The organism is Actinoplanes xinjiangensis, from assembly GCF_003148685.1.
Lineage (GTDB): Bacteria > Actinomycetota > Actinomycetes > Mycobacteriales > Micromonosporaceae > Actinoplanes > Actinoplanes xinjiangensis.
The window spans coordinates 1-57,671 of sequence record NZ_QGGR01000032.1 but is presented as its reverse complement, the minus strand read 5'-3'; the positions used below and the strand labels follow the sequence as shown (position 1 = coordinate 57,671).

46 protein-coding genes and 1 pseudogene (1 of these 47 running past the window's edge) are annotated in these 57,671 nt (G+C 69.0%); 27 read left to right on the top strand and 20 right to left on the bottom strand.

The window, feature by feature from the left end:
- The 4 genes from BC793_RS41395 to BC793_RS41380 form a co-directional block, all read right to left on the bottom strand.
- Positions 1–498: the 5' portion of a S41 family peptidase gene (locus tag BC793_RS41395; protein ID WP_146246701.1), read on the bottom strand. The gene continues 375 nt to the left of window position 1, outside the view; the window shows 498 of its 873 coding nt (coding positions 1–498); it begins with the start codon at positions 496–498; its stop codon lies off the left edge, out of view.
- Between the two features lie 226 nt (positions 499–724).
- Positions 725–1,462 carry a nucleotidyltransferase domain-containing protein gene (locus tag BC793_RS41390; protein ID WP_109602093.1) on the bottom strand — a complete coding sequence of 246 codons (738 nt, stop codon included), beginning with the start codon at positions 1,460–1,462 and terminating at the stop codon, positions 725–727.
- Between the two features lie 214 nt (positions 1,463–1,676).
- Entirely contained in the window at positions 1,677–3,065 is a 1,389-nt protein-coding gene (locus tag BC793_RS41385; RefSeq protein ID WP_170167347.1) for a cellulase family glycosylhydrolase, read from the bottom strand.
- 148 nt (positions 3,066–3,213) lie between these two features.
- Positions 3,214–3,939: a copper resistance protein CopC gene (locus tag BC793_RS41380; protein WP_109602132.1), complete on the bottom strand. Its 726-nt coding sequence runs from the start codon at positions 3,937–3,939 to the stop codon at positions 3,214–3,216.
- A gap of 120 nt (positions 3,940–4,059) precedes the next feature.
- On the opposite strand from BC793_RS41380, the gene BC793_RS41375 reads away from it, so the two are divergent.
- The 3 genes from BC793_RS41375 to BC793_RS41365 all read left to right on the top strand — a co-directional run bounded on the left by BC793_RS41375 (position 4,060) and on the right by BC793_RS41365 (position 8,303).
- Complete coding sequence (locus BC793_RS41375; RefSeq protein WP_109602092.1) at positions 4,060–4,422, top strand: hypothetical protein; 363 nt, start codon at positions 4,060–4,062, stop codon at positions 4,420–4,422.
- A 22-nt stretch (positions 4,423–4,444) separates the two neighbouring features.
- A complete protein-coding gene (locus tag BC793_RS41370; RefSeq protein WP_109602091.1) occupies positions 4,445–5,731 on the top strand; it encodes a hypothetical protein in 1,287 nt (428 codons plus the stop codon).
- Between the two features lie 217 nt (positions 5,732–5,948).
- Positions 5,949–8,303 (top strand): acylase, encoded by a 2,355-nt coding sequence (locus tag BC793_RS41365; RefSeq protein ID WP_373871306.1) that lies wholly within the window; start codon positions 5,949–5,951, stop codon positions 8,301–8,303.
- A gap of 6 nt (positions 8,304–8,309) precedes the next feature.
- Here the strand turns inward: BC793_RS41365 and BC793_RS41360 are convergent, their stop codons facing one another.
- Positions 8,310–9,125 carry an NAD(P)H-binding protein gene (locus tag BC793_RS41360; protein ID WP_211340661.1) on the bottom strand — a complete coding sequence of 272 codons (816 nt, stop codon included), beginning with the start codon at positions 9,123–9,125 and terminating at the stop codon, positions 8,310–8,312.
- A 96-nt stretch (positions 9,126–9,221) separates the two neighbouring features.
- Here BC793_RS41360 and BC793_RS41355 point away from each other — a divergent pair, with 96 nt between their 5' ends.
- Positions 9,222–9,641 (top strand): winged helix-turn-helix transcriptional regulator, encoded by a 420-nt coding sequence (locus tag BC793_RS41355; protein WP_109602089.1) that lies wholly within the window; start codon positions 9,222–9,224, stop codon positions 9,639–9,641.
- Positions 9,642–9,704: 63 nt separating this feature from the next.
- On the opposite strand, the gene BC793_RS41350 is transcribed toward BC793_RS41355, so the two are convergent.
- The 4 genes and pseudogenes from BC793_RS41350 to BC793_RS41335 form a co-directional block, all read right to left on the bottom strand.
- Positions 9,705–10,379 (bottom strand): SDR family oxidoreductase, encoded by a 675-nt coding sequence (locus BC793_RS41350; protein WP_109602088.1) that lies wholly within the window; start codon positions 10,377–10,379, stop codon positions 9,705–9,707.
- Between the two features lie 140 nt (positions 10,380–10,519).
- Positions 10,520–11,014 (bottom strand): annotated as a pseudogene (locus BC793_RS41345) (dienelactone hydrolase family protein); the annotation flags it as partial.
- Positions 11,015–11,256: 242 nt separating this feature from the next.
- Positions 11,257–11,703, bottom strand: a complete 447-nt coding sequence (locus tag BC793_RS41340) for a GH36 C-terminal domain-containing protein (protein WP_109602086.1) — start codon at positions 11,701–11,703, stop codon at positions 11,257–11,259.
- Positions 11,704–11,763: 60 nt separating this feature from the next.
- A complete protein-coding gene (locus tag BC793_RS41335) occupies positions 11,764–13,218 on the bottom strand; it encodes a cellulase family glycosylhydrolase (protein ID WP_109602085.1) in 1,455 nt (484 codons plus the stop codon).
- A gap of 176 nt (positions 13,219–13,394) precedes the next feature.
- Between BC793_RS41335 and BC793_RS41330 the strand changes: the two genes are divergently transcribed.
- Positions 13,395–13,679 carry a hypothetical protein gene (locus BC793_RS41330; protein WP_109602084.1) on the top strand — a complete coding sequence of 95 codons (285 nt, stop codon included), beginning with the start codon at positions 13,395–13,397 and terminating at the stop codon, positions 13,677–13,679.
- Between the two features lie 7 nt (positions 13,680–13,686).
- On the opposite strand, the gene BC793_RS49255 is transcribed toward BC793_RS41330, so the two are convergent.
- The gene (locus BC793_RS49255; protein WP_146246700.1) at positions 13,687–14,022 is read right to left on the bottom strand and encodes a hypothetical protein; all 336 of its coding nucleotides are present in this window, start codon (positions 14,020–14,022) and stop codon (positions 13,687–13,689) included.
- An 87-nt stretch (positions 14,023–14,109) separates the two neighbouring features.
- On the opposite strand from BC793_RS49255, the gene BC793_RS41320 reads away from it, so the two are divergent.
- Together BC793_RS41320 and BC793_RS41315 are read left to right on the top strand one after the other, a co-directional pair.
- Entirely contained in the window at positions 14,110–15,651 is a 1,542-nt protein-coding gene (locus tag BC793_RS41320; RefSeq protein WP_239170600.1) for a sensor histidine kinase, read from the top strand.
- 297 nt (positions 15,652–15,948) lie between these two features.
- Entirely contained in the window at positions 15,949–17,109 is a 1,161-nt protein-coding gene (locus tag BC793_RS41315) for a glutathione-independent formaldehyde dehydrogenase (protein ID WP_109602130.1), read from the top strand.
- A gap of 79 nt (positions 17,110–17,188) precedes the next feature.
- On the opposite strand, the gene BC793_RS41310 is transcribed toward BC793_RS41315, so the two are convergent.
- On the bottom strand, positions 17,189–18,223 hold the full coding sequence (locus BC793_RS41310; RefSeq protein WP_109602081.1) for an AraC family transcriptional regulator: 1,035 nt from the start codon (positions 18,221–18,223) through the stop codon (positions 17,189–17,191).
- Positions 18,224–18,488: 265 nt separating this feature from the next.
- Between BC793_RS41310 and BC793_RS41305 the strand changes: the two genes are divergently transcribed.
- Positions 18,489–20,672 (top strand): putative bifunctional diguanylate cyclase/phosphodiesterase, encoded by a 2,184-nt coding sequence (locus BC793_RS41305; RefSeq protein WP_307784599.1) that lies wholly within the window; start codon positions 18,489–18,491, stop codon positions 20,670–20,672.
- 34 nt (positions 20,673–20,706) lie between these two features.
- Here BC793_RS41305 and BC793_RS41300 read toward each other — a convergent pair whose 3' ends face one another.
- A complete protein-coding gene (locus BC793_RS41300) occupies positions 20,707–23,190 on the bottom strand; it encodes a sensor histidine kinase (protein WP_146246699.1) in 2,484 nt (827 codons plus the stop codon).
- 228 nt (positions 23,191–23,418) lie between these two features.
- Between BC793_RS41300 and ligD the strand changes: the two genes are divergently transcribed.
- The 3 genes from ligD to BC793_RS41285 all read left to right on the top strand — a co-directional run bounded on the left by ligD (position 23,419) and on the right by BC793_RS41285 (position 28,443).
- Entirely contained in the window at positions 23,419–24,615 is a 1,197-nt protein-coding gene (gene ligD / locus BC793_RS41295; protein ID WP_203896572.1) for a non-homologous end-joining DNA ligase, read from the top strand.
- Positions 24,616–24,779: 164 nt separating this feature from the next.
- On the top strand, positions 24,780–26,396 hold the full coding sequence (locus BC793_RS41290) for an ATP-binding protein (protein ID WP_109602078.1): 1,617 nt from the start codon (positions 24,780–24,782) through the stop codon (positions 26,394–26,396).
- Positions 26,397–26,781: 385 nt separating this feature from the next.
- Positions 26,782–28,443, top strand: a complete 1,662-nt coding sequence (locus tag BC793_RS41285; RefSeq protein ID WP_158319529.1) for an FG-GAP-like repeat-containing protein — start codon at positions 26,782–26,784, stop codon at positions 28,441–28,443.
- A 203-nt stretch (positions 28,444–28,646) separates the two neighbouring features.
- Here BC793_RS41285 and BC793_RS41280 read toward each other — a convergent pair whose 3' ends face one another.
- Complete coding sequence (locus BC793_RS41280) at positions 28,647–30,488, bottom strand: Hsp70 family protein (protein ID WP_109602076.1); 1,842 nt, start codon at positions 30,486–30,488, stop codon at positions 28,647–28,649.
- 145 nt (positions 30,489–30,633) lie between these two features.
- On the opposite strand from BC793_RS41280, the gene BC793_RS41275 reads away from it, so the two are divergent.
- A complete protein-coding gene (locus tag BC793_RS41275) occupies positions 30,634–33,093 on the top strand; it encodes a BTAD domain-containing putative transcriptional regulator (protein WP_109602075.1) in 2,460 nt (819 codons plus the stop codon).
- Positions 33,094–33,472: 379 nt separating this feature from the next.
- Complete coding sequence (locus tag BC793_RS41270; RefSeq protein ID WP_158319528.1) at positions 33,473–35,809, top strand: ATP-binding protein; 2,337 nt, start codon at positions 33,473–33,475, stop codon at positions 35,807–35,809.
- Positions 35,810–36,315: 506 nt separating this feature from the next.
- Here BC793_RS41270 and BC793_RS41265 read toward each other — a convergent pair.
- The 4 genes from BC793_RS41265 to BC793_RS41250 all read right to left on the bottom strand — a co-directional run bounded on the left by BC793_RS41265 (position 36,316) and on the right by BC793_RS41250 (position 39,230).
- Complete coding sequence (locus tag BC793_RS41265) at positions 36,316–37,374, bottom strand: YihY/virulence factor BrkB family protein (RefSeq protein ID WP_109602073.1); 1,059 nt, start codon at positions 37,372–37,374, stop codon at positions 36,316–36,318.
- A 106-nt stretch (positions 37,375–37,480) separates the two neighbouring features.
- Positions 37,481–38,095, bottom strand: coding sequence for a DUF3618 domain-containing protein (locus BC793_RS41260; protein ID WP_109602072.1), 615 nt, complete (start codon positions 38,093–38,095; stop codon positions 37,481–37,483).
- A complete protein-coding gene (locus BC793_RS41255; protein ID WP_109602071.1) occupies positions 38,071–38,496 on the bottom strand; it encodes a phage holin family protein in 426 nt (141 codons plus the stop codon). Before BC793_RS41255 ends, BC793_RS41260 begins: the two co-directional genes overlap by 25 nt.
- Positions 38,493–39,230, bottom strand: coding sequence for a hypothetical protein (locus tag BC793_RS41250; protein WP_109602070.1), 738 nt, complete (start codon positions 39,228–39,230; stop codon positions 38,493–38,495). Before BC793_RS41250 ends, BC793_RS41255 begins: the two co-directional genes overlap by 4 nt.
- Positions 39,231–39,528: 298 nt before the next feature.
- On the opposite strand from BC793_RS41250, the gene BC793_RS41245 reads away from it, so the two are divergent.
- From BC793_RS41245 to cspE, 6 genes are all read left to right on the top strand, one after another.
- Positions 39,529–40,293 carry a TetR/AcrR family transcriptional regulator C-terminal domain-containing protein gene (locus tag BC793_RS41245; RefSeq protein WP_109602069.1) on the top strand — a complete coding sequence of 255 codons (765 nt, stop codon included), beginning with the start codon at positions 39,529–39,531 and terminating at the stop codon, positions 40,291–40,293.
- A gap of 401 nt (positions 40,294–40,694) precedes the next feature.
- Positions 40,695–41,498 carry a PRC and DUF2382 domain-containing protein gene (locus BC793_RS41240; protein WP_109602068.1) on the top strand — a complete coding sequence of 268 codons (804 nt, stop codon included), beginning with the start codon at positions 40,695–40,697 and terminating at the stop codon, positions 41,496–41,498.
- Positions 41,499–41,873: 375 nt separating this feature from the next.
- The gene (locus tag BC793_RS49250; RefSeq protein WP_146246698.1) at positions 41,874–42,611 is read left to right on the top strand and encodes a hypothetical protein; all 738 of its coding nucleotides are present in this window, start codon (positions 41,874–41,876) and stop codon (positions 42,609–42,611) included.
- Between the two features lie 1,182 nt (positions 42,612–43,793).
- Positions 43,794–44,657, top strand: coding sequence for a PPK2 family polyphosphate kinase (locus BC793_RS41220; RefSeq protein ID WP_109602065.1), 864 nt, complete (start codon positions 43,794–43,796; stop codon positions 44,655–44,657).
- A 551-nt stretch (positions 44,658–45,208) separates the two neighbouring features.
- The gene (locus BC793_RS41215) at positions 45,209–45,904 is read left to right on the top strand and encodes a glycosyltransferase family 2 protein (protein ID WP_158319526.1); all 696 of its coding nucleotides are present in this window, start codon (positions 45,209–45,211) and stop codon (positions 45,902–45,904) included.
- A 141-nt stretch (positions 45,905–46,045) separates the two neighbouring features.
- The gene (cspE, locus tag BC793_RS41210; protein WP_109602063.1) at positions 46,046–46,249 is read left to right on the top strand and encodes a transcription antiterminator/RNA stability regulator CspE; all 204 of its coding nucleotides are present in this window, start codon (positions 46,046–46,048) and stop codon (positions 46,247–46,249) included.
- Between the two features lie 167 nt (positions 46,250–46,416).
- On the opposite strand, the gene BC793_RS41205 is transcribed toward cspE, so the two are convergent.
- Entirely contained in the window at positions 46,417–47,103 is a 687-nt protein-coding gene (locus BC793_RS41205) for an ANTAR domain-containing protein (protein ID WP_158319525.1), read from the bottom strand.
- A gap of 358 nt (positions 47,104–47,461) precedes the next feature.
- Between BC793_RS41205 and BC793_RS49245 the strand changes: the two genes are divergently transcribed.
- The 3 genes from BC793_RS49245 (at position 47,462) to BC793_RS41195 (ending at position 50,695) form a co-directional block, all read left to right on the top strand.
- On the top strand, positions 47,462–47,854 hold the full coding sequence (locus tag BC793_RS49245) for a hypothetical protein (protein WP_146246697.1): 393 nt from the start codon (positions 47,462–47,464) through the stop codon (positions 47,852–47,854).
- Positions 47,855–47,960: 106 nt separating this feature from the next.
- Positions 47,961–50,054 (top strand): PAS domain-containing sensor histidine kinase, encoded by a 2,094-nt coding sequence (locus BC793_RS41200; protein ID WP_239170601.1) that lies wholly within the window; start codon positions 47,961–47,963, stop codon positions 50,052–50,054.
- 305 nt (positions 50,055–50,359) lie between these two features.
- Positions 50,360–50,695 carry a hypothetical protein gene (locus tag BC793_RS41195; RefSeq protein ID WP_146246696.1) on the top strand — a complete coding sequence of 112 codons (336 nt, stop codon included), beginning with the start codon at positions 50,360–50,362 and terminating at the stop codon, positions 50,693–50,695.
- A 229-nt stretch (positions 50,696–50,924) separates the two neighbouring features.
- Here the strand turns inward: BC793_RS41195 and BC793_RS41190 are convergent, their stop codons facing one another.
- On the bottom strand, positions 50,925–51,557 hold the full coding sequence (locus BC793_RS41190; RefSeq protein WP_239170602.1) for an acyl-CoA-like ligand-binding transcription factor: 633 nt from the start codon (positions 51,555–51,557) through the stop codon (positions 50,925–50,927).
- Between the two features lie 80 nt (positions 51,558–51,637).
- On the opposite strand from BC793_RS41190, the gene BC793_RS41185 reads away from it, so the two are divergent.
- Positions 51,638–52,555, top strand: a complete 918-nt coding sequence (locus BC793_RS41185; RefSeq protein ID WP_109602059.1) for an oxidoreductase — start codon at positions 51,638–51,640, stop codon at positions 52,553–52,555.
- Positions 52,556–52,578: 23 nt separating this feature from the next.
- Here the strand turns inward: BC793_RS41185 and BC793_RS41180 are convergent, their stop codons facing one another.
- A complete protein-coding gene (locus BC793_RS41180; protein WP_109602058.1) occupies positions 52,579–53,205 on the bottom strand; it encodes a TetR/AcrR family transcriptional regulator in 627 nt (208 codons plus the stop codon).
- 99 nt (positions 53,206–53,304) lie between these two features.
- Between BC793_RS41180 and BC793_RS41175 the strand changes: the two genes are divergently transcribed.
- From BC793_RS41175 to BC793_RS41160, 4 genes are all read left to right on the top strand, one after another.
- Positions 53,305–55,521 carry an MMPL family transporter gene (locus BC793_RS41175; RefSeq protein ID WP_158319524.1) on the top strand — a complete coding sequence of 739 codons (2,217 nt, stop codon included), beginning with the start codon at positions 53,305–53,307 and terminating at the stop codon, positions 55,519–55,521.
- A complete protein-coding gene (locus tag BC793_RS41170) occupies positions 55,518–56,417 on the top strand; it encodes a COX15/CtaA family protein (RefSeq protein ID WP_109602056.1) in 900 nt (299 codons plus the stop codon). Before BC793_RS41175 ends, BC793_RS41170 begins: the two co-directional genes overlap by 4 nt.
- Positions 56,414–56,896, top strand: coding sequence for an anthrone oxygenase family protein (locus BC793_RS41165; RefSeq protein WP_109602055.1), 483 nt, complete (start codon positions 56,414–56,416; stop codon positions 56,894–56,896). Before BC793_RS41170 ends, BC793_RS41165 begins: the two co-directional genes overlap by 4 nt.
- 183 nt (positions 56,897–57,079) lie before the next feature.
- The coding region (locus tag BC793_RS41160; protein WP_282959010.1) for a CorA family divalent cation transporter at positions 57,080–57,671 on the top strand (592 nt) is incomplete at its 3' end.

The window sequence follows — 57,671 nt, the reverse complement described above, 5'->3', positions numbered from 1 at the left end:
GCCGAGCAGATGTTCGGCGATCAGCGCAAGAGTCGCCGGGTCGCCGCCCCCGTTGCCACGAAGGTCCAGCACCAGTCGCTGGGCGCCGCGGGCAAGGGCGAAGGCTGCCTCCATGTACGGGCTCGCGAACTCCACCGGATCGAGGGTGTCGAGAGTCAACGCGAAGGTTCCGTCCGCCAGGCGCCGCACCTCGCGGACCCCGGCCGCCCGGGCCCGTACCTGCTCCGGGTCGACCGGGGGCCAGCCGTGCGACCGGGTGTCCGGATCCGCTGTCGCGTCTGCGTCGAAATGCAGTTCGAGGTGCCGGGTGTGCACCTGCGCGAGGCTTTCGACGGCATGGCAATCGGCTGCGGTCAGCAGTTCCGGCCGGCCGGCGAAGGCGGCTTCGAGATCGGCGATCAGCCGGTCGAGACGCTGGCCGGGCGGCATGAGCCGGCGCAGCCAACGGACCAGGTGATGGACGAATTCGGTGACCCCGGTGTGCTCGCCAGTGCTCATGATCAAACGGTAGGGGGAACCTGGGCGACCGTCACCGTTCACCACTCTGCCCTCGGCAGAGCCACGCTGACACGGCGTCGCCTGATGTGTACGGCGCGAGTCGCGTGCCGAGTCGGGCGTTCAGGAGATTGCCATGCGCGCGGAGATGGGCCGACAGCTGGTCGCGGGGCTTTGCAGGATGCCCGAAGGTCGAGGCCAACGTCCTCGACTGCCGCAATCGAGGCCTTTATTCAAGGTGCGAGATGCGGCCCTGGGCGATCCGGGTGGTTCGGCGAGCGTCACGCCAGGCGATCCACGCTGTTCGTAGGCGAGGTGACGAGATGTCCTCTCCACGGCGGCGGGCCCGGAGCTGGTCGATCAACCATGCCGGCGCGGCGGCCTGCTCGATCGCTCGGGTCTTGGTGAGCAGGTCCCCGGTACGCAGTGCGTGACGTCCCCGAGCCATCGAGGTCAGTCCCAGGTCGGCGATGACCGGGTCGAGCCAGATCCACGGACGCCGCACCGCCCACGACCAGTAGCCGTCCAGCTCGGCGCGGGCAGCCTCACGGATATCGTGGCCGTTCATGGCTGGGAACAGCTCTTGCGGGGCGCGGCCGAACACGGCGTATCCGTAGCGCACGAGCTCGGCCCGGGTCACGGCGGAGACGATGCGGTGAACCAGCACTCCGTGAGTCCACGTCGGGTGCGGCACCTGGACGGGCTCGCGCTGGTCGACGTCGACGTAGGCGCAGCCCAGCTTCAGACCGGCGCCGATGGACTGGTCCACCTGCCGGTGCAGCGACGACAACACGGCCAGGCGATCATCATCGACTGGACCGTTGGTCACCGCGACGAGATCGAGGTCGCTGACACCGGCAACGTAGTCGCCAGTCGCCGCCGATCCGGCGACCAGCAGGTCGCTGATCCACCCGAGCGCCTTCAACTGGGTGCCGAATTGTGTGAGGACAGGCAGCTCGGCACTCATCGTGCGGAGTATAAGGCGGTCGGCGGTCCACAGTTGTCCGCGTCAGAGGTGGGAAGGCGTGTTTCATCGGTGTCGGCCTGGTCCTGGCCTGGAACGCCGGCCGTCAGAGACGGCTTCGCCGGGTGGTGACTGTTCGCGGTGCTGGGCCGGCTCGGTGTTCCGTCGTGGTCGGCGGTGACGGCGCGCACCCCGGGGCAGGGGTGCGCGCCGTCGGTCAGAAGTCGTCCGGAGTGCGGATGCGGTCGCGGATCCAGGCGCCGGCCGGCTTGAGGCGGGCCGTGCCGGAGTACGCGCCGGCCGCGCAGGTGCCCTCGGTGAAGACGGCGCCGGAGCGCATGTCGTCGGAGTAGTTCCAGTTCACCCAGCTGACCTTGTTCTGGGCCATCAGGTCGAGATACTGCTGGGCCCGGCTGAAGTTGTTGCCGCCGTCGCCGGTGGCCTCCTGGGTGCCGAACTCGGTGACGAACATCGGCAGCCTGCTGATCGCGTCGCGGAACGTGGTGAGGTAGTAGTCGTCGTGCGAGGCGGCGTAGAAGTGGAACGTGTACATGATGTTCGTGGCGTTCACCGGGTTCGCCAGGATGCGCGACACGCCCTGGCCGTCGCCGGAGGCGCCCAGTGACGACCAGTCCTCGGTGCCGACCAGCACGACGCCGTCCGGGTCCTGGGCGCGGATGACCGGGATGATCTGGTCGGCGTAGGACTTGATGGCCGACCAGTGCACGTCGCTCGGCTCGTTCGCGATCTCGTACAGAATGTTGGTCTTGTCCTTGTTCTTCGCGGCGACCTGCTGGAAGAACGTCTTGGCCCGGGCCAGGTTGAAGTTGGGGTCGCCGGGGCTGAGCATGTGCCAGTCGACGATGGCGTACATGCCGCGGTCGTACGCCTTCTGGATGTAGTCGTTGACCTTGGCGGTGAAGCCGGCCGGGTCGGTCTCGTAGCCGCCCTCCTGGATGTACATCGAGATCCGCAGGACGTCGGCGCCCCACTCGCGGGCGAGCACGTTCAGGGAGTTGTCGTTGACGCAGTTCGCGTACCACTGGAGACCGTGGGTGCTCATGCCGCGCAGTTGGATCGGCTTGCCGGCCTGGTTGCACAGCTGCCGTCCGCAGACCCGGAGCTGACCGTTGCGGGCCACCGGGGTGGCGCCGGGCGCCGGCGTGGTGACCGACGAGGACGGGGTGGGGGAGGACGGCGACGGGCCGGTCGTTCCGGTGCAGGACGCGCCGTTGAGCTTGCATCCGGTGGGTGCGCCGGACCCGGTACCCAGGAAGCCGAAGGTGACCGTGGCACCGGGTGCGATGGTGCCGTTCCAGGATCGGTTGGTGAAGGTGGAATGTTGCCCGCTGGTGGTGAGCAGTGCGTCCCAGTAGGAGGCGACTGCGGTGCCGGCCGGCAGGTCGAACTCGACCTTCCAGGAGGTGATCGGGGACGTGCCGCCGTTGGTGATCGTGTACTGGCCCTGCCAGCCCGACCCCCAGTCGGAGGTCTTGGCGAAGGTGGCGGTGGTGGCGGCCGCGGAGGCCGGGTTCACCACGAACAGCGCCAGGCCGGCGGCGACGATGGCCGCGGCCAGGGACAGGAAAAGGGAACGGGTACGCAAGGGGGAACCTCCGCAGGGATCGACGGAGGCCTAATTATTAAGTAGCTTTACAGTCTTGTCCAGCCGGGTGCCACGACGCGACGATGACGGGTGCCGTACCACCATGATGGTCAGCAGCCGCATCCGCAGGCGGTGGCGCCGCCGCTTCTCAGCGGCGCTTGCGGGAGGCGTGCAGCAGGATGAGGACGGTGGCGGCGACCAGCGCGCCGGGGATCAGCCAGGTCGTCAGGCTGCCGCTGCCGTCGGAGGGTGCCGTGACCGGAGGGGCGGCGACGGTGTCGCCCGCAGCAGGGCTGCTCTGCTGAGTGCGGCCGGTGTCGCCGCCGCCGTGTCCGTTGCCGATCTGATCGAGCAGAGCCTGCGGTGGGGTGTTGGTCGGTGGCGACCAGCCCGGGGGAGCGGCTGTCGTCGGCCCGTTGTACTCGAACTTCACGCTCCCGCGTACCGCGTCGCCGTCGGAGGCGACGGACATGTATTCGACGAGATACGGCCCCGCGGCGGGCCAGTGGGCGATGGGCACGATCGCCGGGTAGCCGACGTGGTAGGCACGTGGCGTCCACTTACCGTCGACGAGGAAATACTCCTGGACCGGCTTGTCCAGGCGGATCGGCTCACCGGTCGACCAGCCGTTGTCGATGCGGCCGGTCGGGCCGGTCACGGTGAAATGCGCGAACGACGCCGGCTGTTCGGTGAAGTAGAGCTCGACCCGTTCGAGGGGGTCGTTGACGATCGTGTTGCTCAGCGGGCGCGACAGGGCGAGCTGACCGTGGGCATGAGCCGGCGCGGCAGGAAATGCCAGCCCGGCGAGGACGAGGAGCAGAAGCACCACGGCGCGGGCCGACCACCGGCGGACAGTGACCGGCATGGATTGCATGAAGGTCATCATGGCGGTTACGTTGCGGCGGGACAACCTGTTGGTGTTCAGCCGTCTCTGACACGCGGAGCCCTCGTGACCTCGTCGCCGCATCGCCAGGCATTCGTTCGGCTCGCACTCGTGGGCGCGGTTGTCGTCGCGGGCATGGTGCCGACGGTCAGTGGGTGCAGCCGGGACGCACCGCCGCCGCCGGCCGGCACCGGCTCGCCCTCGAACGGGCCGGACCGGCACATCGCCGTGGTGGTCGCCGAAGGCGAGGTGACGCCCCCGACCAGCCGGATCGAGGTGGCCAACGGCGCGCTGGTACGGATCACCATCACCTCGGACGTCGACGACAGCCTGCACGTCCACGGCTACGACCGCATGCTCGCCCTCGCCGCCGGCGTGCCCGCGTCGTTGGATCTGCGCACCGACCGCAGTGGGCTGTTCGATGTCGAGACCCACTCGGCGCACCTGGTGCTGTTCCAGCTCGAAGTCCGCTGAGCGGGCGGCAGTGCTCCCTTCCATGATCATCCTGGCGCACGGTGTCGGTGGGCGACAGGACCTGCCGCTCTCGCTGACCGAACTCGTCGTCGGAGCCGGCCTCACCCTGTCGATCTCCTTCCTGGCCCTGAGCGCCCGGTGGAGGCAGTCGCGTCTGGACTCCGACGGCACGGCCGGACGGCCGGCGCCTGCGCTGCAACGTGTGGTCGACGCGCCGGCGTTCCGGTGGACGTTGCGGCTGGTGGGCCTGCTCGCGGCGGTCTACTTCGGCGTAGGGCTGCTGTTCGGGCCGGACACCGCCGACAATCCCAGCGCCGGCGCGGTGTACGTGCTGCTGTGGGTGGGGCTCGTGGTGGCTTCGCTGCTGTTCGGCCCGGTGTGGCGGGCGGTCAATCCGCTGCGTACCGTGCATCGTCTCGCCGTCGCAGCGGTGCGCCGCGACCCGCAGGTGGGGCTGCGGCCCATCCCGCCGGGAATGGGGTACTGGCCCGCCGCCGTGGGGCTGTTCGCGTTCGTATGGCTGGAGCTGGTCGCACCGCAGCGGGCCACGTTGCCGGTCCTGACAGCCTGGCTGGCGACGTACGTGCTGGCGATGGCGGCCGGGTCGGTGGTGTTCGGGGCCGGCTGGTTCGAGCGTGGCGACCCGTTCGAGGTGTACAGCACGCTGATCGGCCGGCTGGCGGTGATCGGGCGCCGTGCCGACGGTGTGCTGGTGTGGCGTAATCCCCTGGACGGGATGGGGTCGCTGCCGACGTCGCCGGGCCTGGTGGCCGTCGTGGTGGTGCTCCTCGGTTCCACCATGTTCGACAGCCTGTCGAATGCGCCGTTCTGGCTGCGGTTCGTGCAGGAGAACGGTCTGCCCGCCGTCGTGACGGCAACCGTGGGTCTGATCGTGGTCATCGCCGCGGTGGCGGCGGCCTATCTGGCAGCGACACGGCGCGCCGGCCCCGGACCGCTGGCGCATTCCATCGTGCCGATCGCGGTCGGCTATCTCGTCGCCCACTACTACTCGCTGCTGATCCTGGAAGGCCAGCGGACGGTGGTGCTCGCCTCCGATCCGCTGGGCACCGGCGCCGACTGGCTCGGCACCGCCGACTGGCCGGTGCGTACCGGCCTGATCACTCCGGCGGGGGTGGCGATGCTGCAGATCAGCGTCATCATCATCGGCCACCTGTTCGGCACCGTACTCGCCCACGACCGCGCGCTGCGCGTGTTCGGACCGGAGAGGGTGGTGGCCGGGCAGATCCCCTTGCTGATGCTCATGCTGACCTACACGACTGCCGGATTGCTGCTGCTCTACGCCAGTTGACCGGCAAGCCTGCGACGCGATGGAATTGATGAGCTTGGTTGCTTCAACAGTCCTGCCGACGATGAGAGTATGTGGGCGGCAGAGCAAGTCGCCGGCGAAACAGCCGGAAGCTCGGCGGTGACGGGCGGGACGGGCCGCGGCATCAGCCGGTGCCTTCCCACCGTCGCGAGGGAACCGCCGGGCATCGCATCGAGGGGGAGATGCCGCCGTGACGTCCTTGTCCGTGCGCCTGAAAGCAGCAGCCGTCGCCTTCACCGTGGTCGTGGCGAGCGCGGCCGTACCGTCACCGGCTTCCGGCATGCAGCGTGACGGCGGCTATGCGGCCCTGATCCGCCGGGCCTCCTACGGCGTCCCGCACATCACCGCCGACGACTTCGGCAACCTCGGTTTCGGCGTCGGCTACGCGCAGGCCGAGGACAACATCTGCGTCATCGCCGAGAGTGTGGTGACGGCCAACGGTGAACGGTCGCGGTGGTTCGGTGCGGCCGGGCCGGACGACGCCAACGTGCGCAGCGACCTCTTCTACCGCAAGGCGATCGGCGACCGCGTCGCCGAGCGGCTGCTCGAGGGCCCCCGCGACGGTGTGCGGGCACCGTCCGACGACGTCCGTGACCAGATCCGCGGGTTCGTCGCCGGTTACAACCACTTCCTGCGCCGCACCGGCGTGCAACGCCTGACCGACCCGGCATGCCGCGGCAAGGCCTGGGTGCGCCCGATCTCCGAGATCGATTTCTGGCGTACGTCGTGGGACAGCATGGTCCGGGCCGGCTCCCGGGCGCTGCTCGACGGCATCGTCGCCGCAACACCACCGACGGCCGCCGGGCCCGCCGAAGCCCCGGAGACTCCCGACGCCGCCGCGATCGTCGCCGCTCTCGACGGGGCGGGCGCCGGCATCGGCAGCAACGCCTACGGCCTCGGCGCGCAGGCCACCACGAACGGCAACGGGATGGTGCTGGCCAACCCGCACTTCCCCTGGCAGGGCGCCGAACGCTTCTACCGGATGCACCTCAAGGTGCCCGGCCGCTACGACGTCGAGGGCGCGGCGCTGATCGGCGACCCGATCGTCGAGATCGGGCACAACCGCACCGTCGCCTGGAGCCACACCGTCTCCACCGCGCGCCGGTTCGTGTGGCACCGCCTGAGTCTGGTGCCGGGGGATCCCACCTCCTACTACGTCGACGGCCGGCCCGAGAGGATGCGTACCCGCACGGTCACGGTGCAGACCGGCAGCGGTGCGGTCAGCCGCACTTTCCACGACACCCGCTACGGCCCGGTGGCCGTGGTGCCGGGCACCTTCGACTGGACGCCGGCCACCGCGTACGCCATCACCGACGTCAACGCGGGCAACAACCGCGCCTTCGACGGGTGGTTGCGGATGGGCCAGGCCAAGGACGTCCGGGCGCTCAAGGCGGTCCTCGACCGGTACCAGTTCCTTCCCTGGGTCAACGTGATCGCGGCCGACGCGCGCGGCGAGGCACTCTACGGCGATCATTCGGTCGTTCCCCGGGTGACCGACACGCTCGCGGCCGCCTGCATCCCGGCGCCGTTCCAGCCGCTCTACGCCTCCAGCGGCCAGGCGGTCCTGGACGGCTCCCGGTCGGACTGCGGGCTCGGCGCCGACCCCGACGCGGCGGTCCCGGGCATTCTCGGCCCGGCCAACCTGCCGGTGCGCTTCCGCGACGACTACGTCACCAACTCCAACGACAGTCACTGGCTGGCCAGCCCGGCCGCGCCGCTGGAGGGTTTCCCGCGGATCCTCGGCACCGAACGCACCCAGCGCAGCCTGCGCACCCGGCTAGGGCTCGACCAGATCCAGCAGCGCCTCGCCGGCACGGACGGCCTGCCCGGCAAGGGTTTCACCGTCGCCCGGCTCTGGCACGTCATGTTCGGCAACCGGGTGCACGGCGCCGACCTGGTCCGCGACGACCTGGTCGCGCTCTGCCGCCGGCAGCCGACCGCGACCGCCTCCAACGGCGCGACCGTCGAACTGACCGCGGCCTGCGAGGCGCTGTCCCGCTTCGACCTGCGTGTCGACCTGGACAGCCGGGGCGCGCACCTGTTCACCGAGTTCGCCCTCGCGGGCGGCATCCGGTTCGCCGACACCTTCGATGCCACCGACCCGGTGCGCACCCCGCGCCGTCTCAACACCACAGATCCACGGGTACGGGTGGCGCTCGCCGACGCCGTGCAACGGCTCGCCGGCATCCCGCTGGATGCGCAGCTGGGTGACATCCACACCGACAGCCGTGGCGAACGACGCATCCCCATCCACGGTGGCCGTGGTGAGGCCGGCGTCTTCAACGTGATCACCAATCCGCTCGTGCCGGGCGTCGGGTACCCGCAGGTCGTACACGGAACGTCGTTCGTGATGGCCGTCGAACTCGGCCGGAACGGCCCGTCGGGACGGCAGATCCTGACCTATTCGCAGTCGACGAACCCGAACTCACCCTGGTACGCCGACCAGACCCGGCTCTACTCACGCAAAGGCTGGGACACCATCAAGTACACCGAGGCGCAGATCGCGGCCGACCCGAACCTGCGGACCTACCGGGTGGTGCAGCGGGGACGCTGACCCACGTCACACCGGCCCGGTCCTCGCGGGGCGCAGGGCGTCGATCGTCGTGGCCGCGATGGTCACGGCGTTCGACGGCGCGCGTCGCAGCAGCTGCTCGAGGTCGGGCCCGGTGCCGCCGAGGAAGCCGTGCCGGATGCCGGTGGCGATCGAGGCGAGCATCGGTGGCTGGAACGGAAGCAGGCCGCCGTCGCTGAGCAGCCGGGTGCGGTACTCGCCCAGGCCGATCGTGCGGTGATCGACTCCGAGGTGCGCGGCCACGGCGGTAGCGCTGATGGGTTCGCCCACCAGGTCATAGGTCCGGCCCGCGTGAGCCGCGGGTGCACTCGCCACCACTGCCGCCGCGGCGGCCAGGTCGGCCCGCGACACCGCGGCCAGCATGCCGTCGCCGAAGGGTGATTCCAGGCCGTCGGGCGTCCACGTCAGCAGGGCGCCGAAGAGTTCGGCGTACAGGCCGTTGCGCAGCAGTGTCCACGCCAGGCCGCTGTGCCGGATCATCCGCTCGGTGGCGCGATGCGCCGGTGCGAACGCCAGGTGGTCGCCCGCGGTGGTCACGCTGGTGTAGACGACGTGGCGCACACCGTCGCGTACCGCCGCGTCCAGGACCGCCCGGTGGCGGGCCACCACCCGGTCGTCCTCGGCGTAGCCGGCGGAGACCAGGAGCAGGATCGTGACGTCGGTGAGGTCGAGGCCGCCCGGGTCGTCGAAGTCGAGAGGGCGCTGGTCGCCCGTGGGGTTGCGGCTGCCCCCGATCGCCGGCACACCCCGGGCGTCGAGCTGGGCCAGGATGAGGGTGGCGAGCTGTCCGTTCGCGCCGGTCACCAGGATCACGGTGGGATACCTCCTGCAAGGGTTCTCTGCGGTTGCCGCGTGAGAGATCCTGATCCGGCCACCACCGGCTCACAAGGAGGCAGTTTCGTGTCAGTGACGCACACCGGGGTAACCGGCCCCGCCGCGCTCGAACCGTGCGGGCAGCCGGAGCACCCCGACTGCGGGATCCGCGACGTGCTCGATCGGGTGGGCGACAAGTGGTCGGTACTGGTGATCGTGGAGCTCGCCGGGGGACCGCGGCGCTTCCGGGAGATCGAGCGTGCGGTGCAGGGGATCTCCCAGCGGATGCTGACGCTCACGGTGCGCAGGCTGGAGCGGGACGGGCTGGTGCGGCGCACCGTGTACCCGACCGTTCCGGCGCAGGTCGACTACCGCCTCACGGAGGTCGGCGCAAGCCTCACCCACCTGGTCAAGGCGCTGGCCGACTGGTCGCTGGCACACCGGGAGATCATCGCCGGCGCCCGCGACGCCTACGACGCCGAGCATCCCGGTCACGACATCCACTGATCAACCAGGTCCGGCCCCGCGCCTCGCGTACCGCCATCGCGGCAGGGGCGGCTCACCGGAGGCCTACTCGGCGCCTCGGCGGTCTGCCGGCTTCGCGAGCTGCACGACGGCGTCAGCGACCGGCGTCTCGCCGGAGGTGAGTTCGACGATGACGCGACTGAGCGCAGGCTCGTGCAGGGCTGCGTCGATGAACGCCGCGACGTCGTCCCGGCTCACGTCGCCGTACTCCACGGCGGGCCCTGCGGTTACTTGGCCGGTGCCCGGCCGGTCGGTCAGGGTGCCAGGCCGCACGATGATCCAGTCCAGGCCGGAGCGGGTCAGGTGAACGTCGGCGGTCTTCTTGGTCTTCATGTAGTGCTCGAATGCCTCCGAGGGTTCCTGGTCACGCAACGCATCCGGAAACACGGACACGAGTACGAATCGCGGCACTCCCGCCAGGACCGCGGCATCGGCGGCTTTCCGCGCACCGGTGCCGTCGATGGCGGTCGTCTGGTCCATGCCGGTGCCGTGGGCGCCGGCTGAGAAGACGACGGCGTCGTGGCCGCTGATCTTCTGGGCCAAGACCTGCACCGAATCGTTGATGAGGTCTCCGGTCAGCGGCGTCGCACCGGAGCCTCGCACGGTGTCGACCTGGTCGGGACGGCGATGCATGCCGCTGATCTGATCACCGCGCTCGGCGAGCAGACGGCTGAGCCTCCGTCCGACGCCTCCGGCGGCACCGATCTGGAACACCTTCATGACACGCCACCCTCCAGCCGGTGATTGTCTCGATGTCAATCGAGATGGTGAGTCTCGACATCGCCTTTCACGACGCCGTCTCCACCGCCGCCCATCACCGTAGCCTGCCGCAGGCGGGGCACCGGCCCGGTGACGCGAGCTCAGACGTACGGGCCCTCGCTCAGGTACCGCGATACGCCGGTGGTGTCGGCGAGCGACGGGCACAGCAACGGCGCATAGCGGCTGTCATTGTCGAGAAAAATCTTCAACCACGGGATCTCACGCCGGGTGACCTGGGAATTCCCCCACGTCGGGAAGCCGTGGCCGCCGTCGGCCAGTTCGACGTAGGCACCCTTGGTCGTGGACGGCTTGCTCGCCCACAGGCTGTTGAGCGACGACGGCGTGATGGTGCCGTCGTCACGCGCCCCGATCATCAGCGTCGGCACCCGTACGGCCGAGAGGTTCTGCGAGAAGGACGCCGGTGCCAGCGGCACGGCTGCCTTGAGCGACGGTCGTCGTATCGCGGCACTGATGGCGCCGCCGCCTCCCATGGAGTGTCCCAGCACGGCCAGCCGGTTCGCGTCGACCCGGTCACGCACCGCGCTGCTGCCGGTGAGGTAATCCAGGGCGGCAAGCAACTGGGTGCCCCGGGCGGTGTCGAAATCGGTGGGCTGTTTTCACCGAGGACCAGCCTTCCGGGAGGGGATCCGCCGGGATCGCGGGGCGAGCAAATCGCTGCGGGGCCGGGTCGTCCGGAGAACGTCGCGACGGGGAACGGGGGAACGTTCGGTCGAGTTTCGACACGATGGCGGTGGTCGATGAGTGCTATCGATGACAAAGGAACGTCAAGGCCTCGGGGGAGTGGCCTTCGGACGGTCAGGTGATGTGGAGGGTGTTGTCACGGTACCGGCGACGCGGTGGAGCACCACGAGGTCGCTGCGGTAGTCGGCGCCGATCGGTTCCCAGGCCGCCGGTCTGATGCCGACGGACCTGAGAACGCTGCCGTACCACCGGGATCCGTCGGTGAGCCGGCGGGGGCCGGTGTCGCGGATCCTCCCAGGGCCACCTCGTAGGTCGCGTCGGGTTCCAGTCCGGCGAGGGTGAGCCGGCGTGGACCGTTCTTCGCGTTGCCGAGCGGGTTGTATACCAGAACCGCCGCCTGGTCACCGAGGACGTACTGCACCGCCGACCGTTCGGCGCCGGGGACGCCGCCGAGCCGGTACTGGTGGCCGTGCTGCACAGTTCTGCGGATCCGCTTGTAGTCGTCGACCAGCGATCGTGCCTCGGCGCGTTCGTCGGCCGTCCACCGGGCGACGTCGGCGCCGATGCCGAGGACGCGGTCCACGTTCCCACCTGACCCGCCTGATGCGCGGGCTGAGCCGGATGGGGTCGCGCGGCCGGCGGGTCAGCTGATCGCGACGTCGTCGTAGTAGACCGTCCCGGTGTTGTCGCCGCATTTGAGATGCAGCTGGACGCTTGCCGCCGTGGCCGGGGCGACGGCGTCCACCGACAGCCTGGTCCAGCCGGTGTTGCCGACGGGCAGCCGGTTGGAGGTGTTCTGGCTGATCCAGGTGCCGTTGATGTCGAACCAGCTGAGCGCGATCTCGGTGATGCCGGTCGCGGCGACTCCGCGGGCGTACGCCTCGGCGTGCCACTGCCGGCCGCCCTGCACCGGCGTGATCGGTGAGGTGAGCAACGACGGCAGGTTGCTGCCGTTACGGGTCGTGCCGTGGAACCGGGCCGATGCGGTGCCGGTGCGCGACGACTCGGACGTGATCGCGGCGGTGCCGGCGACGGCCTGGTAGTTGCGCCACGGCGAGTCGGCCAGGGGCGCCTCGAATCCCAGGTTCAGCACGCTGTTCGAGGTGGTACCCGTCGTCCACGCGGTACCGACCACGGACGCGCCGCGCTTCGCGGTCGTGTCGGTGCGGTACAGCCCGAACTTGTACTGGGCGGGCATGGTGGACACCGCCGAGTTGGGCGGGATGGCGCCGGCGGCGAAGTCGTTGAGAGTCCACGGTGCCACCGAGCCGACCCCCGCCTCGCCAGCCGCGCGGAACACGCGGGCGAGGTAGGCGGCCTGTTCGCCGTCGTTGCCGGTGTGGGTGCTGATGCCGGTCTCGCCGATCACGACCGGGTCCGGGGCGACCGCGGCCTGGGCCCGGCGGATCTCGGCGAGCGATCGTTCCGAGGCGCCGTAGAAGTGGAAGTCGTAGTAGTCCAGCGGGGTGGTGGCCAGCTGCGACCGGATGCTCGCCATGCCGGCGGCGCCGGTGGCGCCGTCGACGGAGAGGGTGAGCGGCATGGCCGGAGCGATGGCACGGATCGCGGGGATCACCTGACGGACCCAGGTGACCGCGGCGGCGTCGCCCGGCTGGAACTCGTTCTTCACCTCGACGGCTATCACCCGCGGATCATTGGCGTACGGCCCGACGATCGCCTGTGCCCAGGTGATGCTTCCGGCCACGTCGGAGTAGCCGGACCACCAGTCGAACAGGGTCAGTTTCACGCTCAGCCCGTGCGTGTCGGCGATGCCGATGAACTGGCTGAGCTTCTGGGCGTACGCCGTGGTGGGTGTGGGGTATCCGAAGGCCTGCGGGAAGATGATGGCCCGCACGTCGGTGGCGCCGAGCGTCGCGGCCCGGGCCAGGTCGGTGTTGATGCGGACCGGGTCGAAGTTGGTCCACATGTACGTCCAGCCCGCGTTCGACGGGTAGTAGTTGATCGTCTTGGCGGTCAGCACGGCTGCCGTCCGGCTCGACAGGGTGGGCGCGAGGGCGGCGGCGGTGGCGGGGGAGGCCGGCGGCGTGAGGGTCAGCAGCAGGAGGCCGGTCAGCGCGAGAGTGCCTGGACGACGCATGGGGGGCCACGCTTTCGTGCGGGGGGTGGGGGAGGGGCTCCGTCGGCGATTGCGGGGGGTGGCGAGCGAAGCCTCTATCGACGACGGTAGGTGCCGTCCGGGTGGTCGGCAACCCGACCCGTGCTGACTGAGCGTGCTCGAGAAATAATCCTCTGTATACGGATCTACACTTGGCCATGCCGACGTGGGAGTACGGGCAACTCAGCATCCTCAGCCACGTCACCGTGCCGGTCGAGCAGCGCGAACGCCGGAGGCTGAGAACACGAACGACGGTCGTGGCCGCAGACGTGTGGACGGCCGAGTGGGTGACCAGCCTCCTTGCCGAGCCGGTCCACTGGGAGGCGTGCAGCCACCACGAGGTCCTGAACTGGCTGGCGATGCTGAGCAACGACGGCTGGGACCTGCTGACGGCGGATCTACCGTCCGGGCGCTATCTGTTCCGGCGCTTCCACCAGATCTGATCGGCGCTCAGCGGCCGAGGATCCGGTGCTGCAGGGCGATGACGGCCGCGCCGCGAGCCCATTCACTGAAGGTGAAGGGCTTGACCACCACCTCGACGGGCGTCGAGGTCCAGTGCGTGTGTGCGGTCAACGCCTCCTGGAGCGCCTCGGCGCAGACGTCGTACATCGCGACCGCCTCGCCGGACAGGATCAACGCCTCCTGCGTCGTCCGTAACGGCGGCGCGGACCACTGACAGCTCGCGCCCGCGCTGAGCGCGACCGGACGCGATGCCTCGGTGAATCGGGCACGTGCGGGAGCGGCAACCGCGATAATCGAGGAGTGGATCGAGGTTCTGGCCCGCACGTGAGTCCCTGCACAGCGACACAGGAGGCCGCAGCGATGCCGGCGCTCGCGATCGCTCCTGGCGTGCCCTCCCAGGCTGCGGAACGGATGGCCGCCTTGACGGCACGCGGCGCCCGTACCGCCTGCGCGATGATCCATCTGGTCGAGGGCCGGAACCTGCGTCTGATCGCCGGATTTCAACTGCCGTCCGGCTTCGAGCCGATGCAGCAGTTCCCCGTGCGGAGCACGCTGGCCGGAATCGTGATGCGGACCGGATTCCCCGTGGTCGTCGACGCGGTGGACGCCGACGAGAGGGTGCCCGTCGACGCGCCGATACGGGCCGTCGGGATTCAATGCTATGCGGGGTTCCCGGTGCGGGATCCCGCCGGCGCGGTGGTGGGTGTGTGTGCGGTCATGGACTATCAGGCCCGGCACTGGTCCGCCGAGCAGCTGACTGCCGTGGACGACGCCGCGCAGGCGTGCACCGCGTTCGTCGCCGAACAGCACGCCTATGAGGCCGAACACCACCATCGGCAGTATCTGGACACGCTGCTGGACAGCCTCGACACCGGTGTGGCGGCCTGCGACGCCGACGGCAATCTCGTGCTGGTCAACCGCTCCCTGAGGGATCGCCTGGGTATTCACACCGTCGAGGGGACCGTCGAACACTGGGCCCGGCACCTGCCCCTCACCACCCCGGACGGCGCCCTGGTCGAGCCCGACCAGGTCCCACTGCTACGCGCCCTGCACGGCACCGACGTCCATGGCATCGAATACCAGCTGCACACCCGCGAAGGACCATGCCTGTTCAAAGTCAACGCCCACGCGATCACCGACCGGCATGGGCAGCGTCTCGGCGCGGTCGCGCTCTTCCACGACATCACCGAAGTCCGACGAGCTGAGCAACTACAACAAGCCCTCAGCCGCAGCAAGGACGACTACCTCAACCTCGTCGGCCATGAACTGCGCATCCCGCTGATGATCATCGGCAACAACCTGGAACTGGCCGGCGACACCAGCCCCGACACACCCGCCGGTGATCTGCTGCCCATGATCGCCGCCGCCCGGCGGGGCAGCGAACGGCTGCGCCACCTCGTCGAGGCGCTGCTCGACCTCTCCGCCCTCGACGCCGGCCGTGCTCAGCTCACGGTCACCGAGGTTGATCTCGTCGCCGTGGTCACCGGTACGGCCCGGGACCTGGACGGCCGGGCCGCCGCCAAATGCGTCAGCCTCACCCAGACCACCCCGGCGCGGCTGCTGATGCTGGGGGACCCGCAACGGCTCACTCAACTCGTATCCGCGCTGCTCGACAACGCCGTCACCTACACCCCTGGCGGCGGCGCCGTCAGCATTGCCGTCACCAGCACCGAAACCACGGTCACGATCGAGGTCGCTGACACCGGCCCCGGCATACCCGAGCCCGAACGCCCACACGTCTTCGATCGCTTCTTCCGGGGCGCCATCGCCACCGAACTCGCCATCCCCGGCGCGGGTCTCGGCCTGGCCATCGCCAAGCTCATCACCGAGCGCCACCACGGCACCATCACCATCGTCCCCACCGAATACCAGCCGGGAACCCGCGTCCACGTCGCACTACCCCGCAACCCCGCCGAGCCCTCCACGCACTCGGCAGTCACACATGCTGCGTAGGCATGCCGTTTGGCCCGCGAGTGGGCGCTTTCTCCCGCAAACGGTGGCGATCGAGGCAGGGCGACTGCTTACTGCGGCGTGGTGGGCCGCGCAGTGCGCCTTCTTTACGCAGGAAATGGCGCCAACCGGGAGGTTCGATTTTTCATTCGAACCCATCGTGCCGCCGGAATCCGGCACTCGAGGGCCGAATTGACTTGAATCCTGATGCCGTCCCGGGGCGGTCCGTCGAATGTTATCCCATGAAAAGCCCTAGCCCGAGTACGGGTAGAGGTGGGTATCTGCGACGAGGAGGTAGTCGTGAAAGCAGTGGTTTATGAGGGGCCGAGGCAGGTCAGCGTTAAGGATGTGCCGGATGCGCGGATCGAGCGGCCGACCGACGTTCTGGTGCGGGTGACGTCGGCGAACATCTGCGGTTCGGACCTGCACATGTACGAGGGCCGAACCGATTTCGAGGCCGGCCGATGGTTCGGGCACGAAAACCTGGGTCAGGTGGTCGAGGTCGGTGCCGGCGTCGACAAGGTCCGGGTGGGCGAATGGGTCGTCCTGCCGTTCAACATCTCTTGCGGACATTGCAAGAATTGCGAGCGTCAGCTCACGAACTATTGTCTGACCGCTCAGCCTGAGCCGAACATGGCCGGCGCCGCATACGGCTTCGCCGACATGGGCCCGTACGGCGGCGGACAGGCCGAACTGTTGCGCGTGCCGTGGGGCGACTTCAACTGTCTGCGGTTGGGGGAGGACGCCGAGCAGCGCCAGACCGACTACGTGATGCTCGCCGACATCTTCCCGACCGGTTACCACGCCACCGAGATGGCCGGTGTGCGGCCCGGTGACCAGACGGTCATCTACGGCGCGGGTCCGGTCGGGCTGATGGCCGCCCTTTCGTCGACCGTCCGGGGCGCGAGCAAGGTGATGGTCGTCGACCGGCATGCCGACCGGCTGCGACTGGCCGAGGCGATCGGCGCGATCGCCATCGACGACTCGACGGTCGATCCGGTGCAGGCCGTTCTGGACGAGACGATGGGGCTGGGAGCGGACAACGGCTGCGAGTGCGTCGGCTATCAAGCGCACGAACCCGATGGCGCGGAGCAGGCCAACCTGACCATGAACCGGCTGGTCGCCTCGGTGCGCTTCACCGGGAGGATCGGCGCCGTCGGTGTCTTCGTGCCTCAGGACCCCGGGGCCGGCGACGAACTGGCGAAGCAGGGCAAGCTGGCCTTCGACTTCGGCATGTTCTGGTTCAAGGGTCAGCACATCGGCAGTGGCCAGGCCCCGGTCAAGAAGTACAACCGGCAACTGCGCGACCTCATCGCGGCGGGCAAGGCCGAGCCGTCCTTCATCGTCAGCCACGAGTTGCCCCTCGACCGTGCTCCGGAGGCCTACGAACACTTCGACAAGCGGGACGACGGCTGGACGAAGGTCGTCCTGCACCCGGCGATGGCGGGAGCGGGTGCCTGACAGGTCCGGAGTGTTGACGGGACGGCGGATGGCCATCCTCGTTCGTTTCACCGTGATCTGTGAGGTCCTGAGGGCAAGATCATGACTGTCGCGGTACGTTGTGTACCGTTCGTGGGCCCGCGGAGGCGTTGAGTGTCTGGGACGGTGACATGCCGTACCGTGCACGGTAGGAACCCGCGAAACGTCCCAGATGTGCGAACCCCCAGCGGTGTGCCACGTCGGCCACCGTGGTCTGGCCGGAGTCCGCTTGCCGAAGCTGCTCGTGGGCACGGTCGAGACGGACCTGACGCAGGTACGTAGTGGGCGAGACGCCGACGTATCGCCGGAAGCCTGCCTGCAGTGCCCGTTCGCTCACGCCGGTGATGTCGGCGAGTTTCGCGATGGTGATCGGCTGCTCGGGACGGCTGTGCAACAGGTCGACCGCCTGCCGTATCGCGCGAGGCGCCGGGTAGGGTCCGCCGGGCCTGGCCAGCCGGTCCCGGTACGGGTGATCGCCGGCGAGCAGCAGGCCGCGCTGGAGTACCTCCTGGAGGGGTTCGGCCAGGAGCGGGTTCTGCGTCAGGCCCCGGTTTTCGCCCAGAGCGTCCGCGGTGAGCGCGCGGACCATATTGGTCCAGGTTCGGCCGGGTCCGTGGGACTGGTCCAGCTGGCGGCACAGTTGAATCGGCGAGGCGACAGGGGCGTCGAGCATGCGGGCCAACTGCGTTTCGAGGGCGCCGCGGTCGATCTTCACTGCCAGTAATCGGCAGTCGCCGGTCCACCGGTGCAGGACCGTGTCGCCGACCGGCTGGAACACCGCCCCGCTGGTGTCGGTGGCGACCCGGGGTTCGTCTCTGCCCTGCTGCCATTCGAGCTGTCCGGACAGGATCACGTCGACGTGGTACGCGCCGAGCTCGTGCAGCCTGAGTTTGAGGTCCGTACCGAAACGCACGTCGCCGATCGTGACCGGCCCGAGGTTGGTGACCCGGAGCTGGGTGTCAAGGCTCTTGGTCGGCTCCAGGATGTCGACGAAATTGGAGTAGAAGTGCTCGGCGAGCACCATCCGGGTCTCATCCAGGTCAGAGCTGCGCAGTGTGACAGGGCGGCCCCCGTCATCGGCATCGTGCCCGGACATACCGCACCACCTCGCCACTATTATATTCCGAACGCGGATGGCGGTTCTCGTTCCGTGTAAGTAGATTGATTGACATTTCCTGAGCTGCTCTTTGGATCGCGGACCAACCGGCTATCCGGATACCGAAGTCCCGATCCATTCCCCGTAGTGAGCTGTTCTACATGGTGAGGGGAGACTTCGTACTCAGGCTCAGATGCCGTCGCAATGGGGCCGATGGCTGGTCGTGGGACTTACGCGGATATGGTGCTGGTGGCTCGCAGTCGGCGTGCTGGCGACGACCGGGTATTTCCTGCTGCCCGCCTCATCACTCGCCGCGAGGGTCTGCTACAACGTCATCGGCCTGGCGGCCGTGGTGGCCATCCTCGTCGGTGTGCGGCTGTACCGGCCACAGCGACCTGGAGTGTGGTACTGGGTCGCGGCCGGGCAGCTCCTGGCGGTGCTCGGCGACATCACATACGACTACTACCTGTACGAATTGGGCCGCGTGCCGTACCCCTCGATCGCCGATGCCTTCTACCTGGCCTCCTACCCACTGCGAATCATGGGTCTCCTCCTGCTGTCGCGCCGTCGGCAGCCGGGCGGCCAGACGGGCCGCCTGATCGACGCAGCCATCGCCGCCATCGGGCTCGGCCTGGTGCTCTGGACGTTCATCCTGCACCCGACCGTGGCCGACCGCTCGGCCCCGGCTCTGGCTCGTGTGGTCAGCACCGTGTATCCGCTGGCGGACCTGTTGTTGCTGGTGATGCTGGCCTGGCTGTTCACCGACCCGCGAAACCGCACTCCCAGCAGCAGGCTGCTCAACGCCGCCGCAGCGACCTTGCTGGCCGCAGACACCAGCTACTCCGTGATGATCATCTACTTCAATGCCGACCCGTTCGCCGTGGACGCGGTGTTCGTCGCCTCCACCCTGCTCTGGGCGGCGGCCGCCCTGCACCCGTCGATGGCGGCGGATCCCGCGGTCGTACGGCTCCCGAGGAGCACAGAACAGAGTGTGGCCCGCTTGTGCGCACCCGCCGCGTGCTCACTACTCGGGCCGGCGCTGCTTCTGAGCCCGTACGCGGGGGAGAACACCATCGACGGCACGGTCGTCGCCTGCACCACCATCGTCCTCATTCTGCTCACCATCGCTCGGATGGCCCTGATCCTCACGCAACTGAAATGGCGGTCACGCGATCTGGAAAGGCTCGCCATGCAAGACGAAATGACAGGCCTGGCCAACCGGCGCCGATTCGAGAATGCATTGCGCGAGGCGATGGCCGTCGGGTCGGCGCAGGTGGCGCTGCTCGGCTTGAACGGTTTCAAGAACGTCAACGATGAACTCGGGCGCGCGGTCGGCGACCGAGCGCTCGCATCCCTTGCCCAACGATTGGCGCGGACGGTGCCGGACGACGCTCTGCTCGCCCGGATGGGCGGTGACGAATTCGCCGTCCTACTGCCCGGCGGGAGCGCCTCGGAATCCGGTGCGCTGGTTACGCAGCTCGCCGCCCAACTGCGCGAACCGGTTCACGCGGGCGGTCACGATTTGCTCGTGGGCGTCGGTATAGGGCTGGCCGACGGCGAACGCGACGATCCGATGGAGGTGCTGCGCCGGGCCGAGACGGCGATGTACGCCGCCAAGAGAGCCGGGCAGGCGTACCGACGGTGGGAGCCGGCCCTCGATGAGCAGTCGACGGGGCACGCCAAGCTCGGCGCCGAGATGCGGATCGGTCTGGACGCCGGCCAATTCCGGGTGGTCTACCAGCCGATCGTGGCCTTCCCCGAGGGCCGGATCGCCGCGGTCGAGGCGCTGGTCCGCTGGGAGCACCCACACCGGGGGACGGTCAGCCCGGCGCACTTCGTGCCGGTGGCCGAGCAGAACGGCCTCATCGTCGAACTCGGTGCCTGGATCCTGCGAACGGCCTGCCGGCAGATGGCACGGTGGCGCGCCGAACTCGGCGTAAGCGCACCCGACAAAGTCAGCGTCAACGTCTCCGCCCGTCAACTCGCCCGGCCCGGCTTCGCCACGAGCGTCGCCGACATCCTGGCCGAGACGGGACTTGCACCGAACCACCTTGCCGTCGAGGTCACCGAGACAGCCGTTTTCGAGGGCGGCCAGGCGGTGACAACGCTGCACGAACTGCGGAAGCTCGGCGTACAGATCGCGCTGGACGACTTCGGCACCGGGCATTCGGCACTCGGCCTGTTGCAGACGGTTCCTGTCGACATCCTCAAAGTCGACAAGTCATTCGTCGACAACGTCACGGAGGCCGGCCGGCACAGCGCGATAGCGGAGGCGCTCATCCAGATAAGCACCGAACTCGGTATGACCGCGGTCGCCGAAGGTGTCGAGACCGCCGAGCAGGCCGACGCGCTCTCTCGGCTCGGCTACACACTGCTGCAGGGCTACTACTTCAGCCGTCCCGTCGCCGAGCCTGATTTCGGCCGGAGCCGCACCGCGATCGCCGCGTGACGGCACAGCGGTCCGGGCTCCGGCCGGCTGATGGTCATGGTGGGTCGGGGCGATCCAGCGGTAGGCGGATGCAGACGCTGGTGCCGGACGGCTGCTGAGGGCGCAGGGCGATGTCGCCACCGTGGAGTTGCACGATGGTGCGGGTGCGGCTGAGTCCGAGGCCGCTGCCGGGGGTGCCGTGGTGACGGACGTTGCCGGCGCGGTAGAAGCGGTCGAAGACGCGGTCGCGTTCGCTCGCCGGCGTGCCGATGCCGGTGTCGGTGATGCACAGCTCAGCCCAGCCTCCGCTGCGCTCGAGGCGGATGTGGACGTCGGCGCCGGCCGGGCTGTACTTGAGAGCGTTGGACAGTACGTCGTCGAGGGCCTGGCGCAGTCGGCCGGCGTCGCCGGTGACCAGTACCGGATGGGGCATGTCGGTGCGCAGTTGCACGCCGGCGGCGGTGGTCCGGCGCAGCGCGGCGACGGCGTCGGCGACGATCGCGACCAGGTCGACGGGTCCGGCGGCGAGCCGGTGGTGGCCGGATTCGAGGGCGGCGAGGTCGAGCAGGGTGTCGACGATGTGCTGGAGCATGCCGGTGTTACGGGCGACGGTGCTCAGCATCTGCTGTTGCTCCTCGTCGAGACCGGTCGCCTCCTCGGTGAGCATGGTGACGTTGGCGATGATCGATGTCAGCGGGGTGCGCAGTTCGTGGCCGACCAGGTCGAGGAAGTCGTCCTGGGACCGGGTGAGCTGGAGGGCGAGTTCTTCGGCGCGGCGCAGGGCGACGTACACGCCGATCTGTGCGGCGACTCCGTCGAGTAGGACGGTGAGCAGGTCCTGGTCGACTTCGGGTGCGCCGGCGTAGCAGGTGAGTACACCGAGCAGGGTGCCGCCGTCGCGGACGGGTACGGCCAGGACGGTGCGGATGCCGTGGCGTACGCACAGGTCGACGCGGTGCTGTTCGTTCTCGCTGGTCAGGTCTGCGTACCGGGTGATGTCGGGGATCCAGAGCGGCTGGCCGGACTGCCAGACGCGGCCGGTGACGCCGCGGTTGCGCACGGGGGTGTGCCCGAAGAGTCCTTCCGGGCCTTCGCCGTTGTCGCTGTGGTGCCCGATGGCCTGCAGCCGGTCGGTGTTCTCGTCGATGAGGAACAGTTCCGCGCCGGGCCAGCCGAGGGCGGTGGTCACGGCGCGCAGGACGGCCGGGGCCGCGTCGGTGATGGATGTGGCTGCCCGCAGGGCGCGTTCGACGTCGCGGCGGCAGGCGTTGAAGTGCTCTGCGCGGCGTAGTGGGGTCACCTCGTGAGCGACGACGACCGCGCCGAGGCGTACGCCGTCGCGGTTCTGGATCTGCTGTGCTGTGGTGGCGAAGACACGCGTGCGTCGACCGGGGAGCTTGGCCACGACGTCGAGATCGGTGAGGTGTTCCCCGCGCCAGGCACGCATCAGCGGGGTCTGCTCCCAGCTCAGCGGCTGCAGCTGCGCGTCGTAGAGGAAGGTCGAGACGGTGGCCGGGAGATCGTCGGGCACCGGCCCGGTATCGGGGTGGCCGTGGATGCGGCGCAGGGCCGGGTTCATCACGATCACGCGGCCGGTGTCGTCGCAGGCCATCACACCGACGGACAGGCTGTTGAGCAGTGCGGTCAGGAAGCTGGCGTGCCGTTCCGCGGTGGCCTCGGCCGCTACCTGAGCCGACAGGTCGGTCAGGAACATGCAGGCCAGAGCACCGGCCACCCCGTGGACCACCGACATCGACGCGCGGGTGGCGAGCGGATGTCCGTCGCGGTGGCGCACGGTGAGTTCGCGTACCAGTGGGCGGGCCGGTCCGGCGGCGAACAGCCGCTGCAACGCGGGCCGGGTGGCCTCGCCGCGGTAGTCGGGCAGGACGGTGTCCTCGAGGTGCTGGCAGCAGACCTGCGCGGCGGTGTACCCCAGGAGTCGTTCGGCGGCCCGGTTGAAGCCGCGGATGATCCCGCCGGTGTCCACCGCGACGAATGCCTCCTGGACGCTGTCCAGTAGCGCGGCGCCGTCGAGCATCGGGGCGGTGGAGGCTGCCCGGCCGTCCCATCGCACGGATGCGGTCAGCAGGCCGGCGATGTCCATCAGTGCGAGTTCCTGCGGGCCGTGCCATCGCCGTGGGCGTGTGTCGAAGACGGTGAGCGCCCCGAGTGGGCGGCCGGCGCCGTCGCGTATCGGCACGGCGATGTACGCCCGGACCCCGCTGCCGACCAGCGGGTGCTCGCGGAGTCGCGGGTCCGCGTCGTGGGGCAGGTCGGCTGCGTGAGTCAGGCGGTTGTCGCAGACGACGTGGCCGGCGAACGAGTGGGGGAGTGATCCGTCGTCGTGGGCGGCCAGGGCGGGCGGCAGTCCGTGCGCGCCGAGCCGCTGCGTCCGGTCGACGCCGACCAGACAGAGCGTCGCCATCGGTGCCCCCAGCGAGTGGGCTGCGAGCCGGGCGACATCGTCCAGGGACAGGTCCATCGCGGGCAACAGCTGGGCAGCCCGTCGCACCGCCGCCAGTCGGGCCGGGTCACTCAAGATCGCTTCATCGTGTACCAGCACGTCCACCCATCCCTCGCAGCGCTTGCCGTAAGTTATGCCCCTTTTGCAAGCATTAGATGCATTGATGCGAGTCGCAGTGGGCGAGGCGCGCCCAGAGGGGTGCTTCAGGATCGTCGTATCTGAACTACTCGGATGTAGTTCTTCAGCAGGGGTATCGGCCTGACCTGCGGCGGGTACGGCGTTCGGGTGATCGTCGAGCAGGCGATGCCTGAGCTTGTCGCGCCGATGCTGGCCGCCGCCGGGACGCTACCCGTCGGCGCCGGGTGGGCGTTCGAGTTCAAGTACGACGGGGTCAGGGCGATCGCATACGTCGACGGCGGCCACGTGCGGTTGGTGTCGCGTAACAACAACGACGTGTCGAGTACGTACCCCGAGATGCAGGAGCTGGCCGTCCTGCTACAGGGCCGCCGAGTGATCCTGGACGGCGAGATCGTCGCCCTGGAGCCCGGAGACCGGCCGTCCTTCGCCCGGCTGGCCGCCCGCATTCACGTCGCCTCGCCGACCTCGGCACTGCTGCAGACGGTGCCGGTCGTCTTCTACGCCTTCGACCTGCTGTGGCTCGACGGCCGGTCGCTGCTGGAGGAGCCCTACGAGCGGCGCCGCCATCAGTTGCTCGGGCTCGGGCTGGACGGCCGCAGCGTCCGGACACCGCCGGAGTTCACCGACGTCGACGGACGTGCGGTGCTGCATGCCGCGGAACTCGGCGGGCTGGAGGGGGTCGTCGCCAAGCGGCTGAGCTCGCCGTACAGGGCCGGCCGCAGGTCGGCGGACTGGACCAAGGTGCCACTGGTCCGTACCCAGGAAGTCCTGGTCATCGGTTGGAAACCGGGAGAAGGACGTCGCGCCGGCACCATCGGTTCCCTGCTGCTGGCCGTCCACGACGACGACGGCACGCTCCGGTTCGCCGGCCGCGTCGGCACCGGATTCACCGACCTCATGCTCGACCAGCTCCGTGACCTGCTCCAGCCCCTGCACCGGACGACCACACCCGTCTCCGACGTTCCGCGCGAGCACACTCGTCATGCCCACTGGGTCGAACCGGCCCTGGTCGGCGAGGTCGCCTTTCGGAACTGGACACCCGACGGCCGGCTGCGGCACCCCTCCTGGCGCGGGCTACGCGTCGACCGCGGCGCCGGCTCCGCCCGCCGGCACCCGGACCCGGCCGTACCGCCCGCGACGGGACAGGTGCAGGGAGCCCTCGAAACACCGGACGGCCGCTGGCGCGTCGAAGCCGTCCAACGCGGCCGTGACCATTTCTACCGGCTCCTGCACGGCGACAACGTCATCGACGGCCTCGCCATCGCCACCGTGCAACGTCTGCTCGCCGAAGCCGGCGTCGACATGGCCGACCTCGTCGAGGTGCACGAAGGTACTCCCGCTCGACACAGCGACGTCGCCTGAGGGCGTTGCCACCGGCTCATCAGTCAGGTCGAGCTCGATGGGCGCGACGTTCGTTGCGCATCGCTGCGCTGCCCCGTGGGGCTACTCTGAGCCTGCTGGCGCCATCCTGTTTCCCCCTGGGGTTGGTGTGTCGGAAGCTCACGTCACATCCACGGGGGGTAACGATGTCGGCAGGATCCGAACCGGGCGGCGATGTGAGGCTGGGACTGCTCGAGCCGCCGGCGATGCTCGCCGTGGCATTGGAGGCCTACTTCGCTTTCGACGCCTCGGGGCGGGTGCTGGCGTGGAATCCGGCGGCGGAGACGACGTTCGGATACACCCGGGCACAGGCGTGCGACCGGTCGATCGAGGAGCTGATCGTGCCGGCCGACGCCCGAGCGGGGAGCCGGGCCGAGCTCGCGGCGTTGGCGCGCGGCGAGTCCGGGTATGCGTTGGGACGGCGTGTGCACTGGGTGGCCGCGCACGCCGACGGCCACACGTTCCCCATCGAGATGACGCTCGCGGCCACCGACGAGGCCGGCGGGCGGGTGTTCCACGCCTTCGCCCACGACATCACCACCGCCCAGCGTGCCAGCCGGTTCACCGCGGTGGAATCCGCCGTCGCCCGAGGCCTGGCCGAAGCGGAATCGAGCGCGGTCGCGGCTGCCCGCGTGGTCGAGGCGCTGGGGGTGAAGATGGGCTGGCCGGTGGCGGAGCTGTGGCTTGCCGACGACGATCGGCAACTGCTGAGCTGCGCGGCCCGCCACGTCGGACCCGGCCGGCGACTGCGCGACTTCGCCCTGAACCAACTCGAGCCCGGCGTGGGACTACCGGGCCGCGTCTACGCCGACGGGCGCGCGCTGTGGATCCCTGACCTGCGAGCGGACACCGGGTCGATACGTAGCCGTGCCGCGGCCCGGATCGGGCTCCGTGTCGCTGTAGGTGTGCCCCTGTGCACCGGACGGCACATGCTGGGTGCGCTGTGCGTCTACGGTGACCGCGCCGAAGATCCCGAAGACACCCTCCTCGCCCTGCTCAACGGGCTGGCGGCACAGGTCGGGCAGTATGTGCTCCGGCGGCGTGCCGAAGAACTCGCCATCGAACTGGCCCACACCAAAGACGAGTTCCTCGCCATGGTCACTCACGAACTGCGCAACCCGCTGTCGGTGATCACCGGCACCGCCGCGCTGCTCGACGACGAACTCGACGACCTGACCCGCGAGGAGCAGCGGCAGTATCTGCAGATCCTGCTCCGCAACGCGGAACGGCTGTCGATCATGGCGGACGACCTGCTGGATCTGGCTCGCCTGGAATCCGGGCATCTGGCCATCACGCCGGCCCCGACCGACCTGACAGCCATCATCGAGCAGGCCGTCGAGGCCGCCGCCGCCACGGTGGAGGACAAACAGTTGACCGTCACCGTCGACCTGCCCGAGCGACTCGAGTTGTACGCCGACGGGCACCGGCTGCGCCAGGTCGCCGACAACCTCATCGGCAACGCGATCAAGTACACGCCCGCCGGCGGGGCCATCACCATCACCGCCGGCGCCGACGGGGCCGCGCAGATGATCACCTGGACCGTCGCCGACACCGGTATCGGCATTCCCGCCAGCGAGCGACCCCGGCTGTTCCGCCGTTTCTACCGCGCTTCCACCGCCGTGGACCGGCGGATCCCCGGCACCGGCCTAGGTCTGGTCATCACCCGCGCCATCATCGAACGCCATCACGGCACCATCTCCCTGGCCGATGACCAGGGCCCGGGAACCACTTTCGTCGTCCGACTCCCGATCAAGCCGGCGTAGCGTCACTCGAAGAGCTGTCCTTTGCCAGTGAACGGTGTCTCTCGTACCAGCGAACTCTGTCTGCGGGGTCGAGACGATCGGCCTCTGAGCGCGCAGGTCAAGGTTGACGGAGGGGACTCCGGCGCGGCGGACTTCGAGATCGAGTTCATCGACGTGGCGGGGTCTCGCTGTCGTGGCTTGTTGGCGCAGTGCTGGGCGTCGGCGTTCGAGGAGTTCGTCGAGATCCGCATCCTGACGGCCGCCGGCCACGGCCGCGGCTGGCGAGCCAGTCTCACACCCACGATGAGCGGGCGGCCCGTTTCCCGGCGGATGTCTATGATCACACGGATTTGCTGTGATCAATCAACGGGGGAACGTTGTGCCACGATCTCTGAGGAGAGCCGCCGTGCTCGCCCTCCTGGCCGTACTCGCCGGGCTGCTGTTGCCGTCCCGGCCCAGCCTGGCCTTCGACACCGTCACCAAGAATCCCGAGCAGCCCGTCCGGGTGCTGACCTACAACGTGTGCGGCGCCTCGACCTGCCAGTACACCGGTGACGCGGACGTGTGGACGAAGGAGCTCGCCACCGCCACCACCGGCACCTGGGAAGCCGACGTGCTGATGTTGCAGGAGGCCTGCGCGGGCCAGTTCGACCGGCTGACCGCCGAACTGGAAGCTAGACATCCCGGCGAGTTCAAGGGCGTCTTCTACACGACGGACACGTCCGCACGGAACACCACCATCAACAAGTGCGTCTCCCAATGGGGTGGCAAGGCGGAGTTCGGGCTCGCCACGTTCGTGCGTTCGCCCGCGGCGTCCCGGCTGGTCTATCAGGTCGCCGTCCAGGAGGGCCTGTCCTCGGTGCCCGCCGTCATGTGCACGCGCAGCCCGATCGACGGCCGGATGACCTTGGTGTGCAACACGCACCTCGCGCAGGGTGTCTACAACGGCACGGTGATGGACAACGGGATCAGCCAGGTCATGCCGCAGATCGCGGTCTGGGCGGCCGGCCTTCCGGTGATCTTCGGCGGCGATTTCAACGCCCAGCCGACGTACCCCGCCATCCGGGCTCTGCGGGCCGACCTCGCTCTCGGGCCCTGGATCGAGGCGGACGAGGTGGACGGTCAGCCGACCGCCGGCACCAAGAAGTTCGACCACATCTTCGTCCCGGCGAAGGACTTCGGCTCGGTGCAGGCGACCGTCGACGAGACCCTGGCACTGTCGGACCACAGGATGCTCGTCGGCGTGATGAGCCCGAAGCCCCGCACGGCCTCCCCGCGGCCCGGCGACCTCACCGGTGACGGGACCACGGACCTTCTCGCCGTGCAGAACTCCGGTCAGCTGCGGCTCTACCCCGGCATCGGCGGTGGTCGGCTGTCGCCGTACCGTCTGCTCGCCTCCGGCCCGGAATGGAAGAACGCCCGGGTGGTCCACCGCGGTGACTGGACCGGCGACGGGTGGGAGGACGTGGTCGCCGCCCTGGAAGGCAGCCTCTGGGTGTATCCCAACACCGGAACCGGAGAACTCGGCCCCCGGACCCTGATGAAGGGGACGACCGCCGGTGCCTGGTCCACCAATGTGATCGTCGCGCCCGGCGACATGACCGGTGACAACGCCCCCGACCTGCTGGTGCAGAGCCTCGTCGACGGCGTGTGGTGGCTCTGGCCCGGCACCTCGGGCGCCGAGCCCGGTCTCGGCGCGCCGAAGGCGGCCAGCGACAAGAGTCTGGCCAAGTCCGACCTGTTCGCGGTCGGCGAGATCGGCGGCGACCAGCGCGCCGACCTGTGGGCCCGCCACCGGGAAACCGGCGCGGTGACCCGCCACCTCACCGGCACCACCGACAACCGCGCCACGATCGGCGCCGGAAGCCCGGTGAACACGGGACGAAACACCTGGCCGGCCGCAACCTGGCCGCTCGTCGCCGCATCGGTCGACGGCGGTCCGCCGAACATGTGGGCCACCAGCGCCGACGGCTTGCTGAACTTCTACCCGAGCCAGGGCGCGGACAGCCTGGGCGGCACGATGCCGATCGGCGCCGGCGGCTGGCAGTGGATGACCGCCCTGTCCTGAGGGACGCCACGCGATGACGATGGCGTTGGATGCCCGCCGAACCGGGTGTCCAGCGCCATCGCCCGGCCCCGGGCAGCGCGAGGCCGGGTGCTGCCGCTGGTAGCGGCGACGCGTTCGAGGACTCATCGCCCTAGATCAATCACACAGTTTGCGCCAGTGCCCGGTTATCGCGGACGGAATCAGCCGCGGCCAGTGAAATGTCGTCAACGTGTTTGGTGGGTCCAGCGCTTGAGCCAGGTGCCGGCTTGTGGGGTGGCGGCGGTGATGGTGGTGGCGGTGGTAGTGCCGGCCCACCAGAGCAGAACGGCGATGTAGGCCCAGGTCAGGTATGGGATGGTGGAGACGCTGCTGACGAGGGCGTAGCCGCCGCCGAGCACGACTGCGGTGATCAGGCGCAGCAGGGGCTGGCGGGTGGCGGTCAGCGCGGTGGCGACGCCGAGCAGGATCGCGCCGGCGATCTGGACCGGGCCCTTCGTGCCGATCAGGTCTACCGGGAAGGTGTAGGTGAACGCGGCCCGTTGCAGGTAGACGCCGGCCGCGGCGAGAGCGATCGCGGTGACCGGTGGGCTCGCGTGTACCAGCCACGACGCGACGGTGTCCTGGGGGATGCGGGGCGCGACGAGGGCGATCAGGGCGGCGCAGGCGGCGAGCGGGACGGCGCAGGTCAGGGCCGTTTCGAGGTAGGCAGGGTCGGTGACGCCGACGCCGACTCCGGCGCCGAGGCCCCACAGGCCTGCGACGGCGAGGCCGAGCGCGGCGGCGCCGAGGTAGCCGCGGCGCAGCAAGGTTCCGGTGGTGACGTCGTCGTCGGCGTGCGCCGAGGTCAGCCAGGTGGTGGGTACGAGTTGGGCGGCGGTCCAGGCGGTGAGGACGGCCAGGGCGGCGGCGAGGCCGATGTTCTCGACCGGCAGCAGGACGCCGGTGATGTCGCCGCCGATTCTGCCGATGTCGGCGGTGGCGATGGTCTGCAACAGCAGGGCGACCGAGGCGGCGGCGAGGATGGCGACGCGGACCAGGTTGGTCAGTGTGATCCGGGTGCGCGGCAGCCGCCCGGTTGCCGCAGTGACTCCGGACGGGGCAGTGGCGCCGGCCCGGGGCCGGGTGATGCGCAGGGCGCCGCGGGTGACGGCATGCGGGTCGTCGACCACGACCGCTGCGGGCAGCCCGGTCGCGGTGACGGCTGCTGCGAGGTCCGGCAGCACCGCGTCGTCGCCGGCGACGATCACGGTCGTGACGTCGGCGGTGTCGAGGTCGGCGTCGGTCAGTGCCTGAGTGACCGCTTCAGGGATGCGGGCCAGGTGCGGGGCCGCGGCCGCGGTCACGTCGGCGCGTTCCAGGACCGCGGCCGGATGCGGTGCGGGCAGTAGCAGTGATGCCCGGGGCTGGCCGGCGAGCACGGTCCGGGCCTGCCGGACTTCGCGCACGACCTGCCAGCCGGTGGGTGGTGGGTCGGCGAGGCGGGCCACGAGTGCGGTGTCGATGTCGGGGTGGCCGGGGTCGCGGATGTCGGCGTGAGCGACCTGCTGGTAGTCGCCTTCGAGGTCGAGGATGGTCAGGTCCGGCGCGGCGGTGGCGACCAGGGCGAACCGGCCGGCGGTGGCCGTACCCGCGCTCAATGCCGCACCGGCGGTGACGATGCCGGGAACCGGCAGCCCGGCATGGTGTGCCGCCTGTTGCAGGCGCTGGCGGGCGCGGTGTCCCCACACGGTGGCGGTGACGATCGTCAGTGTCGTCACCGGGGTGCCGGCGAGGCTGCAGACGTGGTTGGCGACGTGCGCGAGGACGGCCGCCACGGGTTCGGTGCCGGTGCCGGTCTGGGCCAGGGCCATCGGGTCGGGCCGGTAGCCGTCGGGGGCGAGCAGACCGGCGGTGAGCGCGGCGGTACCGGTGAGCAGGGTGCCGGTGGCGGGATCGGGGATGACGCCGCTGGGCAGGCGGGCGTGGCCCGCGAAGTAGACCGGATGCACGGTGCCGGCGTGTTCGTAGACCGCGGTGGTCCACCAGGGGGCGATCTCGACGGCCAGGTGAAGATCCGTTGCGGGCATGCCGGGCAGTGTCGCAAAACGACATCACACCGGTCGACCTGAAACGTTCTTCTTCGCATGGTGATAGACGGCCACAAATGCGCTGGCCGATGATCGGCGCCGACCGGTAGAGATCAGGGTTCGATCGCAACCCCGGGGCAGGCAGATGAGCAAGGACGTACGCCGCAAGACCGCCGAGCTGACCCGGCAACCGACCGTCTGGCCGGCACCGGAAGTCCCGCAACGGCGACCGGGGCGGGTGGCCGCAGCGGTGCGGGCCCTACCTGGCGTTCTCGCTCTCGTCGTGGTGCCTCCGCTGCTGCTCACCCTGGTCTTCGGCTCACCCGCGGGCCTGGTGCCGTCCTGGTCGCAGGTGACCGCGTTCGTCGCCGGCGGGCAGCGCGACAACGGGACACAGCTGATCGTGGGCGCGGTCGCGGTCCTGTTGTGGCTGATCTGGTCGGCCATGATGCTGCTGCTGGCCGGCAGCGTCCTGACGGTCGTGGCCGGCTGGCGGATGCCGCGGTGGCGGCTGCCCGCCCCACTGCATCGGATGCTGTTCGGCCTGGCCGGCACCGCGGTCGTCGCCGTCACCACCACGCCGGCCGGTGCCGACATGCCCGCACCGGCGGTGACGACGGTCGCGGCGCAACCCGGCGACAGCGTGCTGCCGCGCGGCACGGTCACCGTCCTGGTCGGCCAGAACCGTTTCGCGTACGAGGTCGAACGCGGCGACTCGCTGTCCAGGATCGCCCGCCGCTGGCTGGGTGACGCCGACCGCTGGCCGGAGATCTGCCGCCTCAACCGCCACCGCCACCAGAGCGGCGGCGCCCGCCTGACCGACTGCGACCTCATCCAGCCCGGCTGGCATCTGCGGCTGCCCGCCGACGCCCGCCCACCCGCCGGCGCCCGCACCACACCACCAGAACCGCCGCCACCCCGCCCTCCCACCTCCGACGCCCCGACCGAGCCGCCCCCACGAGCCCCAGAGGCCGGACCTACGCACACCCCGACCGCCATGCCCACCGCCCCGGCGCCCGGGCAGTCGACGCCGGCAGCAGCGCCCCGCAGCGACGGCGGCATCGACCTGCCCAGCGGAAGCTTCATCACCTGGGGCCTCGCGGCGGCCATCAGTGCCACGCTCCTACGGGTATGGGCACGTCGACGCCACCGGCCGCACCCGGACGAGTCCGTCGTCCTGCCCGCGCCGCCGCTACCGGCGCCGGTCGAGACCATCCGTCGGCACGTCAGCCGCAACGTCACGCCGGTGCCGGCCGTACCGTCGCTTCCGGCACACCCCACCGGGATTCACGGCCCCGGCGCCGAAGGCGCTGTCCGCGGCTTCATCCTCGCTGCGCTGACCGCCGACCATCCCGCCGACGTGCTCCTCGACCAGCAGACCTGCACCGACCTGTTCGGCACCGAGCTGACCGGCTCGCCACGACTGCAGGTCACCCGCGACTTCCCCGACACCCTCGCCACCGTCGACGCCCAGCTACTACACCGCAGCCGCATCCTCGCCGAACGCAACACCAGCGACCCCGCCACGCTGCCCGAGACCGAAGCCCTGCCGCCGATGCTGGTGGTCGCCCGCGCCGCCGACGGCACCGGCGAACACGCCCGCATCACCCTCAGCCTCGCCCACGGCCTGGACATCACCGCAGTCCTTCTCGGCCGATGGCCACACGGCACCACCCACACCGTCACCGCCGACGGCCATACCGCCGACGGCGACGAGCATGCCCTGCCGAGTCGCGTAGCCGTCGTCGAACGCGACGACGCCCTGGCGATCCTGGCCGGCATCGACCAGACGCACACGGGCGAGCCCGCTGCCACTCCAGCACCGGCAGCCGAACCCACCGGGGCCGACCGGCCCGCCACCGCTTCAACGACGTCCGTGCAGCTGCGGGTTCTCGGCACCCCCCGCATCGACGACGTCAGCCGCCCCGGGCGGGCCCTGCGCGCCAAAGCCGCCGAACTCGCCGTCTACCTCGCCTGCCACCCGCACGGCGCCGACAGCGACACCCTCGTCGAACACCTGCACGGCGACGCCCGGCAACGCCAGGCGAAACAGCAGCTCCACACCAACGCCTCCAACCTGCGCCACGTCCTGGCCCGCGCCGGCGGCCCGCTACCCGGCGGCTACCTGCTCAAACGCGGCACCACCGACCGCTACCGCCTCGACCCGGCCACCGTCCGGGTCGACCTGTGGCAGCTACGCGACCTGCTCAACCAGGCCCGCCGAGCCACCACACCCAGCCGCACCGACCTGCTGCGCCAGGCCTGCGACCTCTACACCGCACCGTTGGCCGACGGCCACGACTACGAATGGATCGACGAACACCGCCACCACGCCCACCGCTGGGGCATCGAAGCCCACCTGCTCCTTGCCGAGACTCTGCTGCCCGACGACCCGAAGGCCGCCGGCGAGACCCTCGACAAGGCGATCACCCTCGACCCCTACAACGAGGACCTCTACCGCACGGCCATGCGCGCCCGCCACGCCCTCGGCGACCGCGACGGCATCCGCACTCTGTTGCAGGCCCTCACCACCGTCCTGGCCGACATCGACACCGAACCCACCGCCGAAGCCGTGACATTGGCCCGCACACTCGACCCCTCATGAATGGCGGCACGTCAGCGACCGGCAGACCGCGTCGCCTGATCTGGCTTCGCATCACCACTGCCACCGGCACCGCAAGGTCTTGCGGACATGCATCGCTCAGTAGCGCGGGATCGCTGTCGATGGGTAAGCGTGAACCACGCTGAGATGGGGTTGCGGTCGGATCAGCCGTGAGCGGCCCACCGTCGACGGGCGCCCGGTGGTCGCTGCCCTGCCCGAGGCCGGTGGTGCGGCGCTGGGTGGCGGCCGGTCTGCCCTGAAGAGCCAATCGCTGCTAACCGGGGCCGGTTGAGCCCGCGACAGTGGCAGCATCTGGAGGTACTGCGGAGCCTGCTGGCCACCGATCCGGCACCGCATGCCGCACCGCGGTACTGAGGGGTTCATGATGGTTGACACGATGAGCCAGGCCGGCTCAGCGGGGCCGGCGGGACTGTTACGCGACAAGAAGATGCGCCGGCACCTGCTGATCAGCGTCAGTGTGCTTCTGGCCGCGATGGCGACGTTCCTGCCCCTGTGGTCGCTGACCGACAGCAACTTCGACAAGGTCGAACACCGTGACGCCGTCCGGCAGGCAACCGGATTGCAGGCGGCGTTGAACGCCCAGGCACAACGGCTGATCGACTTCGGGATCACCAACTCGGTATGGACCGGCGCCGTCGACGTCATCCGCACCGGCGACCCCGCCCTCACCCTGATGAGATTCCCGCCCCATCTGATCGGCGACGCCTATCACTTCGCCGGACTGATCGCCGTGAACGAGGCCGGGCAGATCCGCGGCGGCGGCCTGGTCGTCGACGGCATCTACCAGCGCCGGCCCGGCCAGTTCCCCGGCCCGCAGGTCCTGCAACGCATGTGGCAATCCGACGCAGCCCCGGGAACACCGTCGTGCGGCCTGGTTGCCATCGCGGGGGCACCGCACCTGTACTGCGGATTCCCCGCCTACCACACCGACGGCAAAGGCAGCAGCAACGGCGGCCTGATCATGCTGAAACCCGTCAACGACGCCCTGCTCACCACACTGTCCGAGGCAGCCGACGCCCGGGTGTATCTGAACTCGGACCCCGGCCGGGCCCAGGTAGCCCATGGAGCACTGCCCACCCTGCTCGGGCCGATGACGGTCAACACCGACCTCGCTGACCACACCATGACCGCACACGCCACCGTCACCGGCGTCGACGGGCAGATCGTCAGCCTGCACGCCGCCCGGGACCGGCCCATGCGCGAGATGGCCTCCACCACCATGCGCATGGTGTTGCTGGCCGCTGGCGGATTCGTCATCGTCATCGTCGCGCTGATGATCCTGCTGGTACGCAGCAGCGTCCAGGTGCAGATCGGCCCACTACGGCACACCACCGAGAGGATCATGAACTCCGGTGACCTGAGCCTGCGCGTGCCCGCCGTCGGCGGCGGCCACATCGCCGCGCTCGGCAGAACCATCAACGCCATGTTGACCGCCCTGCAACAACAGGAACAGCAGATCGTCCACGCCCATGCGCAGGAGGAACAGCAGTTGCACGCCCGCCGCCTGGAGAGTCTCGGGCAGCTCGCCGGCGGCGTCGCTCACGACTTCAACAACATCCTGGCGGTGATCAGCAACTACGCGGAAATGATCTCCGAGACGCTCGACTCACCAGTACCGGACCCCAAGGACCTCGCCGACGCACGTCAGGACATCGGCCAGATCAGCCGTGCCGCCGAGCGTGCGACCCGGCTGACCAAGCAGCTACTCGCCTTCGGGCGCCGTGACATCATCCAGGCCGAGATCCTCGACCTCAACCAGGTCATCGGCGGCCTCGAACCCATGCTGCGGCGCACCATCGGCGAACACATCCACCTGATCACCAACCTGGACCCGCAGCTGTGGCCTACTCACGCAGACGTCGGCCAAATCGAGCAGATCCTGCTCAACCTCGTGGTCAACGCCCGTGACGCCATGCCCGGCGGCGGCACGCTGGCCATCGAGACCAGCAATACCGAGCGCGGCGATCACGACATCAGCGAGGGCTCGCCCCTGCAGGCCGGACGCTACGTGCGGGTACGCGTCAGCGACACCGGCAGCGGCATGCCACCCGAGGTCATCGAACGCGCCTTCGAACCCTTCTACACCACCAAACCCAAAGGCTCCGGCACCGGCCTCGGACTCGCCACCGTGCACGGCATCATCGCCGCAGCCGGCGGCGAGGTGAACCTCTACTCCGAGAACGGCATCGGCACCACCGTCACCGTCACGCTGCCCGCCGTCGACACCCCGGCGGACACCCACTCCGACACCGACAAGCCCCTCGACCCGGCCACCGGCAGAGCACCGCACGAGACCATCCTGATGGTCGAAGACGAGGGCGACCTGCGAGTGATCACCGGCCGCATCCTCACCCGCGCCGGCTATCACGTTCTCACCGCCAGCGGCGGTGACCAGGCCATCCACCTCGCCCAGACCCACCCCGGCCCCATCGACCTGCTGCTCACCGACGTGATCATGCCGAAGATGACCGGCAACCAGGTAGCCGCCCGCGTCGAAGCGCTCCGGCCCGGCATCCCGGTGCTCTACATGTCCGGTTACGCCGAACCCGTTCTCGCCGAGAATGGCACCCTCCCCGAGGGCGTCACCATCATCGAAAAGCCTTTCACCAGCAAGGAACTCCTCGACTACATACGCCTTCGCCTCCACCAACCCGAGAGCGAAAGCCAGCCTGCGAATGGCTTCGTTGTCAACCGGTGAGGGCGATGCCGACCGGCAGGCGCCTGGCTCGCGGGCGTCGTCATCGACGACGCCGGCGACCGGGCAGAGCAGTAACAACGACGAACCAGGCCTGCGGGACGGCTTCCTGACGGCCCTGCCAGAGCCTGTCGGTGGGGGATCGCCTGTGACGCGGACGGGCAGGTGGTCCTGGTCAAACGGGCGCTACGCGAGGTGAAGCTTCTGCCCGCCACAGCACGGGTGAGCAACGAACACGCTGCGGTAGTCGCCGCGATGCTCTGGCTGTCGACGGCATGCCGTTGCCTGTGCAACAGACCCTGCTGATGGAGGCCCTCACCGCAGTGGCGGATCGGGCCTTCATCGGACTCGACCGAGCACGGGGATCTTTGCCGCGCGTACCCGACCGGTGGTTTCCTCACCGTGCCCGGCGATACGGGAACCAAACTCGATGTCCCGCCCCGGTGGTACCGAGCCGTAAGGGTCCTCAATCGCTACGGCATCGGGCCTGAGCTGTTGACCGCAGACGGTCAGTGAGGCTTTGTCTGTGCCTTCTTGATCTTTCGATCGTCGCGGAGCTCGAGGAAGGGTTCGTCGGTGGGGTCATGTCCGGCGGCGATGGCGCGGCCACGTTCGAGTTCGGCATCGAATTCGGCGCCGAGCAGGATTGCGATATTGCTGATCCACATCCAGACGAGGAAGGCGATGACGCCGCCGAGGGTGCCGTAGGTCTTGTTGTAGTTGGCGAAGTTGGCCAGGTAGAGCGCGAACGCGGCGGAGGCCAGTACCCAGAGCAGCACGGCCAGGATGCCACCGGGGCTGACCCAGCGGAAACCGCCGGTTTTGGCATTCGGGGAGGCCCAGTAGAGGATCGCGAACATCAGGCTGATCAGAATCAGCAGGATCGGCCACTTGGCGATGTTCCAGGTCAGCACGGCGGCCGAGCCCAGGCCGATCTTGTCGCCCACGACTGCGGCGAGGTCCCCGGTGAAGATCACGATGACGGCGGAGGCGATCAGCATGACGCCGACGACGGCGGTCACGCCGACCCGGATCGGGAGGGTCTTCCAGATCGGCCGGCCTTCCGGGACGTCGTAGATGGAGTTGGAGGCCCGCATGAAGGCGGCGATGTAGCCGGAGGCGGACCAGAACGCGGCGAGCAGACCGAGGATCGCGGCGAGGCCGGCGGTGCCGGGGTCCTTGACCTGTGTCAGGACGGTGTCGACCAGGCTCTGCAGCTGCTGGTTGGGGGCGATCTCCTGTACGGCGTCCTGGACGCTGCGCTGGCCGTTGTCGCTGAGCATGCCCAGTAGCGATACCAGGACGAGCACGCCGGGGAAGATGGACAGGACGCCGTAGTAGGTCAGCGCGGCGGCCCAGTCCGTGATGTTGTCCTCGGAGAACTGCTTGGCGGTGCGCTTGAGTGCCGCGAGCAGGCCCTTGCCCTTGAGTTGGGTAGGGCTGTCGGGTCCGGCGTGCGGTGGCGTAGTCGACAGGTCGGTGGGTTTGTCGTTGCCGGTTCTGGTGGTGGCGGCCGCGTCGAGGTCGAAGGCGTCGCCGCCGCGGTCGGGTTTACGGTCAGCACTCATCGCAGTTCCTTCGGGCGCGACATGCGCCGGTGGCGAATCGGGGACGTTGGCGGTGATGTGGACAAGCCTGTGCCGGCCCGTGAGGGCCGGCACATCCGGCGGATCGTCAGGAAGCGTTACGTGCGGCGTGCCGGGTCTGGTCCTTGACGTCGTGCGCGGCGCCCTGCGCCTGGTCCTTGGTGGTCTGGGCGGCGTCCTGCGCAGTCTGCTTGACCTCGCCGACAGCGCCCTGGACGGTGCCGGACAGGTCGTCCTTCAGGTCGGTGGCGATGTCCTTGACCTTGTCGGTCAGGTCCCCGCTGTTGTCTTTGAGCTGCTGGCCGGCGCGGCGTTCGGCATCGGTGACCGGGATCAGGGTGGCGGCGAGCATGCCGACGCCGAACGCGATGATGCCCGCGGCGATCGGGTTGCCCTGGGTCTGCGCGGCGACGGCCTGCGGGGCGCTGCGGACCGCCTCCGCCGCGTCGTGGGCCTTCTCGTTCGCGACGTCACCGAGGTGTGACGCCTTGTCCTGCACTGTGCTCGCCGCTGACGACGTGTTGTCGGCGACGGCGTGGCGGGCGTGGTCGGTGCTGCCCATGACTTTCTCCTTCACCGAGTTCCAACGTCGCTGTGCGACCCTGGTGGGGCTGGTCTTCTCGGCCAGCAGATCGACGTCGCGGGTGAGCGAAGCCCGGGTGGCCTCGATCTGCTGCTTCAGCCGGTCGGGTTCTTCAGCCATTGCGCGTCCTCCTTGATCGTTTCGACGGTTCGCCGCGGCATGGGGTCCACGGTCTTCAACTTCTTCTGGCCGTTCAGGTAGAGCACCGCGCCGACGGCTGCCCACACCACGGCGACGATCAATGCCGCCCGGCCCAACGGCATGACGGCGGCGAGGGCGAACACAGCGGCGAAGCTGAGCAGCACCACGGCCAGGTAGCCGGCGAAGGCGGCGCCGCCGAGCATTCCGGCGGCCTTGCCCGCCTTGGTCGCCTCCTGCTTGATCTCCGCCTTGGCCAGTTCGACCTCTTGGCGGAACAGTTGCGACAGGTCGTCGCTGATGTTGCCGATCAGCTCGCCCAGCGAGGTCCGCTCCGCCTGCTCCGCGCGGTGTGCACCGTCGTGGGGAAAGGAGTTGGTCACGGCCGCAGCCCCTGACCCGGGACGGTGCGCTCCGGTTCGGCGACGACCGGGATCCCGGTGCCGGTAGCTGCGTATTCGGTACCCGGGTAGCCGCCATTCGGCTCGGCCGCCTCGGTGCCCGTGAAGGAGGTGTTCGCCGTGGCCGGGTAGCCGGGCCGTGCACCGGTAGCCGGCGTGTAGACCGGATCCGGCGTCGTGGCCGGGGTGTAGCCGTTGCCGGACGGTGTGGTGGTGCCGGCGGTCGGGTCGGCCTTGGCGACGCTCTTGCCGAGCCTGCCGACGACGAAGCCGGCCGCGAGCGCGGTTGCCAGGAACGCGCCGGGGCGGCGCCGGGCGAAGTCCTGCACCTCGGCCAGCACGCCGTCAGGGCCGTTGCGGTCCAGGTAGTCAGCGAGCTGGCGGCCACCATCGGCGACCCGGGACACCACCATCGCGGCAGGAGTGTCACCGCGGTCGCCCCGCATCTCGTCCAGGTGATCGGCGGTCTGCCGGATACTGCCGACCAGTCGGTCACTCTGTGTCCGAGCCTGCTCACCCAGCTTGTCGCGGACCTCGCCGGCGACGTTGCGGGCCTGCGTCTTCGCCTCGGCTCCGACCCGCTGCGCCTGCTGTGCCGCGGTCTCCTTCACGTCAGCAACCGCCTGCTTACCCTGCTCGGCCACCTGCTTGGTTTTCGACGCGCCACCCGAAGTTGAAGGAACTGACGCGTAAGTACCGGTATTCAGATCACTCATGTCGCCTCCTGCGTAGACCGGGATACGAACACGCAGATCCCCGGCCGGCGCGCTTCTTAATCATCCTCAGCCGTATTTCCTTCCGGCTTCACGTGAATGGCACCAATCCTTCGATCAGCGAACCGCGGAACCGCCGAACCGGGGACGTTTATGTTCTAAACGAACAAGCGAGAAAGATTCACCTACCCTCGACGCCCGTTCTGCCGGCGATGGTCGGACCGGCCAGGTGCCGATCCACCGGTCCGGCTATGGGAAGCTTGCGTGGTATGCGCTGATCATCGATGGCCCAGGAGGCCCGATGGAAGATCCCGACATCTCGCAGGCAAGCGGCGGCGAGACGCCAGCGTCCCGCGCCGGCACGACCGGCGCCGGGCGCAGCGGACTGGATCAACGCCGCATCCTGGACGCCGCGGTGCGGTTCATCGACGAGAACGGCCTGCGTATGCTCACCATGCAGCGCCTGGGCGCATACCTTGGCGTCGAGGGCATGGCCCTGTACCGGTACGTCCCGGGCCGCGAAGCCTTACTCGACGGCGTGGTCGAAACCGTCGTCGACGAACTTTTCAGCGACCCCCACGTACACCTGGAGGCCCATTCCGGCTGGGTCGACTACCTGCAACGACTTGCCCACGGTCTACGCCGGATCGCTCTGGCCCACCCCGAGGTCTTTCCCCTTGTCGCCACCCGACCACCGGCCGCACCCTGGGTGCGCCCTCCGCTGCGCAGCCTGCGCTGGATCGAATCCCTGCTCGGCGTGATGACCGACGCGGGCTTCTCCGACGAGAACGCCGCGGCGGTCTACCGTGCCTTCAGTAGCTTTCTCCTCGGTCACCTGCTCCTCGAGGTCGCCGCCCACGGGGTGGAAACCGGCCCCGTCGAGGAACCTGATGTGTCCCCGAGTGAGGACCTGAGCGATTATCCGAACCTGCAACGCCTCGAACCGCATCTTTCTGTCGATGCGGCCGCCGAGGACTTCGAAGAGGCACTGGAGGCACTCCTCGACCGCGTGGCGCTGCTTCTCCCGCGCCGCCGCAGGCCCGCTCGCCTGACTAAAGATAAATAAACGTCTCCCGCTCGAAGAAACGGCGGGACGTCAGGAGTTTACAACTTAAACGGCTGGGCAGCGGCGCAGGCTCAGCTGGCCAACTCATCCTCGGCGTACGTCAGCCGTCGCACGGGAGGTTGCGGTCCACCCACACGGCGAATTGATGACTCACATGCTGATCGCGTTCCGGCTCCCTGCTCCGGAGATCCGTTCACAAGTGTTCTGCTTTGCGACGGTCGGAGGCGTTTCCGGAAGGCCGCGTTCACGCGCTCACCCGGGATGTCGGATATGGAGTCGACTGTCTCGTTCACGGCTTCAAACAGGGCATTGACCACACGAAATGGTGAATCCATGCAGGCGTGACAGGGGAGGTCGGGGGTAGCAGAGGACGCACCAGTAAGCGAGAGAGGGAGAACCACGTGATTACGCAGGAGCAGATTCATTCGCTGTATGGCCGTGACGTGTACGACCGTGATGGTGACAAGATCGGTAGCGTTGGGCAGGTATGGGGTGACGGCGTGGGCCGGCCGACCTGGGCCAGCGTCCGCACAGGCCTGTTCGGCATCAACGAGTCGCTGTTCCCTCTGACCAACGTCGACCTGCAGGGCGACCGGCTGGTGACGCCGTTCGACAAGGCCACCATCAAGGACGCCCCCAACGTCGACGCCGACCACGACGAGCCGCTGAGCGCCGACGAAGTCGACCGGCTCTACAGCTACTACCAGCTGGACTGGGATGACAACGTCCGCGCCTCACAGGCCGCCGGTGCGGATCACTCCGTTTACAGCGCCGGTTACCAGACCAACGCCTCGGGCGGGACTGCGGCGCGAGGCGCTGACGACGCGATGACCCGCTCGGAGGAGCGGCTGAACGTCGGCACGGAGACTGAGCAGGTCGGCCGGGCGCGGCTGCGCAAGTACGTGGTGACCGAGCAGCAGCAGGTGTCCGTCCCCGTTTCTCGGGAAGAGATTCGCCTGGAGCGGGAGCCGATCACCGACGGTAACCGCGACGCCGCTTACACCGGCGCGGAGATCACCGAATCCGAGCACGAGGTCACCCTGCACGCCGAACGGCCGGTCGTGAACACCGAGACCGTCCCGGTCGAGCGCGTCCGCCTGGGCAAGGAGACCGTCACCGAGCAACAGACCGTTGGCGGCCAGGTCCGCAAGGAGCGCATCGAGGCGGACCTGCCCGACGAAGACGGCCGCCGCGCTCTCGACTGATCACCGCAAACACCAGGCCTGGCACCGACTGCGACCGCTGGCAGTCAGGCTCTGCCTGCCGGCCGGACATGCGGTGTGTTTGAAACCCGTGATACCGGTGAGAGTCGTAGTCAGAAGCCGTCCAGGTTCATGAGGCAGACGATCCCTGAGTCTGGTCGCCGCGCACCAAGGGCTCCCTTCCCACATCCGGAAGGGAGCCCTTCGCATCGGCCAACGCCCGATGACAGCACCGGAGGTGGGCCCGCGACGTGCCCGGGCCCCGCGACGGCGATGCCAGCACGGTGCGCCTGAGTGCGAATTCGACCTTGCCGTCCTCGTCCGCGCTCCCGTCCAAGGAGATGAGATGGGGCACGGCCCTGGCACAACTTCCCTCGAATGAGTCTATCGAGTAACGGTACGGTAAAGATCCTTCTTGCGGCCATGCTTGGCGCGGCTTTGGCCTGGTTTCGGGGGGATTGCCCGGGGCATGACGCCGCCATGGCTCCCACACCGAATACTCCGGGCTCACGCCCTGCGGCCGTACCCGTCGGCGGACAGCCCGCCCGCCGCAAGTGGCTGCTGCCGCTGTTGCTGGCGCTGCTCGCTCTGATCGCTGCGCTGCTGTTGTCGCAGTGCGGTGATAACGAAGAACCGTCGAAATCCTCCGAAAGTGTGCCGAGTCCCACGACCACCACACCGTTCACCGCCGCATCGTCCACGGGTGCCCCGACAGCTTCGTCCAGTGCTGGCGGTGTGGCGCAGGCCGACGTGGGCACCGTGACCGCCGGCGGCGTAAACCTGCTCGGAGCGCAGAGCACCGCGAACCTGACTGCGCAGACCGGGCAGCAGGCCGTCGGCCGTGCGGTGCGGGTGCAGTCGGTGCCCGCCGACGAGGGCTTCTGGGTCGGCACGAGCGAGGAGGACCGGTTGTGGGTTCAGCTGACCGGCACTGGCGGCGAGTCCGACTATAAGGTCAAGCAGGGCGACACCATCGACTTCACCGGCACCGTCACGACCGCGGCACAGGACCTAGCCGACAAGGTCGGCCTCACCACGGCGGAGGGTGCCGAGCAACTCGCCAGCCAAGGCCATTACGTCTCAGTACCGTCGTCGACCGTCAAACTATCGAGCTGACGCCTCGAAACCACTACCCGGTTTTTGGCTCCGTGCCGCAACCCACGACGCCGCCGTCCTCAGTACCCAGACGGCGAAGCCGGGCCAGACCGACTGTGTCTACCGGCCGGAATTTCGACCAGCGGCACCGTGCAGTACGAGCCTTCGCCGCCCGGCGGCGACACGTCCGGACGGAACCGACAGTTTTGGCCGAACCGACGAACGGTGCAGCGGCAGTGGAGGTTGTAGGGCAGGCCGCGAACGGCCTGGCGTGCCTTCGGCCGCACGGCAGCTCGCGCCCCCCGGCGCCCGCACCGTGCGGTTTGTCTTCCGCGGCGCGCAGCGTCTGACGTACACGGGCCCGCGGGTCGGTCTGGGCCGTCAACGCGTTGTGAAACCGGTTTAGTCGTTTCCCGACCGCAGTACCGGCTCGGCGGTGCCTAGTGCTAATCGAGGGGAGATGCCTGTCGCGGCTGCGGCAGACGCGCCGGCACCTCGTCGCGGGGAATGAAGTCGCAGGAGCCAAGATGGGTGTGGGGCAGTGTGCAGGTCTTGCCGGTAGGAAGGTGAACCCGGCCGCACGCACCCTGCAAGGCCACCTCCTCGTCGATCGAGGGATTATGCAGTTCCGGCCGATCGTCAGGGCTGACATGTCCGGTCACGTCGTCCTCCGCGCGTTGGTGGGTTGATGAGAACGACCCGCCTGGAAGCCCGCTGGGTCAGCATCGTTGCGATGGAGACCTGCCCTGACGCTACGTCGATCGCAGGTGCTGAGTCCATGGCCGTCGACTGCTTTCGTCACGACGTGGCCCGCCCGTTGACCAGCGACTTTCCTTGCTGTAGGGCGACAGGACGAGACGACGCCTCAAGTGCGACATCCAAGGAGCGGCCCCACCGAGGAGGCATCGTCCACCGGACCGGGCGATCGAGGCATGGCTGCCGCTGGCCCGGCGGCACCCAACTGGGGGACACCCCCTTCGCCGAGGCCGAAACGCGGATCGCGCTCGGCCCCGCGATGGCCGCCCTCGACGAGCAGGAGCGGAGATCGTCACCTGCGCTTCTACGGCAACTTCACCCAGCAGCAGATCGCCGAGCAGATCGGCATCTCCCAAATACCCACCTCGCCCGCAGTGGGCACGGTGACAGCGGCCGCTCGCGGGGTAAGAGACGAATCTGAGTCGCCTACCGCTGAGGGAGAACATCATGTCTGGCCTGCGCGAGCTACTGATGGTCCGACCCGGCGGTACCCGGCTCGCCGACATCGACCCCCGCAGCACACCTGGACTACCGGGGAAGCGGGTGGTCGGTGGCGACCCGAAACGGTGGTCGCAAACTCAGGTGGCCGAGATGTCTGAGGAACTCAACACGTACCAGGAGCGGCTGTTCGCCTCGGCCAAGGAAGGCGGCACGAATCGTCGGGTGTTGCTGGTATTGCAGGCCATGGACTGCGGCGGCAAGGACGGCACCGTTCGCAACGTCACCCAGGGTATGAGCCCAGCAGGAATGAAGGCCGTCAGCTTCGGCCCACCGGATGAGCAGGAGCGACGCCACGACTTCCTCTGGCGAATCCGCAGAGGGCTCCCGCCGGCCGGCCACGTCGGTGTCTTCAACCGCTCCCACTATGAAGACGTCCTGATCGTGCGGGTGCACAACCTGACCAGCGAGGACGTCTGGGCGCAGCGCTACGAGCAGATCAACGCCTTTGAGGCCGAGGAGACAGCCGACGGGCTGACCATGGTCAAGGTCATGCTGCACATCTCCAAGGAAGAGCAGAAGAAGCGCCTGCTCGCCCGACTGGACGACCCGAGCAAGCACTGGAAGTACAACCCCGGGGATCTCGCCGAACGAGCCCGGTGGGAGGACTACCAGCGCGCCTACGAGGATGCGCTGAACCGATGCAGCACCACCGCCGCGCCCTGGTACGTGGTTCCCGCCGACCGCAAGTGGTACCGCAACTGGGCCGTGGCCACCCTGCTGCGCGACGCCTTCGCCGACATCAACCCGCAGTACCCCGAACCCGACTTCGACGCCGCCGCCGAACGCGCCAAACTGCTCGCAGCCGAATGATGAAGATCGTACGAGGCGGCCCGGTGATGATGCTTTGTGATCTATCGATGTGGGGGTATTCCCCAGCCTGGACGGTTCCGAAGCCAGCAGCATGAAGCACCCCCACGCACGTGGGGGTGCTTCCCCATTGCCGCCGTACTTCAAAATCAGGTACCAAGTCATCCCCCCATGTGGGGTGCTTCAGCCGAGGCCCGAGTAGACGATCCGCGATGGCGCGAATGAGGGCCACACCTTGCCTGGAACCGCGGCAGGCAAGGTGTGGCCCTCATTGGATTCCGGATCGAGTCGACACGGTGGCCGCAATGTGTGGGCCGGTCACCGTGCCAGAGCACGCCGCCAACCGCCCACTTGGTTACGAGGCCTCGCTGCTCGGTGACCGGCTCCTGCTCGGCTTCATCCACCGGACTACGGCCCGCCAGCGGCTGTACCTGGCCGGTCGTCGTCCGGCTTCAAAAATCGACACGGGTGCGCCGGCGCCGCCGAGGGTATAGGCGGCTCGACAGCCCGTGAGGAGAACAAGGTTGAGTAGCGATCGTCCGTACCCGGATTGTGTGATTCTGTTGCCGGTGTACCGTCCCGGTCGGCATTTGAATGAACTCGCTACCGCGCTGCTCGCCGACGGCGTTCATGCGGACCGGATCGTGGTGGTCGACGATGGTAGTGGTCCAGACGCGCAGACCTCCTTGGCGGCTGTTCGCGGTCTCGGCTGCCGGGTGTTGCAGCACCCGAGCAATCGAGGTAAGGGCGCGGCGTTGAAGACCGGCCTGCGGTTTGCCGTGGCGTCCCGGCCCGGCCTGGACGTGATCAGCGCCGACGCGGACGGTCAGCACAGCGTTGAAGACATCCGCCGTGTCGCTGAGCTGACCGGTAACGGTCGCATCATCCTCGGTGTGCGCCGGTTCGCTCCGATGCCACCGCGTAGTCGCTTCGGGAACACGGTGACCCGAACGCTGTTCCGGGCGGCGACGGGTCGCAGGGTCTCTGACACCCAAACCGGATTGCGGGCCTACCCTTCCCATCTCCTCGAGCACCTCGCCGACATCGACGGTGACCGCTTCGAGTACGAGATGAACGTGCTACTGGACGCGGCCACGGCCGGGCAGCCCATCGAAGAGGTGACCATTTCGACGACTTACCTGGACGGCAACGCCGCCACGAATTTCGGCGGCTTCGCCGACTCGGTCAAGGTGTACCGGCCCCTGATGCGACTCGTCTTGGCGTCGGCGCTGGTTCGGCGAGGGAGTTGACCGGTTGATCCGGAAAGACAGGCGCTGCGTCTTGACTGACTCGCGAGTCTGAAGCTGGTCTCATCGGATAGTCCGGAATACTGGGGGATCCAGCGGGTATCGGGCGTGGGACGGCCTCCCAAGGTCCGCGAAGGAGCAGATATGACTACAGGTACCGTGAAGTGGTTCAACGCCGATAAGGGCTTCGGTTTCATCGCCCCGGACGACGGCAGTGCCGACGTCTTCGCCCACTTCTCTGCAATCTCGGCGAGCGGCTTCCGCAGCCTGGAAGAGAACCAGAAGGTGGAGTTCGACATCACCCAGGGCCAGAAGGGCCCGCAGGCGGCGAACATTCGCCCGCTGTGATCTGTCCCTAGAGACGGCGGCCCGACCTCTTCGGCGGGCCGCCGTTCGGCCTTCATGCGCCAGGCTCGCCATCGCACACATCGCTTGGCGTTGCGCTCCGGTCGGGAGGCAGCCTGTTTGGCGTACGAAGCGGTCTACAGCGACCCGGCAGCGCAGTCCTCGGGTGGTCACCGCTTGGCGATGACAGTTTCAGCAGCGGTGAGCAATGAGACACCGGCGTCCGCCGCCCGCAGCCGCAACGCGATGTAGGCATCCGTGGCCGGGGCTTCGGTGTGGCCCATGATGATCCCCAGGGCAAGTTGGATAGTGGATCTTGCAGCGAGGGCTTCGGCGAAGCCGGTGAGCAACTCCTCACCGCCGGCGTCCAGTGATGGGAGGTCATCTCGGTCAGCAGGTAACGGCAGGTCCGGGTCGAACATCGCTGGTACGCCGGCAATAAGCGGCGCCATGGCGGCCGCATCTCGTGCGTAGAGGTTCAGGGCCGCGATCGTGTCACCGCTTCCGCTGAACAGCGGGATCGACACCGAAGCGTGCAGGCCCATGGTGAGGGCCGCCTCGCGAAATCCCGGCCACTTGATGGTCGTGCTGATGTTCCGCACTCCCACGGGGGTGCTCTCCTCCAACGATTGCAGGCACGGGCCGGCTTGGTCGTCGTATTGCGCCTGATCGACAGCCGTGGCCAGGTCGCTGCTGGTGGCGACAGTGGCGTAGGCGCCGTCGCAGGCTGCGGTGACGGACGCATAGTCAACGGCGATGACCCTGTCGACGACCATCTGGACGAGCGTGTTCAGCTGCGCGTCGAGGTCCACCGCGTCGTCTGGGGTCACCGCCAGGGCGATGAATGCCGCGGCCATCGGCCCCTTCTCAACTGTGTGGGACGGCGGTGAGGAGCGTTCCATAGGCCTCGCCTCTGCGCGGTAGCTACTCCTGGGGAGCGGTGGGTACCCCGCACAAGCGCGTTCACTCACGCCGCCGCATAAACGTCACCCGTATGATCCGGCGGTATCCCGGAGACCGTCAGAACCACTCGGCGGACCGTTCCGCCTTGAGTGCCGTGGATCGTGGCATGTCTGCGGAGCGATGACGTGTTGGAACGGCCACGCCTCGGCGTCGGAACGGCTTCGGCAGGTAGGAATCGGCTCCAGGCTCATGCTCATAGCGATGTCGTCATCGCATCAGCATGCATCGTCCGTGTCGCCGAGAGAACTCAGGATGAACGGGGCGCAGTCGATGATTCCGCGCGTCGACATCAGGCCGGAGGTGAGCCTGGACCCGTTGGCGCAATATCTTCACGAGAACATGGCGCAGGGACGGGTGGCTGCGGCCCCGGCAATGTCGGCGTCGATCACTCTTCTGAAAGCCGGCGACGACACGGCCGTGGCACCGGGTGACAGCAGCGCAGCGGTATTGCTGATCTCCATCGAGCAGATGAACGCAGTGCGCGACCGGCTGCTGGACGATGCCGCACGCTTGGCCAGCACGGCAGCCGCTCTTGATTCATGGCCGGCCTGCTGCACCCCGGGCCGTAATGGCACACGTGTTCGACATGTCGCGACTGGTCGCCTTGTTGGCAATGACGTCGTGCAGTGCGGCAACAACTGCTGAGGAGTCGCCGCGCTGCCCGGCGTCCCGCTCCACCGTTCCACGTGAGCTGGCATTTCGATTGCGGCGTCGAATTAATTCGTATCATCATTTTGCGTAGTATGTCCTGGTGGTGGAAGTGAGCGGGCACGGCCGGACAATCAGCGTCGATCACCGGTTGCTGTTCCTGGCGGTGCCGACGCCGGTACTCGTGCTGGACCCGAACCTGGTGATCGTCGAGTCGAACGAGGCGTATCTGGCATCCACCATGCGCAGCCGCGACGAGCTGGTGGGCCGGCCGGTCTTCGACGCGTTCCCCGACAACCCCGACGATCCGTCCGCCAGCGGCGTGAACATGTGGGGAGCTTCGCTGCGGCGGGTGCTCAGCGAGCGGGTCACCGACGTGATGGCGATCCAGAAGTACGACATTCCCAGGCCCGAGGGCGGGTTCGACACCCGGTACTGGGCGCCGGCCAACGCACCGGTGTTCGATGCCGGCGGCGAGCTGCGCTGGATCCTGCACCGCACCGAGGACGTCACCGCCTTCATGCAGGCCCGCCAGAGCTCTCCGGTGCTGGACGAGTCGACCGCGCAACTGCTGACCCGGACCGAGCAGATGGCCGCCGAGGTCTTCGCCCGGCGGGAACTGCAGCAGCAGAACGAGACCCTGCACGCGCTGCTCGACAGCCTCGACACCGCCGTGATCGGCTGCGACGCTGACGGCCTGCCGGTGTTGTTCAACGAGGGCGCCCGACGGCTGTTCGGTGACCTGCTCGACGGGGTATCGGTCGAACAATGGGCGCAGCAACGGGCGGTGTTCCACCCCGACGGCCGGCGCATGCACGGCGACGACCTGCCGCTGGTCCGCGCATTGCGCGGGCAACGGGTACGTGACGCCGAGATCGTGGTCCGGGCGCCCGCGACGCCGCGGCGTTACTTCCGGGCCAACGGCCGACCGGTCACGGGCCAGCCGGGGCTGGCGGCGGTGGTTGCGCTGCACGAGGTGACCCTGCACCGCCGCGCCGCCCGCTATAGGGAATGCGAACTGGAGATCTCCCGGCTCATCTCCAAGCCGTACCCGCCGGACGAGATTCTGGCCCAGGTCGTCGAGGTTCTCGGCCGGACGGCCGGCTGGGCGGCGGTGGAACTGTGGACCATCGACGACGTCGCCCAGGTGCTGCGCCGGGCCACCTGCTGGGCCGAACCCGGCTACGACCTGCCGTGCCGGCTGTCCGACCCGCTGCTGCGGAGCCAAGGCATCCCCGGCCGGGCCTGGCAGACCTCGCAACCAGTCTGGGCGGCGAACCTGCACGCCGACCCGGACGCCGCCCAACAGACCACCGACTGGGGACCGCTACGCGCCGCCCTCGCGATCCCCGTACCCAGCGGCTCAGTCATCCTCGCGGTGCTGATCTGCTACAGCGACACCGTCGAGAACCCGGACGACACCCGCACGGCGATCATGACCGGTGTCGGGGCGCACCTCGGCGAATTCCTCGCACGCCGCCACGCCGAACACCTCGCCGCCGAACTCGACCAGTCCCGCGACGAGTACATCGCCCTGGTCGGCCATGAACTCAGGACTCCGCTGACCAGCGTGCAGGCCTACACCGAGATGATGCTCGACGACCCGGACACGACCGAAGACCAGCGGTCCATGCTCCAGGTCATGCGGCGTAACACCAACGCCCTGCACGGCATCGTCATGAAGCTGCTCGACGTCTCCGGTATGCGTTCCGGGCACATCGACCTGAACATGCAACCCATGGACCTGAGCGACGTCGTTGTCGACGCCGTCCGGACAGCCTCGGCCCCCGACGTCACGATCGAGACGAACACGCCACCCACGGCGCCGCTGCACGGCGACCCGGACCGGCTGCGTCAAGTCGTCGACGAACTGCTGTCCAACGCGCTGACCTGGGCCAGCCCTGGCAGCACCGTCGGGCTCAACTTGCACACCGACCCGCACGCCGCCACTCTGGCCGTCTCCAACACCGGCACCCGCATCCCTGCCGACGAACGCGACCGGCTGTTCGACATGTTCTTCCGTAGCGATACCGCCCGCCACGGAGGCATCCCCGGCACCGGCCTCGGTCTCACCATCGCCCGGACCATCGTCGAACAACACGGCGGCACCATCACCGTCAGCGAACCCGACGAAGCTGCCACCACCTTCACCGTACGCCTACCCGCCGTGGCGGGCAGTCGCCCCGTGGTGACCTGACACTCCAGCAAGGGGCACGGGGATCCAGCTGATCGCTGGCTGCTACGCGGGCCACGCCGACCCCGGCAGGCAGGGCGCCGTCAGGCACGCATGCAGGCTGCACCGCATCACTGTTCCCCGCGGCCCCGGCGGGCGTGAGGGAGAACCACCGATGGATCCGGGCCCCCAGCCTCACTGGGAAACGTGGCACGGCTGCTGCTGCGGTGCCCGCCTCCGGTGCAGTGATTGTCACGCTCGCTCGGGGGTATCTGCTGCCCACCGGGCATGGCTCGCTGCGGTGCCAATGGCGCGTTAAGGAGACTGCGTTGACCGACCAGAAGATCAGCCCGCGTTTCGTGTTCCTCGATGAGGCTCTGGAGACGACACAAATCGGGCCGGCCAGTTTCATCGATGCCTACCCGAGCGTCGACAGGCCTAAGTTCGAAGTCTCCAAAGCCGGGGATACGGTCCGCATCCAACTGACCGCGCAGGATGCGGGATATCAGTCGGCGTTGGAATGGCCGTCCCCGGGCAGTGAGCCGGTCGAGATCGGCCCCGCCCTGCTCGAGGTTCTCGAGGGGGCGGCCCAGGGCCGGAACGGCAAGACGGCACGCGAATTGGCGGAGCAGATCCGTGCATTCCTGAGCCGAACGGATCGTTGAAGCAAGGGACAGCCACACCATCGACACCGGGTACGGACCCCCGACACATCAACAGCATTGATCAACCGATCGGCAGGACACGGCTGAGTCAAGTCGGTCAAGGTGGTCTTGAAGGCGTCGGAGACCGGCGCGACGCCCGGTGGGCTGGCCGACACGTCGAGCCGAACCTGGTCGACCCGTGCTGGGAACAGCCTCGCTGGAATGCGGCCGGGTCGGCGGCGGACGGCGGTCACGGCGGTGGCTCCGGCGCGCCGGGTGTGTCCAGCGCGGGCGCCACGACGGCGAAGGCCTGATCGGTCAGTTCGGCGAGGCGCTGTTCGTCGGCGCCGGGCTGCCACTGCCGCAGGACGGTGTCCAGCGCCAGCATGGCCATACCGGCGGCCATCCGCGGGTATGGATCAGTGTCGGGATCAAGGCGGTGGCGGGCGGCCAGCTCGGCGGCGAGCGCGTCGCACCACCGGCTCTGCCGGTCCAGCCAGCGGGCGTGCAGGGCGGGGGTGTCCAGGATCAGCCGGACCACGATCCGCGCCCGCTCGGTGTGGTCGGCCCGGTCGGTGCAGGCGGCGAGCGGCACCCAGACCGCGTGGCGCAGCGCCGCTGACGGCGGCTCGGCGCGTGGCCGGGCCGCGAGTTCGGCGACGACACTGGCGCCCATGTCGGCGAGGAACCGCACGACCACGTCCTCCTTGGACGCGAAGTAGCGGAAGAAGGTGCGTCGCGACACGCCGGCGACGGCGACGATGTCGTCGACGGTCACCGTATCGAAGCCCTTGGTGGCCAGCAGCATCAAGGCGGCGTCACGCAACTCGCCCGCGACGAGTCGACGTTTGCGCTCGGCCATGCTTTCGGGAGGCGATTCCACCCCGGCATGCTACTTCATGCCCTTGATGGCACTCTGAGCATCTATTGACACTCAGTGCCGTCAAAGGCACAGTGAGGCAAATGACCGATGATCGCTGGACCGCGGACCGGATCTCCGACCTGACCGGCCGCACCTTTGTCGTGACCGGGGCCGCCGGCGGACTGGGCCTGGCCACCACGCGTGCGCTCGCCGCCCGCGGGGCGCGGGTGGTGCTGGCCGTCCGCGACGAGGAGAAGGGGCACCGGGCGGCCGCCGCTGTCGACACCGGAGCCGGCGCAGAACTGGAGGTACGGCGGCTCGATCTCGCCGACCTCGACTCGGTGCGGGAGTTCGCCGACGGCATGCGCGCCGACCATCGGCGGATCGACGTCCTCGTCAACAACGCCGGGGTGATGGCCCCGCCCCGCACCCTGAGCCCGCAGGGTCACGAGGTGCAGTTCGCCACCAACCACCTGGGGCACTTCGCCCTCACCGGGCTGCTGTTCGACCTGCTGCTGGCCGGCCGTGATCCGCGGGTCGTGACGGTGACGTCGGTCAACCATCGGCGGGCCCGGTTGAACTTCGCCGATCCAACCGGCGAGCGGCGCTACTCGCCGATGGGGTTCTACAACTCGTCCAAGCTCGCCAATGCGGTCTTCGGCCATGAGCTGCACCGGCGGCTCAGTGCGACCGCCAGCCCGGTGCGCAGCATTCTGGCCCACCCGGGATATACCGCTACCGGGTTGCAGGCCGCGGCCACCACGGCGATGTGGCGGTTCCTGCTGGGTCGCGTCGGCAACCCACTTCTCGCCCAGCCCGTGGAGCGTGGGGCCTGGCCTCAGTTGTTCGCCGCCACCGATCCGGCCGTGCCGTCGGGCCGGCTCATCGGGCCGGGCGGTCCGGGTGAGCTACGTGGTCATCCGGCCCCGGTGGCGCTCTCCGCGGCCGCGACGGACCCGGAGAACGGTCGCCGCCTGTGGGAGTTGTCGGAACAGGTCACCGGCGTGCGATTCGGCTGACCGGACCGGTGGGGACGGCGGGATCACGCCGGCGGCGATGCGTTACGCCGCCGGGACGGTCTGGCCGGCGTCAGTCCGGACAGGATCTGGGTGACAGCGGTGTCGATGATGCCGGCGGCGCCGTGGCCGGGATCCTGCTGCTGGATTCGGCGACCGGCCGCGTCCACGACCGCTTGGACGAACTCGGCGCGCAGTTCCGCGTCCGGAATGCCCGCGCGGGCGAGCGCGTCGGCGAGTGGGGCGGTGATGACGCCGTGCCCGTCGAGGATGCGCTGGACGTGCGTGGCGGGTAGGGCCTGGACGGCGAGGGCGCTGACGGCGGCGTGGCGCGGGTTGCCCATCATCTCGGCCTGCGCGCGAACGTAGGCGCGGATCTGGGTGGCGAGGTCGGGACCGGCGTCGCGGAGGGTCTCCCGGATACGTTGCGCGGCGCGGGGGAGTTCGTCCTCGACGATCGCGGTCACGAGCTCCTCACGGGAGCGGAAGTACTCGTACAACCCCGGCCGGGACAGTCCTGTCCGGCGGGCGAGCGCGGTCAGGGTGAGGGCCGCCGGCCCCTGTTCGGTGATCAGATCACACGCCGCGTCAAGGAGCGCCGCGAGCTGCCGGGAGCGGTGCTCGGCGACGGTCGGGGCGCTGATGCGGGGCACGCCGTCAGTCTAATCAGTGCCGGTGACCCCGTTGAGATTCCGACACCACGTCGGTAACCTTCCCGACGCAACGTCGGAAAGATGATCCCTGGAGGTGTCATGGCCGGCCCTGCCGTCCGCGGGAAGCGCATCGCCCTGGGCATCGTGACGGGGTGGCTGCTCCTGGCAGCCATCGCGCCGATGCCGGCACCGGGCACGGCCGACGTACCGGACAACGAGAGCCCGACGGCAGCTCCGGCGACAGCCGAGTCGGTCCGTGCCGAGCAGTTGCTCGCCCGTGCATTCCCCGCCGGCGCCGGCATCCCGGCGGTCGTGGTGCTGCACAACCCCGGCGGCCTGACCGGCCGCGACCTCGCCGAGGTCCGGCGCATCTCGGACCAGTTGACCGGTGCCGCCCGACCGGTCGGCGTCCGGACAGTGATGTCGATCGCGACCACTCCTGACGCGGCCGACCTGCGGTCGGCGGACGGCACGACGACGATGATCGTGACCGGGATCGACCTCGACCCGGCCGACCCGGCCTTCGGCGGCACCATCGACGCCATCAGGGCGATCGCCGGCACCGGTACGGCCGGCGCCGAGATCCGGGTGACCGGACCGGCCGGCGTGATCCGCGACAGCGTGACCGTCTTCCGGCGAGCCGACACCACGCTGCTGACCGTCACCATCGGACTCGTCCTGGTCCTGCTGCTGCTCATCTACCGCTCGCCTGTGCTCGCCGCCGTACCGTTGGTGGCGGTCGGTGTGGCGATGGCCGTCACCGACGCGATCGGCACGGCCCTGGCCCGCGCCGGTCTGGTCGGCGTCAGCGAGATGACCGCCTCGATCGGCACCGTGATGCTGTTCGGCGTCGGCACCGACTACTGCCTGTTCCTGATCATGCGGTATCGGGAACAACTCGCCGAGACCCCGCATCGCTACCGTGCGATGGCCACGGCGCTGCGCCGGGTCGGCCCGGCGATCGTGTTCAGCGCCGGCACCGTCATCGTCGGCCTGCTCACCCTGCTGGCCGCCACCCTGCCCTCCTACCGGTCACTCGGGCCGTACCTCGCGCTCTCGGTCGCGGTGATGCTGCTCGTCGCGGTCACCTTCGTCCCCGCGCTGGTCCTGCTCCTAGGCCGGCATGCGTTCTGGCCCCTGAAGACACCCGCCCGTACGGTGGCGGCAGCCTCACTCTGGGGACGGGTCGCCGACCTCGTCATTCGCCGTCCGGCTCTCACCGTCGCCGCCTGCCTGGCCGTGCTCGCCGGGCTCGGCACCGGCCTGGTCGGCTACCGGGAGAACTACGACGCGATCTCCGGGTTCCGGGCACAGACCGACTCGGCCCGGGGCCGGCAGCTCCTCGCCGACGCGTTCCCGGCCGGCCGGCTCGCCCCGACACACGTGCTCCTCGACGCCCCGGCCGACTGGCGCGGCAACCTCGAGGTGGTGGAGCGGGTCAGCGCCGACATCGCGGCGATCCCGGGCGTACAGCAGGTCACCGGCCCCACCCGTCCCGACGGCAAGCCACCCGGCGGCGACCTCGGTGCCCCGGCGCCGTACCTCACGCCCGACGGGCACACCGCCCGCATCGACGTGATCTACACCGACGACCCGTACGAGACGGCCGCGCTGGACCGTACCGAACAGGTTCGCCATGCCGTTCGCGCCACCCTCACCGCCACCGGCCTCGACTCCGCTGAGGTCCTGGTCGGTGGGGAGAGCGCCGCCGCCCTCGACCGCCGAGCCGCCGCCACCCGCGACGCGCCCGTCATCGCCGTCCTGCTGCTCGGCCTGATCACCATCCTCATCGGGACCCTGCTGCGTTCTCTGCTCGCGCCGCTGTACCTGGTCGCCACGATGGTGGTCTCGTTCCTGGCGGCCCTGGGAGCCACCGTGTTCACCGCCGTCGTCCTCGGCGGCCAGGCCGGCATCACCGAAGGCGCCGCCCTCTACATCTTCGTCTTCCTGGTAGCTCTCGCCGTCGACTACAACATCCTGCTCGCCACCCGCATCCGCGAGGAGACCGCCACACACGGCACCACCGACGGGTTGCGACTGGCCCTCACCCGCACCGGAGGAGTCATCACCTCGGCCGGACTGATCCTCGCCGGCACGTTCGCCGCACTCATGACCCAGCCGTTGGACACCCTGTTCCAGTTCGGCTTCGCTCTCGCCTTCGGCATCCTGCTGGACACCTTCCTCGTCCGAGGACTGCTCGTACCCGCCATCGTCCGGCTCGCCGGCCCGGCCAGTTGGTGGCCCAGCAAGCTCACCACCTCGCCGGCACCCGCCCGGCAGAACCCCGCACCGTCCGCTCCTCCGATCGCCCGATGACGGCCACCATGCCCACCCGGCGCGCCGGAGCAGCCGTCGCCGCGCTGGTGGCCAACACCCTCATCGTGTTGACCGGCGCCCTGGTACGCCTCACGGGATCCGGGCTGGGATGCCCGACATGGCCCCGGTGCACCAGCGGTTCCTTCGTCACCACCGCCGAGATGGGAGTGCACGGCGTCGTCGAATTCGGCAACCGCATGCTGGGTATCGTCGTCGGGCTGGTCACCCTCACCGTCGTGGTGGTACTGCTGCGCGACCGCAACCGGCCACGCTGGAGCCTTCCGCTGGCAATCGGCGTACTGGCAGGGGTCGGCGTCCAGGGCATGATCGGCGGCCTCAGCGTCCGGCGCGCACTCGCTCCCGAGATCGTCGCCGGCCACTTCCTGGCCAGCATGATCCTCATCGCCGCCCTGACCGTACTGATCGACCTGCTGCGACGACCGCACGCCGCGTTCCGCCTTCCTGCCGACCCGTGGACCCGTCTCACCGTGGTGACCCTTCCCGTCGTCCTCACGACGGTCCTGATCCTGGGCACCCTGGTCACCGGCAGCGGGCCGCACGCCGGTGACGACACCGCCCGCCGGCTCGGCCTCGACGCCGCCGTGCTCACCACGGCACACGCCGTCGCCGTACTCCTGCTGGTCGGTGTTCAGGCGGCCAGCCTGCTCTTCGCCCGCGCGGCCCGGCCCGTACGCCGGGCCGCGCTAATGCTCCTGGCCGTAACGCTCGTGCAGGGTGTGATCGGTTCCGTCCAGAACACCCTCGCGCTGCCGGTGCCGATGGTCGCCGCCCACGTCGTCACCGCCGCGCTCATCGTCATCGCCGCCACCCACCTGGTGGCACGGGCGGTCCGCACCACCGGTGACCGCCACGACTCACCGGAAGGCAGGACATGACAACAGCAGACCTCTTCCTCGTGTTGGCCACCGCCGCGGTTGCCGGCCATGCCCACTGGTTCTTCGGCAACCTGTACGAAGCGGTCGTCCTCGCGCCCGGGTGGACGTCGATGGCGGGCCGGCCGGTGCAGCTCGCCGGTGGGTTCCTGGGCCCCGGCAGCCCGGTGCGCTACTACATTCCGGCCACGCCGCTCACCGCGCTGGTGACGGTGGCCGCCGGGGTAGCCGGATGGAACGTGCCGCAGGTGGCGCGTCCGCCACTCGCGCTGGGCGTCGCGCTGTGCCTGGTCAGTGCCGCGGTCACCGTCTACATCGTGACCCGGGTCAACCTGCGGTTGTTTTTCGCCGCCGACACGGCCCCGGAGCAGAAGGCGATGCTGGCGCGGCGCTGGGTCAGGCTGAACCGGGTTCGCCTCGTGACCGTGGGCGCCGCTGGCATCCTGCTCGTGGTGACGCTCATCCGGTGCCGCACCGCATAGAGAACCAGGGCGAAAACTTGCGGCACGGTCACGATCCGGCCGGCGACTACGTCGAACGCGCGCCCGCTGACGCCCAACGCCGGACCGCTGTTGCCGGCTCTGCCGGCGTCCTGCTCGCACATGTCCTGGCCGTAGCACCGAGCGCGCCGAGGCCCGAGTAGCGCAACGACCCTGAGGAGCACCATGATCGGACGACTGAGCCGCGGCCTGTCCTGGATGGCAACCAGAGCCCCACCGGCGCTGGCGGCGCGATCTGTCGACGATGTCCGGCGGTTCGTAGTCGGATGCGGGTTGTACGTCAACGGCGCACGTGTCGACGGCGGTGAGGACCTGGCCCGGCTGTACCGCCGGGCACGCCGGACGTCGGGCGCTTTCGTGTGGCTGGGTCTGCATGAACCCGACGAGCGGCAGTTGGCATATGTCGCGGAGATCTTCGGCCTTCACCCTCTGGCGGTGGAGGATGTTCTGCATCAGGAGCAGCGTCCCAAGGTCGAGCGTTACGAGGACTCCTCGTTCATCCTTCTGCGAGCCACCCAGTATGTGGAGCACGCCGAACTGACGGACACGAGCGAGGTCGTGAACACCGGTTTCGTGCGGATCTTCGTCGGTGACAGCTTCGTCGTCACGGTGCGCCAGGGCGATGTCGGTGAACTCGTTGACATCCTCTCCGCCCTAAGGGCCGGAGATTCCCTCCACGCTGCGCAGGGAACGCGCGGCGTCCGGGTGGGTTACCGCTTCGCCGCGCGGTGCCGGGACGGATCCCGGTCTTACCTGC

Coding starts and splice junctions, on each gene's coding strand:
- BC793_RS41390 (WP_109602093.1), bottom strand. CDS start 1,462: ATGAGTGCCGAGCTGCCTGTCCTCACACAATTCGGCACCCAGTTGAAG.
- BC793_RS41380 (WP_109602132.1), bottom strand. CDS start 3,939: ATGCAATCCATGCCGGTCACTGTCCGCCGGTGGTCGGCCCGCGCCGTG.
- BC793_RS41370 (WP_109602091.1), top strand. CDS start 4,445: ATGATCATCCTGGCGCACGGTGTCGGTGGGCGACAGGACCTGCCGCTC.
- BC793_RS41350 (WP_109602088.1), bottom strand. CDS start 10,379: ATGAAGGTGTTCCAGATCGGTGCCGCCGGAGGCGTCGGACGGAGGCTC.
- BC793_RS41335 (WP_109602085.1), bottom strand. CDS start 13,218: ATGCGTCGTCCAGGCACTCTCGCGCTGACCGGCCTCCTGCTGCTGACC.
- BC793_RS41330 (WP_109602084.1), top strand. CDS start 13,395: ATGCCGACGTGGGAGTACGGGCAACTCAGCATCCTCAGCCACGTCACC.
- BC793_RS41320 (WP_239170600.1), top strand. CDS start 14,110: ATGGCCGCCTTGACGGCACGCGGCGCCCGTACCGCCTGCGCGATGATC.
- BC793_RS41310 (WP_109602081.1), bottom strand. CDS start 18,223: ATGTCCGGGCACGATGCCGATGACGGGGGCCGCCCTGTCACACTGCGC.
- ligD (WP_203896572.1), top strand. CDS start 23,419: ATGCCTGAGCTTGTCGCGCCGATGCTGGCCGCCGCCGGGACGCTACCC.
- BC793_RS41290 (WP_109602078.1), top strand. CDS start 24,780: ATGTCGGCAGGATCCGAACCGGGCGGCGATGTGAGGCTGGGACTGCTC.
- BC793_RS41280 (WP_109602076.1), bottom strand. CDS start 30,488: ATGCCCGCAACGGATCTTCACCTGGCCGTCGAGATCGCCCCCTGGTGG.
- BC793_RS41275 (WP_109602075.1), top strand. CDS start 30,634: ATGAGCAAGGACGTACGCCGCAAGACCGCCGAGCTGACCCGGCAACCG.
- BC793_RS41270 (WP_158319528.1), top strand. CDS start 33,473: ATGATGGTTGACACGATGAGCCAGGCCGGCTCAGCGGGGCCGGCGGGA.
- BC793_RS41265 (WP_109602073.1), bottom strand. CDS start 37,374: ATGAGTGCTGACCGTAAACCCGACCGCGGCGGCGACGCCTTCGACCTC.
- BC793_RS41260 (WP_109602072.1), bottom strand. CDS start 38,095: ATGGCTGAAGAACCCGACCGGCTGAAGCAGCAGATCGAGGCCACCCGG.
- BC793_RS41250 (WP_109602070.1), bottom strand. CDS start 39,230: ATGAGTGATCTGAATACCGGTACTTACGCGTCAGTTCCTTCAACTTCG.
- BC793_RS41245 (WP_109602069.1), top strand. CDS start 39,529: ATGGAAGATCCCGACATCTCGCAGGCAAGCGGCGGCGAGACGCCAGCG.
- BC793_RS49250 (WP_146246698.1), top strand. CDS start 41,874: ATGAGTCTATCGAGTAACGGTACGGTAAAGATCCTTCTTGCGGCCATG.
- BC793_RS41220 (WP_109602065.1), top strand. CDS start 43,794: ATGTCTGGCCTGCGCGAGCTACTGATGGTCCGACCCGGCGGTACCCGG.
- cspE (WP_109602063.1), top strand. CDS start 46,046: ATGACTACAGGTACCGTGAAGTGGTTCAACGCCGATAAGGGCTTCGGT.
- BC793_RS41205 (WP_158319525.1), bottom strand. CDS start 47,103: ATGGCCGCGGCATTCATCGCCCTGGCGGTGACCCCAGACGACGCGGTG.
- BC793_RS49245 (WP_146246697.1), top strand. CDS start 47,462: ATGAACGGGGCGCAGTCGATGATTCCGCGCGTCGACATCAGGCCGGAG.
- BC793_RS41185 (WP_109602059.1), top strand. CDS start 51,638: ATGACCGATGATCGCTGGACCGCGGACCGGATCTCCGACCTGACCGGC.
- BC793_RS41175 (WP_158319524.1), top strand. CDS start 53,305: ATGGCCGGCCCTGCCGTCCGCGGGAAGCGCATCGCCCTGGGCATCGTG.
- BC793_RS41170 (WP_109602056.1), top strand. CDS start 55,518: ATGACGGCCACCATGCCCACCCGGCGCGCCGGAGCAGCCGTCGCCGCG.
- BC793_RS41165 (WP_109602055.1), top strand. CDS start 56,414: ATGACAACAGCAGACCTCTTCCTCGTGTTGGCCACCGCCGCGGTTGCC.